The following is a 57671-nucleotide window of genomic DNA, read 5'->3' on the forward strand; positions in this document are numbered from 1 at the left end:
TTAATATTTTTGGGCGCGGACACCCCTAGGGGTGTTGGTTAATCCTATTAATAAACAAAAAGATTAACAGAATTAATTGTTAATCTTTTTGTCCTACTTTAAATTAAATTATAATGGAATTTATTTTATAAGTCATGCCTTTGGTTTTCAAGGGTTTGCTTTTTATAATTTTTTCATAAATATTCTGTGTTTTTCTTTAAATTTCTTTGTTTTTTTGTAATATTGATTTGATTCTTTAAGAAAAGAATTTGTTTACTATATGGAAAGCAGGTATTATGAGAATTGCAGGATATTGAAGAAGATGAGAAAGTCGTTTTATAAGCAGTTTACTAGTTACGGTAACCTTTGGAATTATGGGAATAGTTTTACTAATTAATTTTATACAAGGTAAACAAAATTTAGGGATGAATGCTGTTAATATTACATATAGTCATGGAAGTGGAGAATGTTAAAATTATGACTTTTTAGAGCTATATGAAGAATGCTTATTTTTACATTTATCATAGACTTTTTTACTATTATAATAAAAAAAGGAACATTTCCTGAAAAGTGAGCAGATAACTATATAGTTATTAGAGATTAATTTTCCATATATAATACCTTTGATTCATTCAAAGGTATTTATTTTTATATTTTTCTTTCCTTTTCTCTGTATGAATTTCTTTTTAGTTTAAATATAGTAAAGTCTTTGAGATCATAGTAAAATATTTACATAATATATGTAAGGAGAATCATGACAAAAAACAAAACTAAGTTAACTGCTAAAGAAACTAAATCTTTAGAAATACTAAAAAATCAATATAAACAAATTATCGATGATCTTTCACCGACAGAATTTAATAAAGATCAAAAAGATCTTGCTAAAGAAATCATTGATAATTGCACAAATCCAAATAACATACAATATATTTTTCAATTTATTGCACAGAGGGTAAAAACAGGTTTTACCTTTGATGCAGCACCCGAAAGCAATAGCAAAACTATTGCTATCTTAAGAAAAGATGATAAATTATCTTTTAATTTTGATGATAAAATGCCAAAAGACCAAAACACATTAATCATAGGTGAAAACTATGATGCATTAAAGAATCTAATACTCATAGAGAGAGAGAGAGAGCGGGGTTAGATTATAAATATGATGTAATTTATATCGATCCTCCTTACAACACTGAAAGATCTGCATCAGATGGAAATAATGTTGCAGATGATACTGAAAACAAGAAAAACAAAACTTTAATTTACCGTGATAAATATACTAGAAACGGTTGATTAAATATGATGAACGAACGATTTCGTATGGCAAGAGAACTTCTCAAAGATGATGGAGTTATTTTTGTTTCAATCGATGATAACCAACAAGCATATTTGAAAATTTTAATGGATGAAATTTTTGGTGAAAATAATTTTGTAGCATCATGTATATGAGTAAATAACTTTGGAGGAAGAAGTGATAAAAATAACGTTGCTTCTTGTCATGAATATATACATATTTATGCTAAAAACATAGACAATTTAAGTTTTAAAAAAGTCGGGATTCAAGAAAATACAAACAAATGAAAATTTAACGAAAAATTAAATTTATATGAAAAAGAATTATATCCATTGCAAAAAGGTGGTGGAGCAGAAACATTAAATGAGAGACCAAATATGGGTTATATTATTTGATGAAACAAAGAAACAAATGAGTTTATTATTGATAATGATGGTATAAAAAATAAGGTAAGCGATAAAACATCAAGTAGTGATTTCAACTTTATATATGACTTTAATACACCAAAACGAAAAACTCTTTTAGAATCGGGATTTATACATATCACTCCTGCTATAAAAAAGAATAAGAACAAGTTAGGCCGTTGAAGGGTTGGACTAGATAAAGTTCAATTACTTATAAAAGAAAATAAATTAAAGGTAAAAACAACTAAAGATTCGAACATTGTTTATGAATATGAACATTCTGAATTTATTCCGAATAAAAGTTATCAAAAATTTAAATCAGTTATTGCTAACTTTTCGTTTAATGAACTTTTAGATGATTTATATTGAGATAAAAGCATTTTTTCATCAATAGATTCGTCAGGTGGAACAACAGAATTCACAAATATTATAAAACCAGCAGATGGAATGTTTAATAATCCAAAACCAGTAAATATTATTAAATTATTAATAAATTTACATCCCAATATAAACCTTAGAATTTTAGACTTCTACGCCGGTTCTGGAACAACCGGTCATGCTACTTTACAATTAAATCGTGAAGATGGGGGTAACAGGACTTTCACACTTGTTACAAATAATGAAAACAGCATTGGTAGAGATATAAACTATGAAAGGTTAAGAAGAATAAACACGAGAACTAATTTAAATAAGAATGAATATAATCTCACTTGATACAAAAACAACGATCCATATAATTCTAATTTAAATGTATATTGACTTGATAATGATGATTATATTGATATAAGTTTATTTTCAAACATTACTGTTAAAGAAATAGAAGAAAAATGAAAAAACCTAATTAAAAATTTCGGTGTACAAGAAACTAATTTTGATAAAGATGATTTACTTACTGAACTTTTAACCTTAAAACCTTTAATTAAGGATGGTAAAAATTAGTATGAAACTCATAAAACCACAAGAAAAAGTAGTAAAACAACTTTGTAGAGAAGCACAAGGTCATCTTAAATCCATAAATATAAATGATGAAAATCCTCAAGGTAAAACAGTATATTTTAAAGCACCTACTGGTTCTGGTAAAACCTTTATGATGCTAAATTTCATTCACCAAATGATTGTATGAAATAAAACACATTTTAATAAAGACAAAATAATCTTCATTGTTACAACTTTATCTGTTGCCAAACTACCAGAACAACTAGAAAATAATTTCAATGAATATAAAAGAACCTTAATAAATAATAAAAATTTTCCAATCGAACGAATTGAATCTCCTTCAAATAAGAAAAATTATTCAAGAGAAACCAATTATCAGTTTTTAGCAGCAAATAATAAGGTTTTTATTATAGGTTCTTCATCTTATACTAAAAACACTATCTTAAAAGAAAAAAAAGCTATTGAAAACCTTCTCGATGAAATTAAAAATAAAAATTATAAATTAATCTATATCAGGGATGAAGCACATATAGGTTCTGATATAGATAAATCAAAAGGAAATGCTAAAAAAGAACAGACTAATCTAGATGGTTTTGAAAATTTAATGCAATCTAGAGCACATTTTACTGTAAAAATGACTGCAACACCAAAAGATTACAAAAATCTTATCGAACTAACTGAAAAAGATTTAATGGAAGCAGATATAAAATTATTAAAGACTCAAAAAGTATTTAATAAAGGATTAGGTAATTATAAAGACGGTGATATCGACTTGGAAACAATTTTAAATATCGCATGTAAAGAATTTAAAGAAGTTAAAGCAAGATATAATGATGCAAAAAATGAACCAGATTTAGTCGGGATTAATGCTGCAATGCTTATCCAAGTCGATAACAGCAGCAACATAGATTCTGATAAAAAAGATGAATTCAATAAAAATCTAAGCAAGATAAAAGAAATTTTAAATAAACATAATTTAAAATTTGTGCAATATTTTGATGATGATATTAATGAAAAACAACTTAGAACAAAAGATGGTTATTCGTTGAAAGACGTTTCTAAGAAGTCCGATAATACCGATGTAATTATCTTTAAAATAGGGGGTTCAACAGGTTGAAACATCCCAAGAGCTTGTATGTTGGTGCAACTTCGTAATATTTCGTCTAGCACCTTACCTATTCAAACCATAGGTAGAATCAAACGTAATCCTGTACCAAAAAAGAATCAAAAAGAAAACTCAGAAGCACTAAAATACTATATTTACAGCAATGTCGATCACGAACGTGGAGAAACAAAACAGTTGTATTTAAAAAAAGAATATAAAGATGAAAAATTTGTCACCGGACAATTAGAAAACTTTAATACAATTAAAAAAGAAAACCATGCAGAATATGAATTAAAAGTTCAAAATCTTATCAAAAACTTTAACGATACAAATATAAAAACTTTTATAACCAGAAAAGATAATATTATTAATGAATATCAACAGAAAGGTTATATAGTTGCTGAAACAGAAAAATACGGAAACAAAGAAATTAATACTGAAATAATAGAAAATAAAATTGATATGGAACAATATAACTTGTGACAGATTGATAAAAACAGCAATTATCTTACTGGAAATATTTTAACTATAATAGATGCTTTATATCAAAGAATTGTTGATTTTTGTAAAGAAAAAGATAATACACCTGATAAGAATAAGGATGAAAATAAATATTTTGATTACACAATTTACAGATACATTTTTATCAAAAACTATCTTAATGACATTGTAAATATTTATAAAGATGTAAAAAAGAAAATGCTTGATGAAGATAAAATAGATTTTATTTTAACTGGGGATAATACTCTTCCTGAACAAATACCAGTATATATGGAAAAACATTTCAATGAATGTTCAAACTGTCTTACCGTTCCTAAGGACTTTAAATATGCATACACAGATAAAAATGAATCAACAATTAATATAGGGCTCGATTCTAATCCAGAGATTATTTTTGCTAACCATATAAAAGATTTGATTAAGTTTAATAAGGATCTAAGAAATAAACTAAAAATATGAACTAAAAACCCTGTATTCGATGGTATAAAATTTGAATACCTTGATTCAGAACTTAGAAAAACATCAAGTTACACAGATTTTATTTTGAAATACCAAACACATCATATTTATATAGAAGTTAAAAGCGAAAACGATATTAACCCAGAAAAAACAGAAAATATTCTTAATGCTTACAAAAAATATATTGAAAAGTATTTAGAAAAAAATAATCAAAATAATAAAAATATCAATTTAACTCTTTTGGTAGCAAAAGTTGATACTAATACCAATAATATTAAAATTTCTTATTACGGTGATTCAACCATTTCTTCTGTAAAAGAAATATTAGAGATAAATAATATCGAATTGGTAGATATAATAAAAGCAGAATTAGAAAATTCTCCTACTCAAAAGGAGAATAATGAACAAAACTAGTGTAAAGAAATCTAAATTACAAAAGAATTTAGATGAACTAAAGAAACAAGAAAAAGCTAGAATTGATGAGCTTTCTTCAACTGAATTTAACCAAGACCAAAAAGAAATTGCTAAAGAAATTATTGATAATATTACTAATCCAAATAGAGTGCAATATATCTCACAATTTATTATTCAAAGAGTAAAAATGGGTTTTACCTTCGATGCAGCACCTGAGTCAGATAGTAAAACTATTGCTATTTTAAGAAAAGATGATCAATTATCATTTAATTTTGATAATAAACCTCCAAAAGATCAAAACACCTTAATCATAGGTGAAAACTATGATGCATTAAAGAATCTCATATTAATTGAAAGACATAGACAAAGAAACGGATTAGATTTTAATTACGATGTTATTTATATCGATCCCCCTTATAATACCGAAAGTTCATTAAAAGATGGAAATAAATTAGCAAATGATAAAGAAAACATTGCAGCAAAATCATTTAGTTACCGTGATAAATTCACACAAAATGGTTGACTAAATATGATGAATGAAAGGTTAAAACTAGCAAGAGAATTATTAAAAGATGATGGGGTAATTTTTGTTTCAATTGATAACAATGAACAAGCATATTTAAAGGTTTTAATGGATGAAATATTTGGAGAAGTGAATTTTGTTGATTCTTTGGTATGAAAATCTGTAAATAGTGTTCTCAAACAATCAAAACTTATAAGAAATGATCACGAATATATTCTTTTATATGCAAAGAAAATATCCGAGGTTGTATTCTTAAGACAGAAAAATACAATGAATTTTCAAAATCCCGATAATGACCCAAAAGGAAACTGATTCAGTAGCAATGCAGCCAGTCCTAATCAAATTAGTAATAAAAATAAATTCCCTATTTCTCTTCCTGGTGGCAAAGAATGCATTAGAAATTGAAAATTTTCATATGATGATTATAAAAATGGTACTGTTTCGTTATATTTTAATGGAAACAATGTTCCAAGATTAAAAATTTATGAATCTGAATACAATATAAATTCAAAAGTTCAATCAAGTATATTTGAGAACCTTGGTTCTTTGACCAGTGCAAAAAGAGAAATAGAATCAATTTTAGATAAAAACTCAAAATTTCAAACACCAAAACCAACTACATTAATTAAACATATTCTAAAATTACTTAACAAAAACTCTCGTGTTTTAGACTTTTACGCAGGCTCTGGAACAACTGGACATGCTGTTTTAGAACTAAACCGTGAAGATGGTGGAAACAGAACTTTTACACTTGTTACAAATAATGAAAATAGTATTGGTATTGATGTAACCTATCAAAGATTAAGAAGAATAAATACAAATACAGATCTAATTGGTAATGAAATTAATTGTAAGTGATATCAAAAAAATGAACCTTATAATTCTAATTTAAATGTCTACTGACTTAACGAAAAAGAAGATTATATCAATATAGGATTAGAATCATCAAACAATGTTAAAGATTTAAAAGAAAAATGACTAAGTCTTATTAAGAACTTTGGTATAGATAATTCTAAATTTGATTATGATGAACTACTAACTGAATTATTAACCTTAAAACCTTATAAAAAGAATGACTAGAATCGGTGTACTAATAATTAAAATACAAGAAAATTTCTTGTATTTTATTTGCTTTTGTTAAACTATATATATAATTATTAAAATAATTATATATTAAGGAGGTGGCATGCAAGTTAAATCAAAAAAAATTAATATTAAAATTAAAGATATTCAAAACCTTGAATTCTTCATCGATGATATTAATGTTTCAGATGGAGATTATTTTAATTTAAACGATATTCTGAACCAAGATCTAAAAAAAATTACAGATGAAACAGGTAAAATCAGGGAACAAATTATACAAAATGAAAAAAATCGACTTACTAAAGAAATACAAGAAAATTTAGAAAAAACTTTCACAAGAGAAATAAAGAATTCAAAAGAATACAATGAACTAAAAAATCAAAAAGATAATGAAATTAATAAACTTATAATTGAAAATGTTGAAAAAACACAAAAACTTGAAAACGAACTTAGGGATAATTATTACAAGCAACTCGAGCAAGAAAGAGATAAGTTAAAAGATAAATTTGAAGCAGAAAAGAAAGATTATAAAAATACTATTTTAAATAAAGAAATTGAAAACATAAAACTTAAACTTCAACAACAACATCAAAAACAATTGATGGAATTAGAAAATAAACTTCAAATTTTAAATGTAGAAAAGCAATCACTTCTAGAAAAGAACGAAAAACTACTTGCTGAATTTGAAGACAAAAAACAGTTATCAACTAAACTTCAAACCGAGTTAGAAACCCTACAAAAATATAGATATAATAAATCAACCAAGGAATATGGTGAGGAATTTGAGAATCATATTTTTAATAAACTCGCAGAAGGCTTTGCTTTTTCAGAAGATGTTAGTTTTGAGAAAACCACCAAACATATAAACAATAGAAAACCCGATTTTAAAATAGATTTTAAAGATTTAAATATCTTAGATGACGATAAAAATTCATATGGGACTATTATAATTGAAGCAAAAAATAGAATTACCGAACAAGGATCAAGAAGAAACAAAGACTTTATTGAAAAACTCGAACAAGATCGAAAAAACTTTAAGGCTGATTTTGCAATTTTAGTCACTGAATTAGAACCTAATAGCGTTCTTTATATTGAAAAAATTTCAGGTTATAACGAGATATTTATTGTTCGTGATGTTGCTTTAATAAATCTTATTTCATTATTAAAAAACATCTTACAAATAAAATATTCATTAAATGCAGACAAAATAGAATTTAATAGTAAAAAAGTAATACTTGAGAAATTCAACGACTTTGTAGAAAAAAATATATTAAATCATATCGAGAAATCAAACAAAGAAATTGAAGGTATTATTGAAAATGCAGATAAGATGCGAAAACTTTTATCTAGCATAGAAGATAGTGCAAATAATATAGCGCATAAACATTTTTCAAAAATGCAGCGTAAGATAAGTGATTTTGGAAAATCCGAATTTATTAAAGAAATTGCTAAACTTGAAAAAGCAGAGCAAAAACTAATCGAGAAAAAGGAATCTGAATAAAATGCAAAAGCAGCAAAATAAAATTACATGAAATATTTTTAAACGCGTTTTTGGTAATAATCCTGCATTAATTTGAAATAACGATTCTCTTATTAATGATATAAAACAAGAATATCAAAAAAGATGAAACAGAACTTGAGAAAACATCGAAATAACTAACGAAGAAGATGATGAGCAATTTGTTAATTTTGATTATGAATTTTTCGAAAATCACGATATTGATGCATTACACGAATTAAATTTAGATTCTGTTAGTGATACAGAAACATATATAAAAGTAAATAAAGATAGTTATGATAATTATTTAAAAGATGCATTAAATTGATATTTAAATAAATATAATATTAAAAATTCACAAGTTAAATTTATTTCATCGAAAAGTGACTATCAAACCAAGCATATCGATACATTAAAAGCTATCAAGGATAATGAAATAGATTTAATCTTTAACGGAACTTTATATGATGTATCAGGCGATTTTGATTATATTGCACCTTTCTTTATTTATCATAAATCCTTGAACAAATTAGTTTTATTAAGTTATACAGCAAGATGTAAATATGAAATGTATTACAAACATTTCTATATTTATCAAATTTTTAAGACAAACAATATTAATATTAAAGATATGTCAGTTTTAATAATAAATCCCTGAGATAGAATACATCGTAAGGTACAAAAAGGTAAAATAAACTTTTATGAATCTTTTGCTGCTGATGTTGCAAAATCTATCCGTAAAATTTCTAAGGATAATCCTAGCACATATCAAAAACATATGTTTGAAGCATTAGTAAGAACAGGGGATATTAATTTGAAATTAGGTTTTGACCATAATGAAAACAGCCATTTAGAATTTATTAATGTTATCAAAAGAAATGGTATTTCATTTTCTCAAAAAACTGCTGATATACTTCATTCAACTGATGAAAAACTTTTTATTATTGACAATCTTTCAAAAGAAATTACCATTGAATTTCGTTCTTTTAAGATATATAAAAAAATTATTGAAAAAGCTTTTAATGAATTTAACAACAAAAGCAACTTTGATGCAATATATAAGTTCTTATCGACTGAAAAAGATAAAAAAATCGAATCTGTAATAAGCTGATTGAATAACACATTAGACTATCAAACAAATTCACAAAAAATATGAATTGATGAATGAAACTTTATTAATAAAGAACAAAAAATTGCTTTATATAAACTGTTTATAGGTCCAAATTTTGATGAAATTTCTTTTTCTTTCTTTAGTAAAAAAGAAAAAGAGAATTTAGTTGAATTTACAAAAAAAATAGAACTATATAATAAGAATATTAACTTTTTTAACTTAGATGCTTTGACAAAAATTCTCCCTTTACATCAAAAAGATGCTCGGATCTGTTGATATGATTATGAGGGTTTTTCTGACTTATATCCTCCTTTAAATAATATTGCTCCATATAATCAATTAGTAAATCAAGTTTCTGTTATTATAACTAAAAATGGTATCGAAGAAAAAGTTGAAAATATTGTAATAGATACAAAAGGTTTGACTATATATAATTTAGTTGATTTAATCGATGTCATTTATTCAAATAAAGCAGATTGATTTGTTGTATATAACAAAAATTATGAAAATGCACGCAATAAAGAGATTAAGGATTTGGTTACTGAAAATTATCTAAACAACAAAGAATTTGAACAATACATTGATCAAAAATATAAAAGCATTCATTATTTTGCTGGTATGGTGGATTGAATTAATAATCACACAATTGATTTAGCTGATTGTTTTAAAAATTCAAAGCAAGAGAAAAACAATTATGAAAAAATTACTGCTTTTTACGAAGATGGTAATAACATAAAAACAACAAAAGTTGATAAAGATTTTATTAAAGAAAACATAATAACTACTAAAAAACTAATTCATATCAACTTCCTAAAATACTATTTTTCTATTAAGAAAATAGAAAAATACATCACTCATATGAATTTTGATCTGAAAAACAAAATCACACCTTATTCAGAACTTGTAATTCAAAAAGGAACAATGGCAATGGAAGCTGCTATATTAAGATATTTAGGTGCAACCAATGATGCTGTATGACAAAACAATATCGTTCCTAACTTAAAAAAATATTGTGAAAATGATGTTCGTGCAATGATGATGGTGTATGATTTTATAATGTTTTTATTTTCTAAAGCATACGATAATTTATCCGAATTTGAATATCAACTTAAAATGGTTGAAAATATGGAATATACAGTTATAGATGGAAAATTATCTGTTGCAACAAAAAGATAATTTGTGGTACAATATCTATTAAATATATTGAGGTTTAATATGAAAAAAGTTATTTTAATAGTTATAGATGGATTAGGATTACGTAGGGAAATCCAAGGAAACGGTTTTGCTTTAGCAAATACACCAACCTTTGATAAATTATTTGCTGAATACCCTAATTCATTAATTCAGGCTTCTGGTGAGTTTGTAGGATTACCAAAAGGACAAATGGGTAATTCAGAAGTTGGACATCTAAATATTGGTGCAGGAATAATTGTGTATACAGGATTATCATTAATTAACAAAGCTTTAAAAGATGGAACTTTTAAATCTGCTCCAGCATTTGTAAAAGCATTCGAGGATGTTAAAAAGAATAATTCAACACTTCATCTAATGGGACTTTTATCTCCAGGTGGTGTTCACTCATTAGAAACACATTTATTTGAACTTCTAGATGCAGCATACGAATATGGACTTAAAAAAGTTTCTGTACATGCTTTTGGTGATGGTCGCGATGTTGCACCTCGTTCAATCAAAGCATCAATGCAAAAACTACAAGATATCTGTGATAAATATAATTACAACATCGCAACCGTTTCTGGTCGTTTTTATGCAATGGACCGTGATAAAATGTTTGATCGTGTTGAAAAAGCATACACAACTTTATTAGGTAATTCGCAAAATAAATATCAAAATGCTCTTGATTATGTTGATTCGCAATATGCTAATGATATTTCAGATGAGTTTTTTATACCTGCACAAAAAGCAAACCTATCAGCAGATTCCTTTGTAAAAGATGGCGATTCAATTATTTTCTTTAACTTCCGTCCTGACCGAGCTAGACAACTAACTCATTTATTAATTGGTTCACCTTTATACGAAAATAAACCGTCACAACCTGTTAAAATTAACCAATTTGTTTCAATGATGAAATATGAAGGAATTCAAACAAATATTGCATTTGATGAAATGGAAATTAATATGCCTATTGGTAGGGTTTTGGAAGAAGCAGGTGTAAGTCAATTACGTGTTGCTGAAACACAAAAATATGCACATGTGACTTACTTTATGGACGGGGGGAAAGACATTGTGTTTAAAAACTCAAAAAGAATTATGGTTGATTCATTGAAGGTAGAATCATATGCTGATGCACCACATATGTCTGCTGAAGGTATTACCGATGAGTTATTAAAAAATGCTTTAGATTTTGATGTTACTATTATGAACTTTGCTAACCCTGATATGGTAGGACATACCGGAAATCTTAAATCTACTATTGAAGCAGTAAGTTTTTTAGATACACAAATTAAAAGAATTATTGATTGAGCACAAAGCAACAATATCACTGTATTTATAACAGCTGATCACGGAAATGCAGAAATAACTGAAGATGAAAGCGGAAAACCAGCAACCAAACATACAAGTAGTCCTGTTATGCTTATTTGCACCGATAAATCAGTAAAATTAAAAGATGGATGTCTAGCTAATATTTCACCAACTTTATTAGATTATCTAAATATCCCAAAACCAAAACAAATGGATGAAGAATCGTTATTGATTAAATAACCATATGCTAATGTAATTTATAAAAGTACCTAATTAATAGGTGCTTTTATAAATCAATATTTTTAACATATTTTGCATTATTTTCTATAAATTGTTTACGTGGTAAAACATTTTCACCCATAAGAATTTCAAAAATACGGTCTGCTCTTACTGCATCTTCGATTTGAACTTGTAACATTTTGCGGTTTTTCGGGTTCATTGTTGTGTCTCAAAGTTGAATAGGGTCCATTTCCCCAAGTCCTTTGTAGCGTTGAATTGTTATTTTTTGACTCTGATTAAATTTAGCAATAATTTCTTCTTTTTGTTGGTCATTAAAAGCATATTCTACCGTTCTTCCTTGTGAAATCTTATATAAAGGAGGTTGCGCGATGTAGATAAATCCATATTCTATTAAAGGTTTAAAATAACGATAGAAGAATGTTAATAATAAAGTTCTAATGTGTGCACCATCGACATCAGCATCTGTCATTATAACTATTTTATGGTATCTTAATTTATTAATGTTAAAGGTTTCACCCAATCCTGTTCCTAATGCTGTAATAAGCGACATTATTTCTTCATTTCCAAACACTCTTTCTTGTCTGGTTTTTTCTACATTTAGGATTTTTCCGCGAAGTGGTAATATAGCTTGGATATGACGATCACGACCCATCTTAGCTGACCCACCAGCTGAATTTCCTTCGACTATAAATAACTCTGAAATTTCTGCATTTTTTGATGAACAATCTGATAACTTACCTGGTAAACCTCCGCTTTCAAAAACATTCTTTCTACGAGCATTATCTCTTGCTGCATTCGATGCAAGACGTCCTCTACGTGCAGCTATAGCAATTTCTACTATCTTTTTAGCTAAATCGGGATGTTCATTTAAAAAGCGTTCAAAAGCTTCTGAATAAATCTCATTTACTGCTCTACGAGCATCTTTAGAACCTAATTTCGCCTTTGTTTGTCCTTCGAACTGTGGATCAGGGTGTTTTATTGAAATAATCGCTGTCATTCCTTCAATTAAGTCATCACGGGTAAAACGCTCTGATTCATTTTTAAAAATACCTTTTTCTTGAGCATATGAATTGACTAAACGCATTATTGAATCATAAAAACCAGATATATGTGTCCCACCTTCAATTGTTAGAATATTATTTGTATATGAAATTATATTAGAACGATATAAGTCAAAAAGGTATTGCACAGCTACTTCTACGCCTATAATAACTTCGTTTTGAGTATGTTCATCAATATATTTATATTCTCCTGAAGCATAAATAACATCATTATTCACAGGTTTATAACCTTCATCTACTTCTTTAACATAATCAATTATCCCATTTTCATATTGAAATTCTTGATAAGAATCGTCTCTTTCATCCTTAACTGTAACATGTAACCCTTTATTAAGATGTGCTATTTGTTTAGTATGATCTATTATTATATCTTTATCAAAACTCAACTGCTCCATTATTCTAAAATCAGGATGAAATTGAATTTTGGTTCCAGTCTCACTGGGATCACAATCAGCAATTACACTTGTGGGTGTTAAAGTTTTCCCACCATTATGAAATTCAGCAAAATAAACTTTCCCATTACGTTTAACTCATGCTTTCATCGAATCACTTAAAGCATTAACAACTGAAGCCCCAACACCATGTAAACCCCCACTAACTTTATATGCATTTGATTCAAATTTACCACCAGCATTAAGTTTGGTTAAAACTACTTCTAATGCACTTATACCAAATTTTGGATGAGTATCAGTAGGAATGCCACGACCATCATCTTCTACTATTATATTTTCTTCTTTTGTTATTGTTATATGAATATTTTTTGCATATCCTGCCATTGCTTCATCAACAGAGTTATCTACAATTTCTCAAACCATATGATGAAGTCCTGATTTCGATGTGCTTCCAATATACATCCCTGGCCGCTTACGAACATGTTCTAAACCTTCTAAGTGTTTAATATTTGCTGCACTATAATCTTGTGTATTCTTTGCTGACATATTTTTACTCCTAAAGCATAAATATTTTTTAAATTATACCATTTTTGTTATAAATCCCTTGATTTTGTATAGAAAAACCTATGGTTTCGAGAAAATAGTATATAAATTTTCTTTTCAAAAGCCTTTTAAATTACTTTTTGATATCTCTTGTTTTTTAAGTAATTTTACATACATTTGCTTCATTTCTTCATTATATGTATAGTAAGGTGCTTTAGGATTTTTATCTTGAATATAATGAACTCTAGCAAGTCCTTTTTCTACTAATTTAGCATTAATCGAATTATAAAAATCATCTTTTGTTGATAAATATAAAACGGCAACTACCCTTTTATATTTATCAACTTGAATTTGCTGCATATATATTTTTTTATTTTCAATTAATTCTGATGTATATTGCTTTGCTTTCTGTGCATAATCATTTTCATATTTTTGTAGCTTTTCTTTTTTAAAATCTTTTTGAGTCTCAGGTGTATCAATTCCATAGAGCCGTATATGATATTGTTTATTAAATAAATCAGTTGCTATGATTGTATCACCATCAATAACCTTTTGAACCTTTATAGTAATATATTTATGGTTATTTTGTTTATTATGTTGATATAAAAATAAACAACTTGCAGATGCAGGAACAACCAACACACTTAAAAGAATTCATATTCATTTTTTAATTTTTTTCATATTCGCTCCATTTAAATTATTAATGATTTTTAAACACGAACTAAAAAAGAACAAAAAGCGAACTTATAATCTTTTGTTGTTACCAGAAAGTAAAAAAATGCAGTTTACACTGCAAATCTCTTTATTTACTTAATAATAATGCTATTTCATCTTTGTAAATTGGTCCATCATCTGCTCATGGAGTTTCTAGTATAATAGGAATATTATCAAAATCAGGATCATGAACAAATTTTTTGAGTGTCTCGGTTCCTATTGTTCCTTTTCCGATGTTTGCGTGGCGGTCTTTACGAGAGAAAATTTCGTGCTTTGAATCATTTAAATGTATTACTTTGGTTCTTTCAAGCAGATTTCATCTTTTTAGCTCATTTTTAAAATTTTCATAATCTTGCAAATCATATCCAGAATCCCACATATGACACGTATCTAAACAAACTTGTACTCGTTCTGAATCAACTCAATCTAAAATAAAACGAATTTGCTCAAAATTTGTTCCAATTTCTGTTCCTTTTCCTGCCATTGTTTCAATGCAAATTACTACATCTTTTGTATTTTCAAGTATATATTTAAGTGAATCAACAAGTTGATCAAGTGCTTCTTGTGGTTCAAATTCTGTATATGATCCTGGGTGCAAGACTAATCATTTTAATCCTAAATAATTCATTCTTTTAATTTCTGCTATTAAAAAATCATTTGAAAAAGCATGTTTTGATGGACTTGCTGGATTAATAACATATGGTGCATGAACTATAATATCTTCTTTTGGAATCACATTAGCTCAATTTTCTTCATATTCTTGTAATTTATATTTTTCTACATCTACTCTCTTGGTAGTTTGTGGTGCTCCGAGATAAACCATCATTGTATTCGCACCGTTTTCTTGTGATTCTTTTACTGCCCCAGGTAAATAATGTGGAGCTTTAAAAGAAATGTGAGATCCTAATTTAATCATTGCTTACCTCGTTTTCCGAAGCATTTTGATTTGTTTCATCAATCACTTCAGTGTCCTTTTTTTTATTCTTTTTCTGTATATGTGCTTGCATTTCTGTTAAAAATGCTCCTGCTATAACCCCAGATGGAATAGCTATAATTGCTAAAGCAATCAATGCATTAACTGAAACTATAATTTTTGTAATTGGTGCATGTGGTAGTAAGTCACCATAACCTATTGTAGTTAATGTGATAGTTGAAAAATACAAAGCATCCACAAAATTCTTTACATAACCACTAGATAAATCTTGATAACTTTGATAATTATTTTCAAAATTCGCTAGGTTTGTCTGTAAATTAGGATGTTGTTGTAAGAATTTTTTTGTCTCTATTTCATTTAAATTTTTATAATTTAAAAATTCTTGTCACTGCTTAAAATCAATTTTTTGACTTTCTAATCAGTTTTTTTGCTCATTTTCTAAATATACTGTTTCATTATTTCATATCAATATCGCAAAAACAATTATCACTAAAATTACTAATAACAAAACATATGAGAGCACCTTTTTTTGTTTAGCAAAAACATCTATGATAATCTTAAACGGTGCAAAAAATGCCAACACTATAAATAAACGAATAAATCTAAAAATATTTAAGATTCTAAAGAAATTTATTGCTTTAGATAAAGCAGGTGAAATATGATTACTAAAATCCTCAATCACATGTAATGATGTTAAAATACATAATAAAATAACAATCCCTGTCCCAGAAAAAATAAATTTTACTGTACTTTTTCACAACTGAATATCTTTATTTAAATTATTATAAATCCGATATGTAACTAAGTGTGCAACATAATCAAAGATAAAAAATGCAAAGGTAATAAGTTGTAATGTAGCAACAGCAGGTCCTCAATAAGGCTTAATCTCTTCGGTTGGTGAAACCAAAGAAAAAACTGAAATTAATGAAGCAAAAATTACTAAACCTACATAACCTAAACGAACAAAACGAATACGTTTAAGTTGATTACCTAAAACATCATCTAATTTTTTCGTTGACCAAACAATTGATGTGAAGATTGTTATAAAATTATCATAATGTTTTTTAAATTTTGACATTATCTTCTTGGTTCTAAAATTTCAATAGGAATTATTTTAGAAATAAATTCATGTGTTTCTTTATAAACTGTAATCATATCATCGATTTTAAATCCAATGTTAGGGTAATCAATGAATATTTTTGCTGAATAATTCTTCATATTATCATAAATTGATTGATAACCTATATCTGTAAATGTGTATTCGCGCACCCCTAATGTAACAGTTAAAGTTACATAAACTTCGTGTGTTGAACATATAATATTTTTAATATTGTTCTTTTTAAGGTAATTATTCAAACGAATAATTTCATCAATTTCTTTTTTGGTACTTAGATGAAAATCATGAATTTCTCAACCATTTTCCGAACAAGCTCTCTCGTATCCTTGAATTCTTTCAGCAATTTGTGAATCACTAAGACGATCATCTTTAACAAAAATTGCTTTTCGATCCTTAGGGTGTGTACTTAACATTACTTTGTTAGTTAAATCATAAAAACCTTTGGTCACATCAGGTTTGATTCAATTTATCCCCCGAACTTGATGTCCGTAAACTATAAATGTTGTATCATCTGTTTTACGAATAAAGTCAAATAATTCTTTATCATATTGTGGAATAAATACAACAATTGATCCGGGTTTTCAAGATAATGCATATCTTATTGAATCAATATATTCGGATGTTGAACTGCCTGAATAAGTTGTATTTACTCTTCTTCCTGTTTTTGCACAAGAAATGGTAATTCCACTTACAATAGATGCATATAAATTTTGCGCTCAAATTGGCATAATAATAAATACCGAATTATCACGACCTCGGATTAAACGGGCTCCTTGATTGGGATAATACTCATTTGCTTTTACTACGGCTTGAATTCTTTCTTTTGTTTTTTTAGACACGTATCCGTTGTTATAAAACCTTGAAATAGTTGAAATAGAAACTTTAGATTGTGCTGCTATGTCTTTATATGATAATTGTTTTTTGATATTCATAATTTAGATTATACCATAAATGGTTAAATGTGGAAATTTTCCACAAGTTCTTTTTTGTAGATTACTAAGTAATTTTTTAAATACAAATTCATAAAATAAATGAAAATATTTTATAATTTATTATAAAACATAAACATAAAAATAATTCTTTAAATCTTTCTTTTTTATTAAAATATATATATGATAAAAGTTAATAACATAGTTTTTAGTTATAAACCTGGAATCTTGCAACCTGCATTGAAAAATGTTTCATTTCACATCAGAAAAGGTGAATATATAGCTGTTTTAGGTCATAACGGGAGTGGAAAAAGCACCCTTTCTAAAATTTTGGTTGGTTTGCTCAAACCACAACAAGGTTCGGTTTCTATTGATGGTATCGAATATCATCGCACTACATTGGTTCAGGTTCGCAAAAAAATAGGTATTATTTTTCAAAACCCAGATAACCAGTTTATCGGCTCTTCTGTTGAAGATGATATTGCTTTTGGACTCGAAAATCGATGTGTTAACCCAAAATTAATGAAAGATATTATCTTAAAATGTGCTACACGTGTCGGGATGCAAGATCATCTTGAAAGAGAACCTGAAAACCTTTCTGGTGGTCAAAAACAACGTGTTGCAATCGCCTCAGTTTTAGCATTAGATCCAGATGTTATGATTTTTGATGAAGTTACTTCAATGTTAGATCCAAAAGGTCGTCATGATGTTTTAAATTTAATTAAAGAAATTCGTGATTCAAGACAGAAAACTTTAATTTCCATTACACATAATATGGATGAAGCAATTTTAGCTGATAAATGTTTAGTTTTTTCAAATGGTGAATTAGTAGCATTTGGCTCACCACAAGAAATACTAAATAATAAAGACATAATTGATTTAGCGAAAATTGATTCTCCTTTTATTTATAAACTTAGCGAACTTATTAAAGGAATTAATCCAACCTATAACGAACAGGAGTTAATAGACAATATATGCAAGTAAAAACAAACAAAATTACACATATTTTTAATAAAAGAACTCCTTGAGAATTTACTGCTCTCACTGATGTTTCCTTAGATGTTGCTGATGGTGAATACTTAGGTATTATCGGGTCAACTGGCTCAGGTAAAACTACTTTAATTGAACATCTAAATGGCTTACTTAAACCTTCTTTTGGAACAGTAGAATGAACTTTTTCAACTGATATATATAATAAAAAGTTAAAAAACTACCATACAGAAAAATTTCATATCATAAACGATTCACAAAAACGAAGAAAAATTAAAAACCTAAAAGAAATACGTAAGAAAATCGGGATAGTTTTTCAGTTTGCTGAATACCAACTTTTCAAAAATACTATAAAAGATGACATCGCTTTTGGTCCTATTGCATATGGTGTACCTAAAGAAGAAGCATATCAAAGAGCAAGAAAATGTTTGGAAATGGTAGGATTAGGTTCAGAGTATTTATCTCGCAGTCCTTTTGAGTTGTCGGGTGGACAAAAACGACGCGTTGCTATTGCTGGTATCTTAGCAATGAACCCTGATTTTATGGTTTTTGATGAACCTACTGCTGGATTGGATCCTGTGGGTGTGGTAGAAATCTTGGATATTTTAACCAAACTCAACCAAAGCGGTAAAACCATTATAAATGTTACACATGATTTAGACCATGTCCTAGAAAGAGCAAGTAAAGTTGTTGTTTTAAAAGACGGAAAACTTGTGCGACAAGGACAACCTTATGAAGTTTTAAATGATATTCTTTTTTTAAAAGAAAACAATTTACAGCCTCCCAAATTACTTGAATTTGTCTTTAAATTAAGACAAAACGGATTAGATGTACCTAAGGTAAAATCATTAAAAGAACTTGCTGATTTTATCAATTTATCAAGAGAGGATAAATAATGAAAAGTATTTTTGGTCGTTATATCCCTGGTAATGGTTTTCTTTATAATTTCGATCCCCGTATAAAGGTTTTTTTAACTGTTTTATATATTATAATGGTATTTATTGCTAGTTCATTTATTGATTTATTTGTTATTTTACTTCCTTTGGTAATTATTTATCTAGCATCTACTAAAAAAATTAGACCTTTATTTAAGTTACTTAAACTACCTATTTTTATTTCAGTTGTTATTTTCTTAGTTAATTTATATATAATAAATTCTGAATCAATCTATAATGATCACTATCACAATGAACTTTTTTGAAGTTTTTATACATCTAAATCAGATTTTACCACCCCGATCAGTTGGGAGCAATATTATTTAGGAACTAACTTTGATTATTCAACACTTGTAAAAACATTTGGACAAAATGCGAAAATCCAATATGGTGTTTCTTTAAATTCTATCAACAGAACTTTAGCATTGTTTTTAAGAATTTACATAATGGTTTTAATTACATCTTTGCTTACCAACACAACACGGCCTATTTTATTAAATAAAGCAATCGAAGATTTGATTTATCCTTTAAAATTCTTATTTATTCCAACACATATTATCGCTACAATTATCTCGATTGCTTTGCGTTTTATCCCAACATTAGTAGATGAATCACAAAGAATTATAAAAGCTCAATCTTCACGTGGAGTGGATTTTAAAAATGGTAATTTAAAAGAAAAAATAACCGCATTTACCACCTTAATTATCCCTTTATTTGTTTCATCTTTTCAAAAAGCGGATGATTTAGCAAACTCAATGGAAACTCGTGGTTATGATCCATATGAAAAACGGACAAAATATCGACAAATTAAACCTACTTGAATCGATATATTAGTTTTATTAGCATTTATTGCATTAGCTATAATAATAATTTTTAACTATATTTATTTTAAAAATTATGATTTTAAATTTGGTGCTAACAATACCTTCTCAATAGGTCAATATATACTTCCAAAATGATATCTTGATTTACGGGTAGTAGGTTAATATATTAACAAAATTCATTTATGTCTTTTATATAGTCTTAAATGAATTTTTAAATTAAATTTGATTATAAAAATTTTTTTATTATAATTTATACAACATTTTAGAGTGTCAAGTAAAATTACTTGACAGCAAAGGAGGATATTAATGGTAAAAATAAGACTTAAACGTATGGGAAGTAAATTCAAACCAGTATATAAAATTGTTGCTGCTGATGCAAGAGCTCCACGTGATGGAAGATTTATTGAAGCATTAGGACACTACAATCCATCGACTAAGGAATTTGTTTTAAACAAAGAGGCTACAGTTAAATGATTAAATCAAGGTGCAAAACCTACTGACACAGTTGCGAACCTACTTAAAGCTCACAAAGTATCAAAATAAAATGAAAATCAATTTTTTAACCTTGTTTCCAAATTATTTCACACCTTTTTATCAAGAAAGCATTATTCATAAAGCTATTGAGAATAATATTATTGAAATTAATGTTATTGATTTTAGAAATTTCAGTAAAGACAAACACCATAAAGTAGACGATGAAATTTATGGCGGTGGACACGGTCTTTTGCTTCAAGTTGAACCAATTGATTTAGCATTAGATTCATTAAAGAATCGTGGTGGTTATAAAATCTTAGTTTCACCACAGGGTAAAACTTTTAACCAACAAATTGCAAATGAATTATCTAAAAAGGATCAAATTACATTAATAGCAGGTAGATACGAAGGTTTTGATGAAAGGGTTGTTGAACTAGTTGACTTAGAATTATCAATAGGTGATTATGTTTTGACAGGAGGAGAACTCCCAGCAATGGTTATTGCTGATAGTATAATTAGATTGCTACCTGGTGTTATAAAAGCAGAATCACATATTAATGACTCTTTTCAAGGACAAGGTTTATTAGATTACCCACAATATACCAGGCCAAGAGAATATAAGGGTATGAAAGTCCCCGAAATCTTGTTTAATGGTAATCATAAAGAAATTGATAAATGAAAACGAGATGCACAATATACAAAAACATTAAAAAATCGTCCCGATATCATTGAAAGGATTCAAAATGAGAAATAAATTATTAGAAGTAGTAGAACAAAGTCAGTTGCGTAATGATTTACCAAACTTTCAAACAGGTGATAATGTTCGTGTTTCAGTTCGTATCCGCGAAGGTGAAAAAGAACGTATCCAAGTTTTTGAAGGTTTAGTAATTTCTAAAAAAGAATCAGGAACAAGAGAATCATTTACAGTTAGAAAAATTTCTTATGGAATTGGTGTTGAAAGAACATTCCCTGTACACTCACCTTTAATAGCACACATCGAAGTAGTACGTTCAAATAAAGTTCGTAGAAAAAGATTATTCTACATGCGTGATCGCAAAGGTAAAAGTGCTCGTCTTAAAGAAATTAAAAGATAATATATCCTATCCTCATTTAAACCACGCTGTGGTTTTTTTATCTTTTTGCATAAAACTTATATAATTTATTAGTTAGGAATAAATGAAAAATGGATTTTTAATACTTATTTTGTTTTTGTCTTTTGTTTTTGCTTTTTTACCTTGGTATATAAACAAAAAGACAAAAAACAAACTTAGAAAAAGATGGATAAAAATTAGCATCGGAATTACATTATTAATATACTTTGCTGCAGCAAGATGATTTAGAGATATTGCTTTAATTTCTGAAATTACATCAGCACCTAGCAATGATTTTTATCGAAGCACTGTTTTGTCAAAATCACTTTTACTCGATATATGTCCGATGTTATATTTAATAATTAGCATCCTGTTGATAAGTGAAAAAAATCATAAAATCATTTCGTATATTGCTCCGACAGCAGCTCTTTGTGGATTTTTAACAGTTATTTTTGTTCCTTATACTGAACCACAGGCATCAATAAATTTATGATATATTTTTATCGGTACATCATTAAACAAACTTTATTTTATGTTGCACTTTATTATATATGTTATAGGAGCATATTATTATATATCCTATTACGATAATAAATACAAAGATATAATTTACACAAATACATTCTTCCTTATTCAACTTATATATACTACTATAATGATTTTTGCACTTAACATAACACACAATGCCTCTGGTTTAGTAAATCAGGATTGACAATATGGAGGAGAATTTTACACAATTACCTCTATTGTACCTATTCCAATTCCATATATTGCAATAGTATTTCACATAAGCATTATTTTCTTAATTTCTTCTTTAGTGTTTTTTAAGGTTTTTCTTTATAGAAAATGACAAAAATTTCTACAAAGAAAACAAGAAATTTTATTTCAAAAAATATAAAATACATAAATTTTAGATGTTATAATTTTATCTATTAATAAATAGATAAAAGAAAGGTTATATGAACTTAAAATACGATTATCCTTATGTTTTTAAAGATAACAACCAACCTAAAAACCCAATTATTTTTGTACATGGATTTAACTCAAGAGCAGAAATTCATAATGTTTTTATGGATAAATGAACCCTAAGTGATTATTATGCAATTTCTTTTCCAGGTAACAACTTATTAGAAGCAAAAAATAATGATGAAATTAGCGTTAACGGTTTTTCTGATTTATTAATTAAATTTATCAAACAAAATAATTTAAAAGATGTAGTTTTAATTGGCCATTCAATGGGAGGTGGAACTATTTCGCTTGCTTATAAAAAAGCACCTGAACTATTTTCAAAAATGATTTATGTTGCTCCGATGAATAAATCATCATTAGTTAAAAAACAAGACTATTTAGATACATATTTTCCTAAAACTTTTGATGATTATAAAGTTTTCTTAAAAGCACTCTATTTTGATCCAACTAATCTATTTGAAAATAAAGATTTTATGGAAAATGAAAGAAACAACTTTAATCCTTGACTTTATAACAATCCTACAATTTTAAAACTCGGACACAGCTTGCCAGATATAAATTTGATGAATCAAATTGAAGCAGGGTTAAATAAAATTAATGTTCCTACCTTATTAATGTTGGGTGAAAAAGATGCTGTTATTGATAGAGAAAACTGCATCAAATATTTTAAGGAAAATGTTAAAGATATCCAAATTGAAGTTTTTAATAAAGTTGGTCATATGCTATATTTTGAAAGCTTTGATAAATACTTTAAAATTATAAGTGATTTTTACAAGAAATAACCAAAAGCACTGTATACAGTGCTTTTTATATTAAACTATTATTGCCTGATAGTAATTATTTTGATATCTTGTGGTAAATTATCTAGTTGATCTACCAAAAATCTGGGAAAGAAATTAATGTCTTTAAGTTTGTCAATATCTATTCATTTAAAAGCAAAAACATTCCCATTTTCTTCAAATATAAATTCAGGTTCTAATATCTTTTCAAACGAAACAGGTGTTGCTGAAACAATTATAGATAATTCGTGGTAACGTTTTAAATTAAAACTATTTACATAAAACGATTCAATCAAAAAATGCTTATGTATATTCACAACATTTATATTCAATTCCTCTTTGATTTCACGTAAAACCGCTTCATCAATACTTTCGTGCATAGCAACTTTCCCGCCTGGTAAATATCAATAACCATTTCATGGATCACTTGCTATTAAAATTTTATTCTCTTTACGAATAATCACCCCAACACGGTATTTAAAACGATCGCCATTTTCTAATTCAAAAAAGACATCTGACATAACTTTCCTTATCAAAAAAAACCACCTGACACAACACTTCCTCATATGGCTGCTGTATTTCTACCCTGACCAAGTTAGTGGGTTATTGTTCTGATGGCTTTTATATTATATAAAATTTATACAAAAAGCAAAGGAAAGAAAAGTAAGTTTTAAAAGTTTTAAACAATAAAAATTTTCTTCGAAAGCAAACTAGAATATAACCAAATAAGCACCATAAAAGCAACATATTATATCATTATGATATAATTATTTTAATATTTCAAACATACTATATAAGGACAAATTATGGAAAAAAACATAGAACACAACAAATTAATTAGTTTTATTTGATCAATAGCAGAAAGTCTTAGAGATGTATATAAAAGAGGAAAATATAAGGATATTATACTTCCGATGATTGTTATCAGAAGATTTGATGCTTATTTGGAAACTAAAAAAGAAGAACATGATAAGTTAATCGATGAATGTAAAAGTAAAAATTTAAATGATCATGAAATTCTTGCATTAGAAAAATTGCCTTATTTTAATAGAACCAAATTATTCTTAAGACATATGTTAAATGAATCTGGACAACAAAAGTTAAAGGCTAAGTTTATCAGTTACTTAGAAGGATTTTCAGTGAATGTTAGGGATATTTTAGAAAAATTTGATTTCTTTCACCAAGTTGATAAACTTTCTGAGAGTAATGTTTTATTTACCATAATTCAAAAATTTGTTTCAAATAAAATAAATTTAAGTCCTAACGACATTGATGGTGAGCCTGGTTTAGATAATCATGCAATGGGTACTGTGTTTGAAGAAATTATTAGAAAATTTAGTGAAGAAAATAACGAAGAATCCGGAGAACACTTTACCCCTCGTGATGTGGTTGAACTAATGGGTGAACTTGCTGTATTACCAGTAATAGACAAAATGGAAGAAGCTACATATATGCTTTATGATGGTGCTTGCGGAACTTTAGGAATGTGTACAGTCGCATCAGATATCATCAAAAAACATGCATCAGAAAGAAATAAACAAATCGATGTCTTAATTTATGGGCAAGAAGTTAATGCTGAAACTTATGCTATTGCAAAAGCAGATATGCTGATTAAAGGAAACTCTAATGATAGTGAAAACATTAGATATGGTTCTACTATATCAAATGATGGATTCAGGAGTGAGAAATTTACTTTTATGTTATCAAATCCCCCTTATGGTAAAAATTGAGAAAATGATTTGGCACTACTTACTATTGACACAAAAACTATTTCTGATTCCAGGTTTTTAGCAAAAGCAAAAGATAATACACAATTAAATATGATCCCACCAGTTAGCGATGGACAAATGTTGTTTTTACTTAACAATATTTCTAAGATGGAGGAAAGTGGTATTGGAAGCAGAATTGTTGAAGTTCATAATGCTTCTGCTTTATATAACGGAGATGCAGGGAGTGGACCGAATAATATTAGAAGATATATTATTGAAAATGATTTGTTGGAAGCGATTATTCACTTACCTAAAAATATATTTTATAATACAGGAATTCCTACTTATATTTGAATTCTTGCAAACAAAAAAGAAGAAAGAAGAAAAGGTAAAATTCAACTTATTGATGCTACAGAACTTAAGACAAATATGAAAGCTAATTTAGGTCAGAAAAGTATAGAAATATCACAAGAAAATAAATTAGAAATTCTTAAATTATATCAAGATTTTAAAGAAACAGAGAATTCAAAAATTTTTAATAACGAATTTTTTGGATACTATGAAATTACAGTTGATAGACCTTTAAAGGAAGCAATTAATTTAAGTAACGAAAATATTAACAAGATGGAATCTTTATATAATCAAATTCTTGGTTTAACCAATACCGAACTCATAAACAAATTAACACAACTTGGTTTAGGTAAAACTAAGGCTTCTTTATCTGAATTAACAGATAAAGAAAAGATGTCTGCACATTTTGAAATTTTAAAACAACTCCAATCTGTAGATTTGTATTTAAATACAACAGAATTTAAATACAAATACAATAAATTAGCAAAAAAATACAATATAAAAGAATTAACATTTCAAAAACTTAAAGACACAGGGTTACTTTCTTTATGTATACAAAGAAATCAAAATGCAGATATTATTTACGATAAAGATGAAAACATTGTCCCAGATCTACAACTTAGAGATAAAGAAATCGTTCCAATGAACTATAAAGGTGGTATACAACAATTTATTAATGATGAAGTGATTCCGTATTTCTCAGATGCTTTTGTTAGTGAAAAATTAACAAAAGTAGGATATGAAATAAGTTTTACTAAAGTTTTCTATAAACCTTATCAATTAGAAAAAGTTACAGATATAATTAAGAAAATTAATGACTTAGAAAAAGAAACATCTGGATATATTTCTGATGTTTTAAAGGATATCAATGAACAAGTATAAGCAATATAAGGATGTAGATTTTCTTTTTTTAAAGCAAATACCGAGTCATTGAAATCTAAAGAGAAATAAATTCATCTTTCAACATAAAATAGATATATCAGGCGAACAATGAAAAAAATATAATATTCTTTCTTTATCAACTAATGGAATTGTAGTTAAACCAAAAGATGATTTAAAAAACAAAGGAAGAAAACCTGCAAATTTTGCTAAATATCAAATAATCAATCAAAACGATTTTGTTCTTTGTTTATTTGATTTAGATTTATCTGCTGTTTTTTCAGATGTATCAAATTATAACGGAATCATAAGTGCTACTTATGATGCTTTTGTTGTAAAAAGTGGATTTGTAAGGTATTATAAATATTTATTTGATTATCTTTTTCGAAGCAGAACCTTGGAAAGATTTTCAAAAAATGTTAGATATAGCATAACTGTAAGTAGTTTTTTGTCGTTATATTCTTTATTTCCTCCCCTCCAAGAACAAATTCAAATTGCTAAGTTTTTAGATTGAAAAATAAATGAAATAAATAAGATAATTGATAAAGAACAAAAACACATCCAATTACTTGATCAACTATCTAAATCCCTTATCAACGAAGTTGTAACAGGACAAATAGATGTTAGAGATATAGATGTCAATAACATAAACGATATATATATATATAACAAGAAATATAGGGAGTATAGGGTTGTAGATGAACTTGTTTTTAGTAAAATTCCATCTTATTGAAAAAAAGCAAAGTTAAAGAAAGTGACAAGAATTACAAAAGTTAATGATATAAAAACAGAGAAAGAATTTCCGTTGTTTAATGCAAAGCATTTAAGACATAAAAAAGATGTAATTACACAATCGGAAGGTCCTTTTGTTAAAAAGGATGATTTAGTTATACTTGTAGACGGAAACGCTGGGGAAATTTTTAAATTAGATGAGGATGGTTTTTTGGGAAGCACACTTAAAAAGTTAGAAATAAACAAGAATATATATAAAGATTTTTACCTTTATTTTCACTACCTGATTATCCCTTATTTAAAAGACCACCGAACCGGCGCTGTTATCCCACACCTTGATAAAGGTTTATATTATAATATCTCACTCCCCCTTCCTCCCCTCCAAGAACAAATTCAAATTGCTAATTTTTTGGATATAGCTACATCTCAAATAAACACTAAAATAAATAACAAGAAACAAATAATTGAAAATCTTAAGAAACTTAAAGAATCATTAATTGCAGAAGTTGTAACAGGACAAATAGACGTAAGTAATATATCTGTTCCTAACTATCAAAAAATAGATAACGTTTTAGATGATTCCATAGAAGAAGAAAATGAAAACTAATCCAGAGCAACAATTAGAACATAAAATCATTGATGCTTTAATTAAAAATGGATTTAAATATATAAAACATCAAGAATTATCTGAAACATTTGATCACCAACATGCAATTGATAAAACACAATTATTTGATTTCTTAAAAACTACACAACCAGATAAATATAACAAATCTTTTGTTTCTGACAAAGAACAAGAAGAATTTTTAATAGCATTATATAATGCTATTAAAAATAAAGGTGTTTTAGAAATATTAAAGAAGGGATTTAAATATAAAAATAATACTTGAACTTTGTTTTATCATCTATTAGATGAATCTTTTCCTGAGGAAATTAAGAAGTTTAATCAAAATTCTTTTGTTGTTACTAATCAACTACAATATAACAAAAAAGAACATAGAAGTGTTGATTTATGTATTTTAATCAACGGTTTACCTGTTTTTACTTTTGAACTAAAGACCTTACATTCAAGCAATAATAATAGTTATAAAGATGCAGAAAAACAGTATATCCAAACGCGACCAAATACCGAACACATATTTAGTGATAAGGTATGTATCGCACACTTTGCACTCGATGAAAAAAGTGTTTCTTTTACTGCAAAAATAGATGGAGAAAACACTAAATTCTTACCTTTTAATAAAGAATTTGATGAAATAAACAAGAAATCATCAGATTTCTTGTGAACTGAAATTTTTACTAAACAAGATTTAACAAATTTAATTACTAATTTTTGTTATATAAATAACAAAATTCAATACTTTCCGAGATATCATCAATTTAGAGTGGTAAACAAAATAATAGCAGATGTAAAAGAAAAAGGAGTTGGACAAAAATATTTAATTCAACATAGTGCTGGTAGTGGAAAATCAAATTCTATTACTTGATTAGCAAATATGTTGTCAATAAACCTTAAAAAAGAAAATAAAAATATTTTCGATAGTGTTCTTGTTGTAACTGATAGAAAAAATCTTGATCAACAAATGAGACAAAACCTACTTAATTTTATTGAAAATAGAAATTTTATTGCTAAAGCACACAATGCAAAAGGTTTACTTGAACATTTGCAAGAAAACAGAAAAATAATAATAACTACTATCCAAAAGTTTCCATATATTATTAATGAAATATCTAATTCTGCTTCTCTTAAGGATAAAAGCTTTGCTGTTATAATTGACGAAGCCCATTCATCACAAAGTGGAAAATCAGCAAGTAAATTAAATGCTACACTTTCTGGTAAACTGCAGAAAAAAACTCAAGATATAAGTATAGAAGATTATTTAGTTGAACATTTAGATGCTCAATCTTTGCCTAAAAATGTTAGTTTTTTTGCTTTTACTGCTACTCCAAAAGCAAAAACAGTTGAGAAATTTGGTAAGACTTTTGATCTATATTCTATGAAACAAGCAATTGATGAAGGATATATTTTAGATGTATTACAATATTATATTACTTATGAATCTTATGTTTTAATTAGTAGTAATAATAATGAAACACAATTAGAAGTCAAAAAAGCAAATAATGAAATAAGAAAAAAGATAAAAAGCGATCAAAAAGCAATTGAACATAAAAGCGAAATGATAGTAGATTATATAATCAATCACACTTCTAAAAAGATAAATAATAAAGCAAAAGCTATGTTAGTAACAGGAAGTGTTGAAAATGCTATTAAATTCTTTTTAAAAATTAATGAATTATTTTTAAAAAGAAAATTACAATTTAAAGCATTAGTTGCTTTTACAGGTGAAAAATCAATGAAAGGTAAATCATATACTGAAAGTTCACTAAATGGGTTTAAAGATTCTTTTACAACAAAAGAATTTAGAAAAAATGATGATTATAAAATCATTGTAGTCGCTGATAAATACCAAACAGGTTATGATGAACCTTTATTACATACTATGTTTATCGACAAGACTTTATCTGATGTTAATGCTGTGCAAACGCTTTCAAGGTTAAACAGAAAGTGAGAAGGTAAAGTTGATACATCTATTGTTGATTTTGTAAACGATAAAGAGGATATTCAAAAATCTTTTCAATTATATTATGATAATGTTAAATTAATCGCTGAAACCGATATAAAAAATCTAGATAAAATAATTAAAGAATTAAATAATTTTGGTGTTTATACAAATGATAAAATTAAAGAATTTTTGGAAATTCTTTTTGATAAACCAGAAAATGACAAACAAGAATTTATTTTAAACGAATGTGAAGAAAGATTTAATAATCTTGATTTAGAATTAAAAAGATTATTTAAAAATAAGTTATTAACTCTTATCAAAACAGTAGACTATATGTTAAATTTTAAGAAAATTAATGAAGCAATATATAAGAAATATTTGTTTTTTAATCATTTAACAAAATGATTACATATTGATGATATTCAATCGGATGTTAAGGGAATAATTGATAAAAATATAAAAATCCATTCATTTGCTTTAATAAAACAAGAAGAAAAAGTTTTGTCTCTTAGTAAAGGAACAGGTGAATTAAGTCCCAAAAGCATCACAAATGATCAACAAATTTTAGACAAAGAATATGATACATTAGATAATATTACTAAAAAGTTTAATTCTTTTTATGATTACTTTTTTAAAGCAACAACAACAAAAGAACAAGGACTTGAATTGATTAGTATTTTAAAAGATAATGTAAACACTTTCAGAAAAGATCAAAATGTTATGAATGCAATTCAATGAAGTTCTGATAGTGCAAAAAAAGAAAAATTAAATAAACTGATTAAGAAATTATTTGCAAATCTTAAGTTGAAAAATCATATTCTTTATTCAGAAATAGAAGAAAAACCTCAACTAAAAGAAAAAGTAATAGATTATTTTTTCTTTTCTCTTTCAAACTACGATTCTTTCAAAAATCAATCGTCTTAAACAAAGAGAACACCTTTTACAGATGTTCTCTTTGTGTATCTATTATTCATCTTTATATAAATTTTTCAAATACTCATAAAATTGTTTTGTTTGATCATTGTTTAATTCAGGATTGATAATTATTGTCTTTGTTTTATCAAGGTATTTTATATCCATTTTTAATTCCGACATCATATTATAAAGTGGTATATCATAATTTACTCCTAAACCGCTTGTGTCTACAATATTAAAGTGTAAATTTATTTGATTTTTGTTTTTATCATCGACGACAAGACTTATTTCATCAATAGCAGGACTCCGTGTTCAACTTTCATACATCAATAAATTTTTGGTTTTGAAAAATTTATCAATATCTTCGTTATTTAAATAAATTTCTTTAAATTTTTCTCTATTTTTTTGTTGAAACTGTTGTTGTGTTAATGTATTTAAGTCTATTTTCAAGTTTGTTTGTAAGTGATTTCTTCAGCCAAATGCCCTTACTGTCTCTAGACTAAATTTGTTTAGAAATTTTTCGTCTAGTTCTTGCTCTGATGTAATTAATTCATATTTATGATCAAAGATATATTTAAACTTTCCTTTATTTTCTGTATTACCTGATCAAAAGTAAGTAAAATAAGGATCATAAATTGTTTGGATATTATTATCTTTATTATATTTAGAAATAAGAGATTTAAATTTTGTTATATCTGATATCTCATAATCTTTTATTTCTTTTTTATTAGAGTCAAGAGATGAGGAAGTACAAGAAGCAGTTAATAAACCTAAACTAAACGAAAAAGGAAAAAATCATTTCTTTAGTTTTTTCATACTATCTTTCTTGAACTGTATATGTCATTGCTAAACTATCATTAATCGAATTATCAAACAGTGCATCAGAATATTTTTTCACTTTTAGTCTATATATCCCAGATTCTGGTGTTATATATTCTAAAATCTCATCATTAGAATTAATCGATGTGATGCTTTTTACAACAGTTCACTTCCCAAAACTATCTTTTTTTTCTAAATATAAATCATAATCAGAAAATAATTTATCGTTTTGTTTTTGATTTATTGTTTTTAGATTCAATCTATCTTCATCTATATGGGTTTCATGCCATTTTACCTTTTCTTTTGCTAATCTTGCTCCTTCAACTGAATTAGCAATAACACCTCCTAAAACACCTAAAAATCATCATCAATTCACATTTGCATTATATGTAGGTAAATTTTCTGGTGCCTTTAATAAACCTGCATTAAACAACCAAGAGCTTGCTCCTTTAATTTTTTTGTCTTTTTGAACATAAAACTCTCTTGTTGATAAAACAAAATCACTATCAGATTTTGAAACTTCCTTAGTTACTAAATTATCTGCTGCTTCTAACATATTTTCAAAATCTACAATACCAGACCCGTATTTTTTAGAATATCCATTTGGTTTATAATTAAGATTATTTACTTTTGGAGTTCTGGATGAAGCACCTATAATCGCTTTTATTGATTGCAATCTGATTTTATCCTTATCCAAAAAGTTTCTTTCTCTTAACAATGTTGAAACAAGTCCTGTAACAATAGGTGTTGCAAAACTCGTTCCATCAACTCAAATATCCTTTTTTTCTCCAAATTGATTAAGTTGTTTTCTTTCATATAAATATCCAGGAGCAACTACATTAGGTTTTGCAAGTGAATTATAATTGTCTGGAAGAAGATAATTTGAGTATGGTGCTATTGAGTCTTTTGGATCTTTTGATCAATGGTAATAATCTAATGCTCCTACAACTAGGTTATTAAATGAAAGAGATTTTCAATTTATTCATTCATTTTCTATTCCGTTTTTATTGTTTCCATTACCTGAAGCAAAAATATTTACAACACCATATTTTCTTGATATATAATCTAGAAAAAGATTGATTTCACTATAATCCTTTCTTTTATTGTTTGGCCCTGCTCCGTAACTATGATTTATAACCCTTACTCTTTTATTTTTAACCATTCATTCGATTGCTTTTTGTCATTCTGAATCATAAAAGTATGTAGAATAGAAAACTTTTGAATATCTATCATAACCATGTGTACCTGCAACTATATTTGCTACCTCGTTTGGGTGATGTGATAATTTTGAGTTTGAAATGTTATTTCACTCTATACCATATCTTAGAAAACCATCAAGCTTTCTTTCATCTAACATTCCGTTAACTTCTATAACTCCTACATTACCAATATTATTGTAGTATCGATTATCCTCTTTGTCTCTTTGCTTTTTAAAATCAACAAATTCTACATTTTTTGATATATCTGGATATTTATTTACTAAATAATATACATCTTCTTCATTTGTTTTATTAGTGTCGGATAATTTTTTGTTTTGAATTTCGTTAGGAAATACAATTCCTTTAAAAATTTCTTTTTTGTCTATTATATTTTTAATAAAGTTTTCTCTTTGATTTTCATTATCAAAATAAAATCAAACAATAGGCATCATTGAACTTATTTGATGTTTTTTAAATAAAACACCAGAATTTTGTATTTTATTAATAAATTCTTGGTTTTTTTGTTCTACTCAACTTTCTTCGTGAATAGAATTTTTTTCTTCATAATTTAATAGTAATTTTAATTCGTAATCGTTATTTATAGGTACATTTCTCACAGAATTAAACAGTTGTCCGTTTTTATTTATGCGAATCTCTAATTTTTTGTTTTGATATTCTAAATATCAAGGTTTTTCTTCTTTTTTTGATATGCTTGTAACTGTTAAGGTAGCTATACCTATAACTGATGTAATAAAAACACCGCTAAATAAAAATATTTTTTTATGTTTAATTTTCATATATCTCCTTTTAGTAATTTTGTAAGAATCAAATTACTTATTTAATTTCTTACAAAATTATTTTACATAAAAAGAAATATTAATACCAGAAATTTTTATTAAAAACATATTTTCTTTTTGATATCTGCAAAATTTGTGAAAACACACAATCCTTGCTTCCTACATATTTTATTATTTATTAAAAAAATATGTTATATAATTTTTTAAATATTTAATATTTATAAAATATGAAATAACATAATTTATATAACATTTTAGAGGAGACATAAATGTCAGCAATTAAAAAAATACATGCACGTGAAGTGTTGGATTCTCGAGGAAATCCTACTGTTCAAGTAGAAGTTACAACTGAATTAGGTGGATTTGGTTCAGCAATGGTTCCTTCGGGAGCTTCAACTGGTTCAAGAGAAGCTTTAGAACTAAGAGATAAAGGTTCTATGTATGAAAAAAATTGATTCGGTGGAAAAGGAGTTATGTTAGCTGTTGATCATGTTAACCAAATTATTGCTCCTGCTATTGAAGGTATTGAAGTTACTGAGCAACGTTTAATTGATCAAAGAATGATTATTTTAGATGGAACACCAACTAAATCTAAATTAGGTGCTAATGCTATCTTAGGTGCTTCGTTAGCTGTTGCTCGAGCCGCTGCAGATGAATTACAATTACCACTTTATAAATACCTAGGAGGTTTTAACGCACATCAATTACCACTTCCTATGTTAAATGTTATCAATGGTGGTGAACATGCTTCTAATACCCTTGATTTCCAAGAATTTATGATTATGCCAGTAGGTGCTAAATCTTTACGTCAAGCACTACAAATGGCAAACTTTGTTTTCCATAACTTAGCTAAATTACTTAAGAAAAACGGACACGGTGTTCAAGTAGGTGATGAAGGTGGATTTGCTCCAAACTTTAAATCACACGAGGAAGCTTTAGATTTTTTAGTTGAAGCTATTAAACTTGCTGGATATCAACCAGCTACATCTGGAGAAAATGCTGTTGCAATCGCAATGGATTGTGCTTCATCAGAATTATACAAAGATGGTGTATATACTTTCGGAAAACTTAAAGAAGCAATCGAATCTAAAAAACCTGGTTTTGAACACTTAAATGATGTTAAATTAACTTATACAACTGATGAAATGATTAAATACCTTGAATCTCTTGTTTCAAAATACCCTATTATTTCTATAGAAGATGGATTAGCAGAAAGCGATTGAGCAGGATTTAAAAAACTTACTGCTGAAATAGGAAATAAGGTTCAAATTGTAGGTGATGATTTAACTGTTACAAATACTGAAATTCTTAAATGTGCTATTGAAGAAAAGTCAATGAACTCTATTTTAATTAAAGTAAACCAAATTGGTTCATTAACAGAAACTTTTGATGCTATCCAAATGGCTCAAAAAGCAAATATGACTGCTGTTGTATCTCACCGTTCAGGGGAAACCGAAGATAGCACTATTGCAGATATAGCGGTTGCTATGAATACTGGACAAATTAAAACCGGATCAATGTCTAGAACAGACAGAATTGCTAAATATAATCGATTATTAGCAATCGAAGAAGAACTAGGAAATACAGCAACCTTTAAAGGTGTTCATTCTTTTTATAATATTAAGAAATAATTCATTTTATGAAAAATAAAAAATATTTTCATAAAATGAATGCTTATTTTAAACAAAGAAAGAAAATTTCTTTGTTTTTTTTTTTTTTTTTTGTATTCTAAATAAAGAAAGGATTATAATGCTTAAAGCTTTGCAAAAACTCAATTTATCTGCTGCTATTTTATCAGTTATTACTATAACTTTATGAATATTAACAACTATTTTATATCCTATCAAACAAGTTATTGATAGTAGAACATACAATGCATTATTCGTAAATATGTTTAATGTTATTCCCGTTTATGCTTCTATAACTGTAATAAATGTAGTTATTTATTTAGTAATATTCATCTTAATTATAATAATTTTTATATTATCATTTAGTAATAAAGCTTCTGAAATCGGAAATGTAAAAGTGATGATATTTGTTAACTCTGGATTGATAATTTTTTCACAATTTTTTGCTTGAATCCCGATGATTTCTTTATCAGCTATGTTTATTCATATTGCTATTACAGTAATGTTATTTATATCATCAATAGAATTAGAAGATATAATTAAGCAACAGACTTTCAAAAAGACAACAACATATAAATTAGCATTTACCTCTACATTTTTTAATTTTCTCATTATTTACTTGTTAATATTAATTCCATTAGTGTTTGTTACTGCATTTATGGGTGGTGAGCAAAATAATTCTTATTACGCAAGATTCGGTAGTAGAATTATTTCTCCAATAGAAATATTTTTGTTAAGTTTATTTCCGTTTTTATTATTTGCTTCTTGAATTATAATACTTATTATAAACACTATTTTGTATAGTATTCATTCAGAAAACAAACAATTAAGTTCACCAAAATATAATTCTTTAATTATTTTACTTTTAACATTCTTAATGCCATTTAGTTTTGGTATATTAACCGTTCCTGCTGCTATATTATCTTTGATACAAACATCAAAACTAAGAAAATTAAATGATGTGTTTGTTAAAACAAATCAAAACAACAACAAAGATGCATTTCAAAAAGTTTTGGCATAGTAGAAATTAATTTTGCTCAATTTTAGTATTTATGCATTTTTGCTTTAATATAATCAAAACAAAGTATTTCTTGACAAATTGCTTTGTTTTGATTATATTTAATATTTATACACAAGATATTAGATATTTGGTTTAGTTATAATATCAATGACTATCCTAGAATAATATTAAGTTTGAAAAAATACATATAATACAAACAATTAAAGCCTATATAGAATAGTAAAAGACCAAACAAAACAACACAAAATTGTGTTGTTTTATTTGGTTAAAAAATTAAAGTCATAATACTCATACTTATAAAAAGAATCAAATTCTTTTTTGTTAGAGAAATTCTTATTAAAATTAAGTTGGTATAATGGTGATTTATAGTTATTTAAACATATTTGATTATATAAAATAAAACTCTTATAATTACTCAATTTATAATTTTGGACTTTTTTATATAAATCAAAATGATTTTTATAAATTATTCTAATGTTATTTATATTTAAAAGTTTTACTGATTCTTTATACATCTTCACCCATTTTAAAATTAAATTAACATTCATTTTAAAGTCGGGTTTAGTATATATCATTTCTTCCTTTAAAAGTTCAGAAACAAACCGATAATTATAATTATTTTTATCTTTTACTTCATAAAAATATATATATTTAACTACTAAATCTTCTATAATATCTTGTCTTTTAAACATATATTACCTTTAGTTTTTAAAACAAGTCGTTTTAGCGGTTTAATATCACCTCTAATATCATACTCACTTAATGCTTGATAATATTCTTGTTTATAATCTGGATCTATATATAAAATATCCAAATTATGTTGAAGTTGCATCAAGAATAATATTGCTCTTCCTGTCCTTCCGTTTCCATCACTAAAAGGATGTATTTTTTCAAAATTACAATGATATTCTAAAATATTTTCTAATTTTTCGGTTGTTGTTTTTATTATATTTTCAAATTTAGCATTTAAGTTTTGTAATTTATATTCTACAACCGAATAATCACAAAGTCTAACATACGAACCACTAATTGCAACATTATGTCTTCTAAATAATCCTTTATTTTCTATAATATTATTCATTATAATACTATGAATTAGTTTTATTGTTTCATTATCTATTTTTAAATTATTATAATTATCCAAAATATATAAAATTACTTCTTTAAAATTTAGTAACTCATACACTTCTCTTAGTTTTTTAGTACTGTATTCATTAAAATTTATTTGTTTTTGTGATAATAATTCCTTTGTTTGTTGATATGTAAATGTATTATTCTCTATCACGCAAGAACTATGAGTTAATTTTAAAGCGAGTATTTCAATTTCTTTTTTGTTTTTTTTCATCTTTATTTAATTATATATAAAAATATTTAATAATAAAGCAGTAAAGTAGGACGTCGGGGTGGTGCTCCCGAGCGTCATTCTTTAATATTTTGCTTCAGTTTTTTTTTTTTTTTTTTTTTGTATTATTAAGTTATAAAGAAAGGAAAAATGAAAAAAATATCTAAAACTTATAATTTATCATTAACATCTACGATATTAAGTTATGTTATCATCTTATTTATAACACTTGTTTTTGTCTTTTACTTAGCAATGATATTTGGCGGTTTTCCATATGTATATATTGTGTTTTTGGTTTTTGTTATTCTATCTATATTAACTTATATACCAGTGCTTGTTTTAAATACAATAATATTTGGTTACCAAATTAATAACAAAGAAAAACAAGATATAACTTATTATTCTATATCTATATTTGTTCTTACTTTACTTGTTCCGGTTTTATTTGGTTTATTTATTATCCCTGTAGCAATATTAAATACTATGTTATCTACTAAGATTAATAAAAACTAACAATTTAAGTGAGAAATCAAAACCATTTGAACAAAAAGCAATATAAAACATCACAATGTGATGAACCAAAATGCAATCTAAAAAGCTACACTATAAAAATTAAGTTATTGTGTAGCTTTTTAGATTGCATTTTGGAAATAAGTATAACCACTTATTTTTTACTTGCTCCCATTATTAACATTAATAATTGTAATAATATCGATGCTGCATTAACAAATAATCTTATACCAACACTTAATGCATATTTAAATTGAAAATTAGAATCTGTATAGACCACATAATTTAATTCTTTACGTACTTGATATATATCAGCTGCTGTCATCGCTGCAATCAATACAATAGCAACTGCTGAATAATATCAAGTAATACCAAAAACAAATATTGATATAAAAAACATTACAATTAAAGCAATTGATAATACACCTATGAAAGCATATAAGAATTTTATTTTAATTACTTCAAAATAACCTATTAATCCAAAAACTCCAATAATTAAAATTGGTAATAAACTTATTCCTAGAAATCTAACTGTATCTAATTTATAAACTTGTAAAAAGAAAAATAAAATTCCCGTAAATATTAGTATCCAAGTCCCTAACTGAAACAAATAATAAAAATAAATAAATTTACTTTTAATTTTATATAAAAAACCTGATACAAGCGATAAAACAAACAATGCTGCTAAACCTACTCATAACATTATAAGTGCTATTTGGGGGTTATTATTTCTTCTTAAAAAATATTGAATCACTAACGAAATTGTTATAACAAAAGCAAAAGAAAAACCTAATACTGCTAATGAAATTCCTCATAATTTTGCCTTCTTTTTTCTTTCAATATTTATATCTATTTCGATTCCTGATGCATTTAAATTTATATCGTTCATATTACCTTTACCTTTCCTCTTCATTAATATTTTCAGCTGTTAATTTTAATTCATATGGACATGTTAATAATTTTTGATCTTCGCTAAATTGCACATATTGTGATTGTTGTGAGTTGTATCTACGATTATATTCACTTCCGTCTAAAAATTTCACTTTTAACAGCGGAACATTTAGAATATCACGTTCTTCAGCAGGTTTGGATAGAATAACCACAGGATATAGTTCTAACTCATAACCTGTTAATATATTTTTCTTTATCATCTTTATTTCTTCTTCTCAAAAGAAATTAAGAATATTTTGATAATTATGTTTTAATATATCATTCTTTTCTTGATCAGTTAATTTTTGATATTCTACAATATCTTTATTAAATAAATCATTAAAGTATTTATAAAACTCTTCTTCTTTAAACAAGTCCTTTTGTACTTTTTTATACTCACTTAAAAATAAATCGAATAATCTTAAGTCTTCAGAAAAACCAAAAATATAATGAGATGTTCGACCACATTTGTTACATTTTGCAGTTACATATGATGCCATTTTTTCTCCTTTTGTAATTATATAATAAATTATAAAATATTGTTATGTTAAACTTTGAAATAGAACATCTTGGTGAATATGATTATATTGCTGGTTGCGATGAAGTCGGTCGAGGTTGTATCGCCGGACCTTTAGTTGTTGCTTGTGTGATGCTTCCAAAAAATTATCTTAATAAAGATATAAAAGATTCTAAACAAATTGCACCAAACAAAAGAATTCAACTATCTAATCTTATTAAAGATATTGCTATAGAATATAAAATAAAATTTTATGATGTTTTTGATATAAATAACTCAAATCCAAAAGCAATATCAAAACTCGGAATGAAACAATGTATTGAATCATTTAAAAAAACACCCCAGATAACGATTACAGATTATGAAAAAATTGATCTTGATATTAGACAAATAAACTTGGTTAAAGGTGATAATAAAGCTCTCTGTGTCGCTGCTGCATCCATACTAGCAAAAGTTGCAAGAGATAAATATATGATGAATTTACATAAAATACATCCTGAGTATCATTTTGATAAAAACAAAGGATATCCTACTAAAGAACATTTGCAAGCCTTGAAATTATTTGGTATATTAAAAGATTATCACCGAATTAAATATAAACCTGTTCTAAATTTAATACAAAAAAAGAACTAATCTTGTTCTTTTTCTTGCTCTGTTGAGAAGATTAAATCATCAACACTTTGATCACTTGAATCACTTTCTGATGAATTATTATGTTCAGGTGGTAATTCAAGATGTTCAGCTATATAAGATATTTCTTCAGCAATAATTGTTTCCTTTTGAAGCAATAATGTTTTGATTAATTCTAATAATTTTGTATTTTCTGAAATTGTTTGATATGCACGACGTTGTGCTTCTAAAATAATCTTTCTTATTTCTAAATCAATTTCATGACTTACTTGGTTAGATAAAGATGAATTTGTAGCAAGGGTTTTTCCTAAAAACGGACTTCCATTTTCTTCATGATATTTTATCGGCCCTAAATCGCTCATTCCAAATTCTGTTACCATACGACGAGCAATGTTGGTTGCTTTATCTATATCATCAGAAGCACCTGTTGAAATATTATCTTTTCCATAAATAAATTCTTCTGCTGCTCTACCACCCATAAATGAAGCAATAGATGCTAAAAGTTCTTCTTTAGTATAATTATATTTTTCATTTTCAGGCATCATTAAATTATAACCACCTGCTTGCCCACGTGGGATAATGGTAATTTTTTGAACCTTATTACCTCCTGGAATTCTTATCCCTACAACAGCATGTCCTGCTTCGTGATAGGCAACTGCTGTAAGTTCTTCTTTAGTAATTGTTCTTGATTTTTTAGCAGGTCCTGCCATAACACGATCAATTGCTTCATCTATAATTTCTAAAGTTATTAAATCTGATTTTTCTCTTATAGATAACAAGACTGCCTCATTAACAACATTTTCCAATTGAGCACCCGAAAATCCCGGAGTTCTTCTTGCGATGTTTGAAAACAATACATTTGATGCAAATCTCTTTCCTTTTGCATGAAGTTTTAGAATTTCTTCTCTTTCTTTTATATCAGGTAATCCAACTGTTATAACACGGTCAAAACGACCAGGTCTAGTTAAAGCAGGATCCAGAACATCAGTTCTGTTTGTTGCAGCAACAAATAAAAGTCCTGAGTTTTCTTTTATCCCATCCATTTCAACAAGTAATTGGTTTAATGTTTGCTCTCTTTCATCGTGGCCACCACCTATACCTGATCCACGTGTTCTACCGATTGCATCTAATTCATCTATAAATATAATTGCTGGTGCGTTTTTTCTTGCTTCTGCTATAACTTGTCTTACCCTTTTTGCACCCATACCAACAAATAACTCAACAAAATTAGAAGCAGAAACAAAGAAGAACGGAACATTTGCCTCACCTGCTGTAGCTTTTGCTAATAGAGTTTTTCCGGTTCCGGGAGGGCCACCTAATAATATACCATGAGGCATTCTCGCACCAGAATCTTGATATTTTTTGGGATTTTTTAGATAATCAACTATTTCAGAAATTTCTTCTATTGGTTCTTTGTTTCCTGCTATATCACTAAATTTTTTATCAGATTTGATTATTTGAGCCGGATTTTTTTCTCCAAATGCTCCACCTTGACCTGACATCATTTTTGCTTGAGCTCGATATACAAAATATATTATTCCAATCAATAACAATGTTGGAATCAAACTAATAAATAAATTTAAAGCAACATTTGGTTTTGGTGCCTGCACTCCCACTATCCCTTGTGATGTGTCACCAAAAAATGCATCTGATAATTTAATATTAGAGTTTATATCTTTTAAAATTGATTCAAATAAGTTATAACTTCCATAGATAACATAATTACTTTGTATAATAGAACCATCAACCACTTTTTGATTAAAAGTTGCAGATATTGTATTAGAAAAACTATCAACTCTCATTTGTGTAAAATAAGTTGAGTGGTTTTTATCAGAAGCAGCTGCAACTACTTTTTGAGCTAATTGAGTTAAACTAATTGTTTTTTCTTTAGAACCTAAAAAACTTGTTATTAGAAAATAAAGAATGATTGCGATTATTATAATACTTATAATCGTTCAAAATACTGATTTTCTGTTTTTCGAAAACATTTTTCTCCTTTATATTAAATTATAAATTGTTTTTCTTTATTCTTTTGCAATTATTTTTCCTTTTTTCTTCCGTAGTTTGTTTTTATCATTTAATTTAAATTCACTTGTTTTTTTATTTGAGAGTATAAATTTTTCAATCGCTTGTATCTTTTTGGATGATAATTCAATATTATCAAAATTTAAATGTATAAATTTATATATTAATTCTTGTTTGTTTAAAAAAAAACGAAATATTTCCTGAGCAAAATTTGATTCTAATCATATTTTATATTCTTTTTCAGTTATTTGATTATTTTTGTGTATTTTTCTGTTTTTTAAATAAATATTAATTAATATTAGTATTTTTTGAAATTTGGACAATAATTTATTTTTATTTCTTTGAATATTTCTTAAATATTTATCCTGATTATTTGTATAATCAATATGAAAAGGTATATTATATTTTTTACATTTTTTTAGTATAGTTTCCTTAAAATAACGAAACAGAAATGGTCTATATATATTCATATTAAATAAATAACTTTTTTTTCTTATCCCTAATAAAGAAAATGTTCTGTTACTTGCTAATTGCATTTGTGCTGTTTCTAAATAATCATCTAAATTATGTGCAATATAAAGTATATTACGATTATATTTATAATAAATTTCTTTAAAAAAGAAATATCTTTTTTCTCTTGCTCAATCTTGAAAATTCCCTGAGATATAATCACTTTTATTTAAAACTAGTTTTTCTAATTTAATTTTGTTTTTATTACAAAAATCTGTAACTATTTGCTCATCTAAATAACTATCTTCCCTTTGATTATAATTAATATACGCAACAACAACATCTAAATGTTTATACTTATTTAACATATACATACTATCAGGTCCACCACTAACGGCTAACAAAATTTTTTTATATTCCATTGTTCTTTTGGTTAAACTTATTCATTACTGTTTTTATATCATTAAACGCATATGAGATTGCTGCTTGTGCTGAAATATTTAAAATAGGTTTTAATATTTCAAATTCTTCTTTTGTAAATTTTCCTAGTACAAAATCCTTTAATTCTCCTTGAAAAGGGGTTTTTATTCCTATACGAAGTCTTTTAAATTCCTGAGTCCCTAATTGGTCAATTATATTTTTAACACCATTATGACTTCCTCCAGAACCACCTATTTTAATAGTTGCTCTTCCTAGTTCATAATCTTTTTCATCGTGAATTACCATTACGTCCTCTGGTAATATTTTAAAAAAACTACACATTGAAGAAACAAAGCTACCCGATAAATTCATAAAGGTTTTTGGTTTTGCAATAATTAAATCATCGATTTTTACAAAATCACCATTAAATTTTGTTTTATTTAATGATATATTCAATTTATTACAAATTTCATCTATTACTAAAAAACCTGCATTATGTCTTGTATATTTATATTCAATCCCTGGGTTTCCTAAACCTACTATTAATTTCATATTAATCCTTCAATAAAATCTGCATATTTGTATATATTTCTTTTTCTTTTGTAAATTGCGGAACTAAAAGTTGTGAATATAAAAATTCAGTTGGAGAAAATATTCATATTTCATTTATTGCACGTGAAACCGCTGTATAAACAAGTTTTCTGTTTAACATATGTTTAAAATTATTATTTATTATAAACATTACTGCTTTTGTTTCACTTCCTTGAAATTTATGAACTGTTATAGCATAAGCTAAATTAATTTCAGCATTAAATTCTTCTTTATTATAAATAATTTTTATATTTTTATTTCCTTGTTTAAAAGTCACTGTTATTTGACTCTTACCATCAATTATCTTTTCATCAGTTATATATCCTATATCACCATTTGAAATATTTTTATCATACTTATTAACTAATTGAATTACTTTATCACCTATTTTATAAATAACTTTATTATCATTAAAATTAGTTGAATGAATAATTCTTCCTTTTGGATTATAAAGTTTTTGTATCAAATTATTTATTTTGTTTATCCCATATAAGCCTTTATACATAGGACACAATATTATAGAATCATTAATACCATATTTATTTAGAATTCCTTTATATATATTAACTATATCTTTTTCGAAGTTTTTATAAATAACAAAATTAACTTTTTCTTTCTTTATCGAATATCCCATTCAATCATTTCAGTTATTTTCAAATGTTAGAATCTTATTGAATATATTTGCTTCAGAAGGTAAATAATCTATTGATATAACCTTTTCATAAAGTTGTTCGTTTATATAATTTCTTTTAAATAACTCTTTTATATATTCTTTTATATTTTTTGTATATCTGATATCTTTATAATTACCAAGAAAATTTATAAAATCAACATATGATTTAATCTCTAATGAATCACTCCTATAAAATTTTTCTAATACTGTTGTTTTTATTTTTTTACTATTTATTAAATCATTTAATATATAACCAGGACCTATTGCAGGAAGTTGATCCTTATCACCTAACAATACTATTTTTTCTAAATTTGGACAATTATTAAGTAGTTTATAAAACAAATTTATATTAACCATACTAAACTCATCGATTATTATAACTTTTGCTTTTTCTGCATCTTCGTTTTCTAAAACTTCTTCTTTATCATCTTTTATTTTTAAAAAACTATGAATAGTTCTTGCATAAAAATGTCCTTTAGATGATAAATTTGAAGCCGCTCTACCTGTTGGTGCTAAAATAAAAAAATTAGATTCAATTTTATAATCGTTTTGTTTTAAGGTATTATAAAAATGTTTTATCAAACTACTTTTACCTGTTCCGGGGTTTCCCGAAATAATTGAAACATTATGATTTATAAAAGCAAAGTATGCGTCTTTTTGTTCGTTTGATAAATAATTTAATTTATCTTCAGATTCTTTTGTTAGTATCAAAGGTTCTTTTTTATCTATTTTAACTAATTTATCAACTATAAATTCTTCTTTTTTTTTCATTTCGACACGACAATACATAAAATGATCTTTAATTAAATATTTTAATTTTGTAAGTTCTTTTAACCTGTTTTTTACCTTTTCTTGGTAATCTGGTAATTTTTCTAAGGACATCATAGTCAGTGTTTTATCAACAATTTCTTTTGAATTTATATAAGTCGAATTATTGTCTTCTAAATCTATAAATGCTGTATGAATAAAAGCATCTAATCTTTCTTCGCACAACTGATTTCAACCAAGCAAAATTGCAAAACGATCTATGTCATATAAATTGTACGAATCTTCAAGGTAAAGTTTATACGGATTAAGTAATTTATATTTTTTTATAAAATCCTCTAAATCTGTTTGATATTTAATTTTTAGAAAAGTATATAAATTTACTAAATCATTACCATAAAAAAATTCAATATTTTTTCTATATTCTTCTGAATCGACAGATGCGGCATTTAACACTTTTTTTACTGAATCACTATTATGTTTATAATATTTAACAGAATTTTCTATTTGAACATCTGAAAGAACACTTTTTAAAATTTTGCTATTCTTTTCTGGATCTTCTAAATAGTCAAAAAACTTCCTTCCAAATTGTTCAAATATTTTTTTTGCTGTTATTTTTCCTACTTTAGGTATCTTTTCTATATGTTGTTTTAATTCAACATCTATATCAACATACTCAATAACAGGTATATATGATGTAAGTTTTATTCCTTGTCTATTATCTTTGTAATTTGATATTTCATAAGTTATTTCATATTTTTTATATAACTCAGGAACATTTTTTCTTGCATAAATTGCTTTTTTTTGTTTTTTTTCTGTTGATTCAAAAATCATAAAAGCTCATCCTTGACTAAAACCACCAGAAATTATTTTTACAAACTTCCCTGTTTCTTTATAAATTGAATCATTTTTTTCTTTCATATATTATTAAATTATACTTTTTTATTTTATATTTAAATGGTTTTAAAGATTAATTATTAATAGACTTATCAACATAATATATTCGATTTTTTATTAAGTTATTAACAATTTAAAAAAATGTTGTTAATAAGTATTAATATATCTATATTTTAACAGTAAAAGTTGTGAATAACTTTTATATTTGCTTGGTATTTTATCATTATTTTTAATTATTCTTGTAAGTGTATATTATTTACTTTATAATTTAAATTATGAATGATGAAGTTGTTAAAAACATAAACAATTATGAAGATGTTAAACTCGATTCATTGACTGAACAACTTAAAAGTTATTTAAGGAACGAAATAACAGACAATGTTATTTGAAAGTCTTTCTTTTTTAAGATGAAAATCATTGATTTTAGTAGAAACATATTAGTTATATATATACCACTAGAACAAGAGCAATCACTTTTAGGATTAAATGGTTTTTATAAAGAAATTTTTGATAAAGCAATAAAGGAAATATTTGGAACACAAGTTTTTTATAAATTAACAATAAAAAACAAAACAGAATATCAAAAAGAAACAGAAGAAGAACAAAGAAAAATTAATTCTAAAGTTATCACAAAAGAAGAAAAGAAAAAATTATCAAACAACTTTGTTCGAAATCAAACATTTGATAATTATTTAAAAGATGGTTTTAATGAAGAAGTTGTTGAAATTTGTCAAAATTTAATTAACAATCCTTTTGGTTTGAATACTTTATATATTTTTGGTAGTTCTGGTATAGGAAAAACCCACCTTTTACATGCGATAGGAAACGAATTTGTTAAAGCAAGTAAAAAAGGTTATTATATTTCTCCAAACTCTTTCACAAGACAAATTTCTTCTTTATTAATGTCAAATGAATCTTTAAAGATTTCTAACTTAATTAAGTTTTTTACAGAATTAGATTTAGTTGTTTTTGATGATTTTCAACTTTTTGGTGATGGACAAAAAAAACAAACTAAAAATTTCATATACGAAATTATAGATGGAAGAATCCAAAGCAATAAACTTACAGTAGTTGCTGCTGAACTTAATATACACGACTTAGAAAATAAATTTGATGACAGACTTATAACAAGATTGGAATCTGGTTTAATTACTAAAATTAAAAATCCAAACGAAAAAGAAATGTATAACTTATTGGGTTTTGTTCTTAATTTAGAAGGTTTTGATTTTCATATATTAGATGAAAATTCAAAACAATTTATAGTTAAAAATCACTTTAGTTCAATTCGTGCTTTATTGGGTGCAGCTAAACGTGTTTCTTTTTCTCGAAACAAACTTATTAATACAAATTATGTTTATGATGTTATTCAAAAAATTTTCGCTGATGTTGTTAGACAACAAGTAGAAATTAATTCAGAAAGTATTATTAAGGCTGTTGCTAAATATTATCGAATATCTGAAAAAGATATATATGGTTCATCTAGAAAAAAAGAAATAGTTGTTGCAAGACATATAGCTATCATATTAGTGAATAGTTTTCTTTCTCTTTCATCCACAGAAATAGGAAAGATATTCAACAAAGATCACACAACCATATTAAATGCTATTAAAAAAATTAACAATGACGGATATGACAAATCAATTCAAAAAACTATCGAACAACTTTCTCGGGAAATCCGTGGTTTAAAATAAACATTTATACATAAATAAATAAGTTGTTAATAGTTCAAAAAGTTAAATTTTTAAGGTTTTTATAGCTTATTTTATGCTTTTTAGTTTTTAAAGCACTTATTCACAAGAAATTATATAAATAATAAGAGGGAATTTATGAAATTTACAATATCAAAAAATGTTATTGATAATAATATAGATTTTTTATGTTCTTATAACGATAATAATGATGCTTTTGTTCCGTATCGTGGTATTTATTTTAAAATAGATGCTGATAAACTTGTTTTGATTTCAGCAAAAAATAACTTAGCAGCTAGAATTATAATTAATGTAGATGAAAAAGATTTATCAGTAGATGAAGCAGGAATATTTTTAATTAGTTCAAACATATTAAGAACCATAATTAAAAAAATGGATAATAGAATAACATTTGAAAGTTATGGACAAAATATAAAAATTTATGACAAGACAACTAAATATACATTAACACAATTAAATTCTGATTCATATCCTTTTATCAATTTCGATTTAAAGAAAAATCAATTTACTATAAAATCAAAAATTTTAGAAGAAGCAATTAATAATGTTTCAATATCTACTTCACAAGGAACAAACGAAAGATTAACTGCTCTTTTATATAAATGTATAAATATAAAAAATACTGATATAAATAAACTACGTTTGACATCTACAGATAGTTTTAGATTATCAAGTTTATTAATAAATATAAACAAAGAAATAAATATAAATGTTATTATTGAGGCAAAAAATTTAAAAAAACTTATTTTCAAAGATATGCCAGAGGAAATTGTAGTGTTTTTTGATGAAGAAAAAATTGGTATATCTGCTGATAACTTAGTTATTTTTACTAATTTAACAAAACTAAATTATCTTGATATAAATAATTTTATAACACCTGTTTTTTCTAAAACATTAAGTATAGAAAAAGAAGAATTTTTAAAATTAATAAATAAGGTTGTTTTTTATAACTCTGATAAAGTACGTAGATTATCATTTTTTATAAATCAAGAAGAATTAAAACTAAGTTTTGAAGTCCCTGAACTTGGTATATCTCAAGCATCAACAAAAAATATTACTTATAATGGAAAACCTTTAGAAATGGATATAGATTTTCAATTTATTAAAGATGCTGTTTCTGTATTACCAAACGGAAAAATATACTTAAAAATAAACGAGACAAATGATCGTATTTTTGTTCTTTCAGATGAAAACAAAAATCATATACAACTAATTACTCCTATAAGAAGGTATTAATATGAATATAAAAATAAAAGGTGAGTTTATCAAACTGGGACAATTTCTAAAAAAAATAGAAGAAATAGACTCGGGTGGACAAGCAAAATTATATTTACAAGAAAATAACATAAAAATAAACGGAAAAACCCCAGAAGGAAGAAGTTCAAAAATATATATAAATGATATTGTTTGAGTAAATAATGATGTATACAAAATAACAAGTATTGATTCAGAAATATAAAATCTAAGATAATTCTTAGATTTTATTTAAAAATTCATATTTATGGCAAAAATAAGGAAATAATTTCTTTTAAAAACAAAATAATTCAGTTTTTATTATTAATTAATAAAGATAATAAATAATTTTTCTATAATTAATATTATAGGAGGATATTATGAAATATGACGTTGTTATTATTGGTGGTGGTATTATCGGTGCTTCGATAGCATATGAACTATCACAATATAAATTAAAAATTTTGCTTTTAGAAAAAAATCCAGTTTTTGCTGATGAAACATCTAGAGGTAATTCAGGAGCAATCCACGGAGGTTTTGATCCAGAACCAGGTAAAGTAGAAGCAAAATTAAATGTTTTAGGTAATCAATTATGAAGAGAAAAAATATTTAAATATTTAGATTTTCCTAGAGCACAAGTTGATTCGTTAATTTTAGCCTTTAACGAAGAAGAAATGGAACATGTACATATGCTTTATGAACGTGGAATTATAAATAAAGTTCCAGCAGAATTTATGAAAGTTCTTACAAAAGAAGAAGTTCTTAAAAAAGAACCTAATGTAAACCCAGAAGTTCGTGGAGCTCTTTTATGTACAAGTTCATGAGCAATAGATCCTGTTCGAGCAACATATGCGTTTTTAGGTGCAGCAGAAAACAACGGTGTTGAATTAAGAAATAATGCAACAGTTAAGGACATCGAGTTTGATGAAACAGACTTTAAAATTCATATAAATAAAAAAGAAGTAATAACTGCTTCTGTTGTAATTAATGCTGCTGGACACTATGCAGACATTTTAGCCGAAAAAGCAGGTTATGGTGATTTTAAACAAACAACCAGACGTGGTGAGTATAGAATTCTTGCACGTTCTGAAGGTGGTGTGGTTAATTCTATATGCTTTAAAGTTCCTACAATTCACGGAAAAGGCGTTATCGTTGCACCTATGCTAGATGGGTATGTAATGGTTGGACCTACAGCAGAAGAGGGTGTTCCAAAAGATCAAACTCGGGTTGTGACAAAAGAAAAATTTGATTATATCGGTCAAATAGGAACACAAATTATTCCTTCACTTCGTTTAGATCGTACTATTATGACACTTGCCGGATCGCGTCCAATTGACATAGAAACAAATGATTTTGTTATAAGACCAGCAAAGAAAAATGCAAGATTTATAAATGCAGCAGGAATGCAATCACCAGCTATTGCTTCTGCTCCAGCTATTGCACAAGAAATAGCAAAATTAGTAGAAAAAGCAGGATTGGAATTAGAAAAAAAAGAACATTTCAATCCTAAATACAAAGTTAGATTTTAAAAGGAAGATATGATTAGTAAATTTAAAGGACTTACATACAAACAAATCATTGCTTTAGTTATTTTAGCAGCTTGTGATGTGTTTGTAATTGCAGCTCCATATTATATTAAAAATATAATACCTAATTTACACACATATTTGAATATACGTGAAGATCAAGTTGCTTCCCTTACATCGATAATAGGATGAGTTACCTTAGTTACTCAATTACCGGGGGGGTTCTTGCCAACAAATTTAGTTCAAGATGATTGTTGTTTATAGCAGTATTTTCAACAGGAATAATAACTTTTTGGTTTGGTGGGGTGATTTGAAACTCAAGTACATATTCAAAAGAAAGTGTGTTTATTCAATATTCAATTATATTTGGATTATGAGGTGTTTCATCAACATTAGTATTCTGAACACCCTTATGAAAACTTGTTTCCCAACAAACAACTAAGGAAAATCAAGGTTTAGCATACGGGATACAGGGAACAGCAAACGGTTTAATCGGATTATTATTTGTGTTCTTTATTGGAATTATGATTACTACATACTGAGCACCAAAGGATGTTAGTTCACATGTACCGTTTTCAACTTATGCATTCTTAATAGCATCATTTTTAGTGGTTACATCAGTGTTTGTATTAGTTTTAGTTCCTGAAAAACCAATGCAAAAGAATAATGATAAACTTTCTTGAGCAAAGGTTAAAAAGAACATTTTAGAGGTTTATAAAGCCTTAAAAAACTGAAAATTATGAGCTTTATCATTATTTGTAATGGGTATGTATACTTTCCAAAGTGTCTTTGCTTACTATTTGTTACAATTGATTCAAAATTCATATTCAGCACTCGTAATACTTGTAACTGTTTTGGGTGGATTAAGAACATATGGACTTAGAACGATTGTATCAACATTTATAGGTCGTTGAGCAGACAAATTTAGAAGTTATATATTATTCTTATTAATTACAACAGGAATAGGAATTATTGTTTTAGGAATTATTATTCTACTGGGATTTGCACCTAAATCAGCCTCTATTGCTGTGATAGTGATAAGTAGTATTTTATACTTATTAGCAGGGATTTTATCTTGGGCTATGGTTACATTAAGATATACACAAGTTGGTGAAATACATATTGAAAAGAATTCTTATGCTTCATCGATTGGGATTTTATCGTTCATTGGATTTTCAACAGATGCTTGATTATATAATGTAACAGCTGCAGTGGGTAAAAGATATACAGAAAATAATTCGACAAATACATCTCAAACAGGATATCAAATTATTCTTGTGATTACACTTGCAATAGCGATTATCGGACTAATTGCAGGTGTTATAGTTCATATCGCTAACAGTAAAGAACTAAAGAAACTCGGAAAAACAAATTATAGATGGAGAATATTAGAAAATGCTTAGTAAACAATTAATTTTAGGACACAGAGGTTATTCGGGTATTGCACCTGAAAACACAAAGTTGTCATTTGAAATGGCATATCAATTTAATTTTGATGGAGTTGAACTTGATGTTCATTTAACAAAAGATAAAGAACTTGTTATCATCCATGATGAAACAACAAATCGAACATCATTGACATCAAAGGAAATTGAATTTACAACATTAGCAGATCTTCGTAAAGATGATCATTCAAAATTCTTTAAATATAAAACTCAACCACAAACTATTTTAACCTTAGAAGAATTTTTAGATGCATATATAGACAAATTTAAAGTAATTAATGTGGAAATTAAAACCGATCAAAAAGAGTATAAAGGGATTGAAGAAAAATTACATAAATTATCCGAAAAATATGTTGATAAATACTTTGAAAAAATAGTATTTTCATCATTTAATTTCCAAACCTTAAGAAATATGCACAAAATTTCTTCAAAATACCGTTTGGGATTTCTCTTTTGGACTCAAACACAATTTAATTCTATTTCTGTTACAGAGATTAAAGAAATTTGCGAATTCTTAAATCCTTGATGGGTTTTATATGATAAAGATAAAGAAAAATATAAAAAAATCAACTTACCTTTGATGTTATGAACATTAAAAGACAAGAAGAAATTTGATGAATATGCTAATGATTCATTGGTTTATGCTCAAATAAGTAACTATAAATTCGAAAAGAAATAATAGAGGTTGTATGACAGATAAATATATTATTACACTTGATTCAGGTACCACATCATGTCGCACATTAGTAGTCGACCATGATGGGAATATAAAAGCAAGTGCTCAAAGTGAATTTACTCAATATTTTCCTAAATCAGGTTGAGTAGAACACGATCCACTTGAAATATGAAATACACAACTTTCAACTATGCAAAGTGCTAAACATGCAGCAAAAATTAAATCTCATGATATTGCAGCATTAGGAATTACAAACCAACGTGAAACAGTGGTTTTATGAGATAAAGAAACAGGATTACCTGTATATAACGCGATTGTTTGACAAGATCGTAGAACAGCTGAATTTTGTGACACCTTAATAAAAGATGGTAAAGAAGAAATGTTTCGTTCTAAAACAGGATTAATTATTAATCCATATTTTTCAGGAACAAAAATTCGTTGAATCTTAAAAAATATTAAAGAAGCTCAAGAAAAACTTGCACAAGGAAAATTGCTTGCAGGAACAATTGATACATGACTAATATGAAAATTAACAAACGGAAAAGTACACGCAACTGATGTATCTAACGCTTCTAGAACATTGTTATTTAATATTCATACACTTGATTGAGATCAAGAAATTTTAGATTTATTAGAAATACCAAAATCAATTCTTCCTAAAGTGAAATCATCATCAGGACACTTTGGGGTGGTAAGTCCACACCATTGATCAAATAAAGCAGTAGGACAAGTTCCTATTACAGGTGTTGCAGGAGACCAACAATCAGCATTGTTTGGACAATTATGTACAGAAGTTGGTATGGTTAAAAATACTTATGGTACAGGATGTTTTACACTTGTAAATACCGGTAATGAGGCAGTTGATTCAAAAAACAAACTTCTTACTACTATTGCTTGAAAACTAGGCGATCAAAAAGTTGTTTATGCCCTTGAAGGTTCGGTTTTTGTTGCCGGTGCAGCGATTCAGTGACTTCGTGATTCGCTTAGACTGTTATATAATGCAGCAGAATCAGACTTTTTTGCTTCATTAGTAAACGATGATCAAAGAGTTTATGTGGTTCCATCATTTACAGGTTTAGGAGCACCATATTGAGATTCATATTCACGTGGAGCTATTTTTGGTTTAGAACGTGGAAGCAAACGTGAACATATTATTAAGGCAACATTAGATTCTATTGCTTACCAATCAAATGATTTGATTTCGGCGATGCAAAAAGATTTAGGTAAACCAATTGTGGCTTTAAAAGTTGATGGAGGTGCATCTAATTCTAACTACTTGATGCAGTTTCAAGCTTCAATTTCAAATTTAAAAGTAGAAAGACCTAAAAATATTGAAACAACCGCCTTAGGTGCTTCATATTTAGCAGGATTAGCAGTAGGTTACTGGAAAGATTTAGAAGAAATTAAACAAATAAATCAAATTGACCGTGTATTTACACCATCATTTAGTCAAGAAAAGATTAATCACTTGCTTAAAGGTTGACAAACAGCGGTTAAAAAGACATTAAATTGAACTAAAGATATAGAATAGGAGAAATATGGATTATCATTTTTGATTAACAGTATTATCAGAATTTTTAGGTACAATGGTGCTTATTATTTTAGGTAATGGTGTTAATTACTCTGTGTCTGGTAGAAAAATGTTTGCAAATCAACCAGGAAAATGAACAGTAATAATTTTTGGTTGAGGTATAGCAGTTATGGCGGGTGTTTTAGTCTCAAGATCTCTTGGTGGTTTCGGACATTTAAATCCTGCTGTAAGTATTTATGGTGCGATAAGCAATAAAGATGCAACCTTATTGATATATATACCGTTTCAATTATTAGGTGCGATGGTAGGGCAAATAGTTTTAGATTTTATAAATTGAAAACACATTCAAGAAACAGAATTATCCACTATACGAAGTTCACATTGCACCGGACCAGCATATGATAACAAAAAAGACAAAGCATTAATTTTTAACTTTTCTTATGAATTAGTAGGAACATTAATGTTGGTTGGAGTTATTTTAGCATTTAATCGTGGTGCAGCAGCAAAAGATGTTGCTAGTTTAGGTCCTTTACCTGTAACTTGATTAGTTGTAGGTATCGGTGCTTCTATCGGTGCTTCAACAGGATATGCTATTAATCCGGCACGTGATTTTGGACCAAGAATAATTTATTGATTCTTAGAATCGATAATGCTTAAAAAACGTAAAAGTGAACATATAGGAGCAAACTGAAAATATTCATGATTACCTGTAGTAGCACCATCATTAGCAGGAGCAATAATTGGACTGTTTGCGTTAATTCATTAGAAAGTTATTATGAAGAAAATATTAAATAACCCACAAAACATAGTTGATGAAATGTTAGAGGGTTTTGTAAAAGTTAACAAAAATGTTAAAAGAGTTACTGGATTTAATGTTATTTATAATCCAAACTTTGATAAAAACAAAGTTGCTTTAATTTCTGGGGGTGGTTCAGGACACGAACCAGCACATGCCGGATATGTAGGACAAGGAATGCTTGCAGCAGCGGTTGCTGGTGAAGTATTTACATCACCTACACCTGATCAAGTTGAAGCAGCAATCAACCAAATAGACTCACAAGTAGGAACATTACTGATTATCAAAAACTACACAGGTGATAAATTAAACTTTGAAATAACTAAACAACTTGCACAAGCAAATGGAAAAAATGTTAAAAGTGTTTTAGTTGACGATGATGTTGCTGTTGAAAATTCAACTTGAACTATTGGTCGTCGCGGAATTGCTGGAACAGTTTTTGTACATAAAATAGCAGGTGCAGCAGCAGAAAAAGGATTAAATTTATCAGAAGTAAAAAGAATTGCAGAAAAAGTAATTAAAAATGTAAGAACATTTGGAATTTCACTAAATTCAATTTTTATCCCCACCACAGGTAAAGAATCGTTTTCTTTAAAAGAAGACGAAATAGAATTTGGATTAGGGATTCATGGAGAACCTGGAGTAAAAAGAGAAAGAATTAAATCATCAAAAGAAATAGTTAAAGAAATGTTAGATTTAATATTAAATGATTTAGATTATAGCAATTCTGATGTAGCTTTAATGGTAAATGGACTTGGTGGAACACCAGAAATGGAATTATATATTGCTGCTAATGATATTCATAATTATCTACAAACAAAGAATATAAATATTTATAGCAGTCATTTAGGTAATTTTATGACTTCCTTAGAGATGCAAGGATTTTCTATTTCACTACTTAAATTAGATTCTGAACTAAAAGAAATGCTTGATGCACCAACCGAGGTAAGAAATTGGAAGTAAAATATCAGAACTTAGTTGATGCAATGCATCAGATAAATATAGATTTGCAAGATAATCAAGATTATTTATCTTCGCTAGATCAAGCGATAGGTGATGGTGATCATGGATTTAATATGGTGCGGGGTTTTGTTAAAGTTGCTGAAATTAGACCTAATAACCTTGATTTAAGTGGTTATTTAAATCAAGTTGGTAGAACTTTGATGTCAGTTGTTGGAGGTGCTTCTGGACCTTTGTATGGTATGGCATTTTTACAAAGTGGAAATACACTTAGAGGAAGTGAGAAGTTTGACTTTGTTGAATTTAAAACCTTAATTAAAACCTTTGCAGCTTCACTTGAAAAACTTGGACGAGTTATACTAAATGAAAAAACAATGTATGATGTCTGAAAACCACTTGCAAGTTATTTAGAAAATAAAAATAACTTGCAGCAAGAAGAAAAAGATAACTTAACAGAGTTTGTCAAATCGCTTTCAGATAAAACTAAACAAATGCAAGCAAACAAAGGAAGAGCATCATATTTAAAAGAAAGATCGATTGGAACTGTTGATCCAGGATCTTATTCAAGTTATTTAATACTTAAAAACCTAATTAAGGTGCTTTAATGAAATTGTTTATTATTGTTAGTCATTATTTAAAACTTGCACAGACTATTAAAGAATACTTGTTAAAAATGTTGCCTATAAAAAAAGAAAATGTTAAAATAGAAGCAAAAGGCGGGATAAATGAAGAATTAGGTACAGATCCTTTTAAAATTTTAGAAGTAATCAAATCTAATCCTGATATAAGTGAAATATTTATCTTCCCTGATTTAGGTTCTGCTGTATTATCAGCTGAATCAATGATACCTATGATAGAGGATAAAAAAGTATTTATCAGTAAGGGAGCAATTGTTGAAAACACATTTGCTGCATATGTTTTAGCCAATGCAGGTGCAGACTTTGAATCTGTTTGTCAAGCAAGTTTAGCACCTTTACAAAAATAAAACCAAGTTTATAAAACTTGGTTTTATTAATTATCAAATGGTTTAAAAAACCAAGGAAGTGGGTACATATTTGGATTTATTGCATTCATTTTCATCATATATGAAGCAAGTGATCTAGTGTTATTTAATATTAATGGATTTTGTCCATCTCAGTTGATCCCAAAATAATTATAAAAGTTTTTGCTATAGGTTCAACTTTGTAAAAATCTTAAAGGAGCACCAGAATTTATAGTAGAAATATAAATATTATCAGCACCCATAACACCTGTACCAGAATTACCGGCATTAAAATATGCAGGTGTATATCCATCTTGTCGGTTAAATCCGACATTTTGATCACTAAAGATAGCGCGATTTAATAAATATCCATTTTCTTTTGCATAAGGATAACCATTCATTACAAACTGAGCCCGAACTGAGGTGAAGAATTCTAGATTTTGCCCATTGGTATTAAGTTTTAATGGAGGTAATTTATATCAGTTTTCAAACCATGCTGCTCGAACGTATAGTCCACTGTTATAGGCTTGTTCGATTACAGGTTTAATATCAACGATAGCAACTGTCATATCAGCAAATGCAGGATTTTGTCCATTTAAATCAAGTTGTTTTAAACCTGTTCAAACTATAGCAGCTTTAATGTTTTTTGGTGTATAAACATCGTTTTGACCA

The 57671-nt window shown here is 26.9% G+C and carries 51 protein-coding genes and 1 other RNA gene (1 of these 52 running past the window's edge); 34 read left to right on the top strand and 18 right to left on the bottom strand.

The features are described from left to right. Window positions 1-733 precede the first annotated feature (733 nt). The 7 genes from ACXYRK_RS00710 (at window position 734) to gpmI (ending at window position 12025) form a co-directional block, all read left to right on the top strand. A complete protein-coding gene (locus ACXYRK_RS00710) occupies window positions 734-1126 on the top strand; it encodes a hypothetical protein (protein ID WP_458617542.1) in 393 nt (130 codons plus the stop codon). Window positions 1127-1149: 23 nt separating this feature from the next. Next, entirely contained in the window at window positions 1150-2613 is a 1464-nt protein-coding gene (locus ACXYRK_RS00715; protein WP_458617614.1) for a DNA methyltransferase, read from the top strand. Between the two features lies 1 nt (window position 2614). Then, window positions 2615-5089: a DEAD/DEAH box helicase family protein gene (locus tag ACXYRK_RS00720; RefSeq protein ID WP_458617544.1), complete on the top strand. Its 2475-nt coding sequence runs from the start codon at window positions 2615-2617 to the stop codon at window positions 5087-5089. Then, entirely contained in the window at window positions 5076-6692 is a 1617-nt protein-coding gene (locus ACXYRK_RS00725; RefSeq protein WP_458617546.1) for a site-specific DNA-methyltransferase, read from the top strand. The genes ACXYRK_RS00720 and ACXYRK_RS00725 overlap by 14 nt, the downstream gene beginning before the upstream one ends. A 106-nt stretch (window positions 6693-6798) precedes the next feature. Further along, entirely contained in the window at window positions 6799-8196 is a 1398-nt protein-coding gene (locus ACXYRK_RS00730) for a DUF2130 domain-containing protein (RefSeq protein ID WP_458617548.1), read from the top strand. Between the two features lies 1 nt (window position 8197). After that, the gene (locus ACXYRK_RS00735) at window positions 8198-10480 is read left to right on the top strand and encodes a UU173 family protein (protein ID WP_458617550.1); all 2283 of its coding nucleotides are present in this window, start codon (window positions 8198-8200) and stop codon (window positions 10478-10480) included. 39 nt (window positions 10481-10519) lie between these two features. Then, entirely contained in the window at window positions 10520-12025 is a 1506-nt protein-coding gene (gpmI, locus tag ACXYRK_RS00740; RefSeq protein ID WP_458617552.1) for a 2,3-bisphosphoglycerate-independent phosphoglycerate mutase, read from the top strand. Window positions 12026-12071: 46 nt separating this feature from the next. On the opposite strand, the gene gyrB is transcribed toward gpmI, so the two are convergent. From gyrB to ACXYRK_RS00765, 5 genes are all read right to left on the bottom strand, one after another. Then, entirely contained in the window at window positions 12072-14024 is a 1953-nt protein-coding gene (gene gyrB, locus ACXYRK_RS00745) for a DNA topoisomerase (ATP-hydrolyzing) subunit B (protein WP_458617553.1), read from the bottom strand. 78 nt (window positions 14025-14102) lie between these two features. Next, window positions 14103-14702 carry a thermonuclease family protein gene (locus ACXYRK_RS00750; protein ID WP_458617555.1) on the bottom strand — a complete coding sequence of 200 codons (600 nt, stop codon included), beginning with the start codon at window positions 14700-14702 and terminating at the stop codon, window positions 14103-14105. A gap of 121 nt (window positions 14703-14823) precedes the next feature. Further along, on the bottom strand, window positions 14824-15651 hold the full coding sequence (locus tag ACXYRK_RS00755; RefSeq protein ID WP_458598005.1) for a deoxyribonuclease IV: 828 nt from the start codon (window positions 15649-15651) through the stop codon (window positions 14824-14826). Further along, complete coding sequence (locus tag ACXYRK_RS00760; protein ID WP_458598006.1) at window positions 15644-16747, bottom strand: potassium channel family protein; 1104 nt, start codon at window positions 16745-16747, stop codon at window positions 15644-15646. Before ACXYRK_RS00760 ends, ACXYRK_RS00755 begins: the two co-directional genes overlap by 8 nt. Then, window positions 16747-17718: a LacI family DNA-binding transcriptional regulator gene (locus ACXYRK_RS00765; RefSeq protein WP_458598008.1), complete on the bottom strand. Its 972-nt coding sequence runs from the start codon at window positions 17716-17718 to the stop codon at window positions 16747-16749. Before ACXYRK_RS00765 ends, ACXYRK_RS00760 begins: the two co-directional genes overlap by 1 nt. 180 nt (window positions 17719-17898) lie before the next feature. Between ACXYRK_RS00765 and ACXYRK_RS00770 the strand changes: the two genes are divergently transcribed. From ACXYRK_RS00770 to ACXYRK_RS00805, 8 genes are all read left to right on the top strand, one after another. After that, the gene (locus ACXYRK_RS00770; protein WP_458614785.1) at window positions 17899-18699 is read left to right on the top strand and encodes an energy-coupling factor transporter ATPase; all 801 of its coding nucleotides are present in this window, start codon (window positions 17899-17901) and stop codon (window positions 18697-18699) included. Next, window positions 18690-19601 carry an energy-coupling factor transporter ATPase gene (locus ACXYRK_RS00775; RefSeq protein WP_458598011.1) on the top strand — a complete coding sequence of 304 codons (912 nt, stop codon included), beginning with the start codon at window positions 18690-18692 and terminating at the stop codon, window positions 19599-19601. The genes ACXYRK_RS00770 and ACXYRK_RS00775 overlap by 10 nt, the downstream gene beginning before the upstream one ends. Then, window positions 19601-20626 carry an energy-coupling factor transporter transmembrane component T family protein gene (locus tag ACXYRK_RS00780; protein ID WP_458617557.1) on the top strand — a complete coding sequence of 342 codons (1026 nt, stop codon included), beginning with the start codon at window positions 19601-19603 and terminating at the stop codon, window positions 20624-20626. Before ACXYRK_RS00775 ends, ACXYRK_RS00780 begins: the two co-directional genes overlap by 1 nt. A gap of 144 nt (window positions 20627-20770) precedes the next feature. After that, window positions 20771-21007, top strand: coding sequence for a 30S ribosomal protein S16 (rpsP, locus tag ACXYRK_RS00785; RefSeq protein ID WP_435129610.1), 237 nt, complete (start codon window positions 20771-20773; stop codon window positions 21005-21007). 1 nt (window position 21008) lies between these two features. Continuing rightward, entirely contained in the window at window positions 21009-21692 is a 684-nt protein-coding gene (gene trmD / locus ACXYRK_RS00790) for a tRNA (guanosine(37)-N1)-methyltransferase TrmD (protein WP_458617559.1), read from the top strand. Next, window positions 21682-22032, top strand: coding sequence for a 50S ribosomal protein L19 (gene rplS, locus ACXYRK_RS00795; protein ID WP_435129605.1), 351 nt, complete (start codon window positions 21682-21684; stop codon window positions 22030-22032). The genes trmD and rplS overlap by 11 nt, the downstream gene beginning before the upstream one ends. 82 nt (window positions 22033-22114) lie before the next feature. Continuing rightward, window positions 22115-22927, top strand: a complete 813-nt coding sequence (locus ACXYRK_RS00800; protein WP_458617561.1) for a DUF5378 family protein — start codon at window positions 22115-22117, stop codon at window positions 22925-22927. Between the two features lie 61 nt (window positions 22928-22988). Continuing rightward, window positions 22989-23780, top strand: a complete 792-nt coding sequence (locus ACXYRK_RS00805) for an alpha/beta fold hydrolase (protein WP_458598019.1) — start codon at window positions 22989-22991, stop codon at window positions 23778-23780. Between the two features lie 38 nt (window positions 23781-23818). Here ACXYRK_RS00805 and ACXYRK_RS00810 read toward each other — a convergent pair whose 3' ends face one another. After that, entirely contained in the window at window positions 23819-24298 is a 480-nt protein-coding gene (locus ACXYRK_RS00810; protein WP_458617563.1) for an NUDIX hydrolase, read from the bottom strand. Window positions 24299-24306: 8 nt separating this feature from the next. Further along, an RNA gene (ffs, locus tag ACXYRK_RS00815) (signal recognition particle sRNA small type) lies at window positions 24307-24403 on the bottom strand. Between the two features lie 180 nt (window positions 24404-24583). Here ffs and ACXYRK_RS00820 point away from each other — a divergent pair. Genes ACXYRK_RS00820 through ACXYRK_RS00830 form a run of 3 tightly spaced genes read left to right on the top strand, consistent with a single transcriptional unit; the run spans window position 24584 to window position 30936 of the window. Next, window positions 24584-26719 (top strand): type I restriction-modification system subunit M, encoded by a 2136-nt coding sequence (locus ACXYRK_RS00820; RefSeq protein ID WP_458617565.1) that lies wholly within the window; start codon window positions 24584-24586, stop codon window positions 26717-26719. Further along, window positions 26706-28055: a restriction endonuclease subunit S gene (locus ACXYRK_RS00825; protein ID WP_458617567.1), complete on the top strand. Its 1350-nt coding sequence runs from the start codon at window positions 26706-26708 to the stop codon at window positions 28053-28055. Before ACXYRK_RS00820 ends, ACXYRK_RS00825 begins: the two co-directional genes overlap by 14 nt. Further along, the gene (locus ACXYRK_RS00830) at window positions 28045-30936 is read left to right on the top strand and encodes a type I restriction endonuclease subunit R (RefSeq protein ID WP_458617569.1); all 2892 of its coding nucleotides are present in this window, start codon (window positions 28045-28047) and stop codon (window positions 30934-30936) included. Before ACXYRK_RS00825 ends, ACXYRK_RS00830 begins: the two co-directional genes overlap by 11 nt. A gap of 42 nt (window positions 30937-30978) precedes the next feature. Here the strand turns inward: ACXYRK_RS00830 and ACXYRK_RS00835 are convergent, their stop codons facing one another. Together ACXYRK_RS00835 and ACXYRK_RS00840 are read right to left on the bottom strand one after the other, a co-directional pair. After that, window positions 30979-31743: a hypothetical protein gene (locus tag ACXYRK_RS00835; RefSeq protein WP_458617571.1), complete on the bottom strand. Its 765-nt coding sequence runs from the start codon at window positions 31741-31743 to the stop codon at window positions 30979-30981. Window position 31744: 1 nt separating this feature from the next. Further along, window positions 31745-33742, bottom strand: coding sequence for a S8 family serine peptidase (locus tag ACXYRK_RS00840; RefSeq protein WP_458598027.1), 1998 nt, complete (start codon window positions 33740-33742; stop codon window positions 31745-31747). 269 nt (window positions 33743-34011) lie between these two features. Here ACXYRK_RS00840 and eno point away from each other — a divergent pair, with 269 nt between their 5' ends. Both eno and ACXYRK_RS00850 read left to right on the top strand, forming a co-directional pair. Next, entirely contained in the window at window positions 34012-35373 is a 1362-nt protein-coding gene (gene eno, locus ACXYRK_RS00845; protein WP_458617573.1) for a phosphopyruvate hydratase, read from the top strand. 118 nt (window positions 35374-35491) lie between these two features. Beyond that, window positions 35492-36391, top strand: a complete 900-nt coding sequence (locus ACXYRK_RS00850; RefSeq protein ID WP_458617575.1) for a hypothetical protein — start codon at window positions 35492-35494, stop codon at window positions 36389-36391. A 257-nt stretch (window positions 36392-36648) separates the two neighbouring features. Here ACXYRK_RS00850 and ACXYRK_RS00855 read toward each other — a convergent pair whose 3' ends face one another. Further along, window positions 36649-37083 (bottom strand): hypothetical protein, encoded by a 435-nt coding sequence (locus tag ACXYRK_RS00855; protein WP_458597760.1) that lies wholly within the window; start codon window positions 37081-37083, stop codon window positions 36649-36651. Continuing rightward, the gene (locus tag ACXYRK_RS00860; protein ID WP_458597762.1) at window positions 37059-37736 is read right to left on the bottom strand and encodes a Fic family protein; all 678 of its coding nucleotides are present in this window, start codon (window positions 37734-37736) and stop codon (window positions 37059-37061) included. Before ACXYRK_RS00860 ends, ACXYRK_RS00855 begins: the two co-directional genes overlap by 25 nt. A gap of 147 nt (window positions 37737-37883) precedes the next feature. On the opposite strand from ACXYRK_RS00860, the gene ACXYRK_RS00865 reads away from it, so the two are divergent. Next, window positions 37884-38246 carry a hypothetical protein gene (locus ACXYRK_RS00865; protein WP_458597764.1) on the top strand — a complete coding sequence of 121 codons (363 nt, stop codon included), beginning with the start codon at window positions 37884-37886 and terminating at the stop codon, window positions 38244-38246. A gap of 151 nt (window positions 38247-38397) precedes the next feature. Here the strand turns inward: ACXYRK_RS00865 and ACXYRK_RS00870 are convergent, their stop codons facing one another. After that, on the bottom strand, window positions 38398-39132 hold the full coding sequence (locus ACXYRK_RS00870) for an MAG0110 family membrane protein (protein ID WP_458597766.1): 735 nt from the start codon (window positions 39130-39132) through the stop codon (window positions 38398-38400). 7 nt (window positions 39133-39139) lie between these two features. Further along, entirely contained in the window at window positions 39140-39673 is a 534-nt protein-coding gene (locus tag ACXYRK_RS00875) for a hypothetical protein (RefSeq protein ID WP_458597768.1), read from the bottom strand. Between the two features lie 44 nt (window positions 39674-39717). Between ACXYRK_RS00875 and ACXYRK_RS00880 the strand changes: the two genes are divergently transcribed. Next, window positions 39718-40323 (top strand): ribonuclease HII, encoded by a 606-nt coding sequence (locus ACXYRK_RS00880; protein ID WP_458607528.1) that lies wholly within the window; start codon window positions 39718-39720, stop codon window positions 40321-40323. Here the strand turns inward: ACXYRK_RS00880 and ftsH are convergent. From ftsH to ACXYRK_RS00900, 4 genes are read right to left on the bottom strand one after another with little or no spacing between them, the layout of a single operon-like run. Beyond that, entirely contained in the window at window positions 40320-42308 is a 1989-nt protein-coding gene (gene ftsH / locus ACXYRK_RS00885) for an ATP-dependent zinc metalloprotease FtsH (protein ID WP_435129492.1), read from the bottom strand. The two genes, ACXYRK_RS00880 and ftsH, sit on opposite strands and share 4 nt — an antisense overlap. Window positions 42309-42344: 36 nt before the next feature. Further along, entirely contained in the window at window positions 42345-43199 is an 855-nt protein-coding gene (gene tilS, locus ACXYRK_RS00890) for a tRNA lysidine(34) synthetase TilS (RefSeq protein WP_458617578.1), read from the bottom strand. A 7-nt stretch (window positions 43200-43206) separates the two neighbouring features. Next, window positions 43207-43767: an aminoacyl-tRNA hydrolase gene (gene pth / locus ACXYRK_RS00895; RefSeq protein WP_435129498.1), complete on the bottom strand. Its 561-nt coding sequence runs from the start codon at window positions 43765-43767 to the stop codon at window positions 43207-43209. A gap of 1 nt (window position 43768) precedes the next feature. After that, a complete protein-coding gene (locus ACXYRK_RS00900; protein WP_458617580.1) occupies window positions 43769-46165 on the bottom strand; it encodes an ATP-dependent DNA helicase in 2397 nt (798 codons plus the stop codon). A 251-nt stretch (window positions 46166-46416) separates the two neighbouring features. Here ACXYRK_RS00900 and ACXYRK_RS00905 point away from each other — a divergent pair, with 251 nt between their 5' ends. The 12 genes from ACXYRK_RS00905 to ACXYRK_RS00960 all read left to right on the top strand — a co-directional run bounded on the left by ACXYRK_RS00905 (window position 46417) and on the right by ACXYRK_RS00960 (window position 57002). Next, entirely contained in the window at window positions 46417-47832 is a 1416-nt protein-coding gene (locus tag ACXYRK_RS00905) for a helix-turn-helix domain-containing protein (protein WP_458597779.1), read from the top strand. A 135-nt stretch (window positions 47833-47967) separates the two neighbouring features. After that, on the top strand, window positions 47968-49086 hold the full coding sequence (locus ACXYRK_RS00910; protein ID WP_458617582.1) for a DNA polymerase III subunit beta: 1119 nt from the start codon (window positions 47968-47970) through the stop codon (window positions 49084-49086). A 1-nt stretch (window position 49087) separates the two neighbouring features. Beyond that, on the top strand, window positions 49088-49309 hold the full coding sequence (locus ACXYRK_RS00915) for an RNA-binding S4 domain-containing protein (protein WP_458597783.1): 222 nt from the start codon (window positions 49088-49090) through the stop codon (window positions 49307-49309). Window positions 49310-49463: 154 nt separating this feature from the next. Then, the gene (glpO, locus tag ACXYRK_RS00920; protein WP_458617584.1) at window positions 49464-50612 is read left to right on the top strand and encodes a type 2 glycerol-3-phosphate oxidase; all 1149 of its coding nucleotides are present in this window, start codon (window positions 49464-49466) and stop codon (window positions 50610-50612) included. Between the two features lie 9 nt (window positions 50613-50621). Beyond that, a complete protein-coding gene (locus ACXYRK_RS00925) occupies window positions 50622-50873 on the top strand; it encodes a hypothetical protein (RefSeq protein WP_458617586.1) in 252 nt (83 codons plus the stop codon). Continuing rightward, a complete protein-coding gene (locus tag ACXYRK_RS00930; RefSeq protein WP_458617588.1) occupies window positions 50798-52012 on the top strand; it encodes an MFS transporter in 1215 nt (404 codons plus the stop codon). Before ACXYRK_RS00925 ends, ACXYRK_RS00930 begins: the two co-directional genes overlap by 76 nt. Continuing rightward, entirely contained in the window at window positions 52005-52733 is a 729-nt protein-coding gene (locus tag ACXYRK_RS00935) for a glycerophosphodiester phosphodiesterase family protein (protein WP_458617590.1), read from the top strand. The genes ACXYRK_RS00930 and ACXYRK_RS00935 overlap by 8 nt, the downstream gene beginning before the upstream one ends. Window positions 52734-52743: 10 nt before the next feature. After that, the gene (gene glpK, locus ACXYRK_RS00940) at window positions 52744-54261 is read left to right on the top strand and encodes a glycerol kinase GlpK (RefSeq protein ID WP_458617592.1); all 1518 of its coding nucleotides are present in this window, start codon (window positions 52744-52746) and stop codon (window positions 54259-54261) included. 7 nt (window positions 54262-54268) lie between these two features. Continuing rightward, window positions 54269-55027: an MIP/aquaporin family protein gene (locus tag ACXYRK_RS00945; RefSeq protein WP_458617593.1), complete on the top strand. Its 759-nt coding sequence runs from the start codon at window positions 54269-54271 to the stop codon at window positions 55025-55027. 9 nt (window positions 55028-55036) lie between these two features. Beyond that, window positions 55037-56020 (top strand): dihydroxyacetone kinase subunit DhaK, encoded by a 984-nt coding sequence (gene dhaK / locus ACXYRK_RS00950; RefSeq protein WP_458617595.1) that lies wholly within the window; start codon window positions 55037-55039, stop codon window positions 56018-56020. Then, window positions 56011-56622 (top strand): dihydroxyacetone kinase subunit DhaL, encoded by a 612-nt coding sequence (dhaL, locus tag ACXYRK_RS00955; protein WP_458597799.1) that lies wholly within the window; start codon window positions 56011-56013, stop codon window positions 56620-56622. The genes dhaK and dhaL overlap by 10 nt, the downstream gene beginning before the upstream one ends. Then, on the top strand, window positions 56622-57002 hold the full coding sequence (locus tag ACXYRK_RS00960) for a PTS-dependent dihydroxyacetone kinase phosphotransferase subunit DhaM (RefSeq protein ID WP_458617596.1): 381 nt from the start codon (window positions 56622-56624) through the stop codon (window positions 57000-57002). Before dhaL ends, ACXYRK_RS00960 begins: the two co-directional genes overlap by 1 nt. A gap of 26 nt (window positions 57003-57028) precedes the next feature. Here ACXYRK_RS00960 and ACXYRK_RS00965 read toward each other — a convergent pair whose 3' ends face one another. Further along, a protein-coding gene (locus ACXYRK_RS00965; protein WP_458617598.1) for a coiled-coil domain-containing protein crosses the window boundary here: on the bottom strand, window positions 57029-57671 show its 3' end. Its footprint extends 5126 nt past the window's final position; the window shows 643 of its 5769 coding nt (coding positions 5127-5769); its start codon lies beyond the right edge, outside the window; its stop codon occupies window positions 57029-57031.

The organism is Mycoplasma sp. AC1221, from assembly GCF_054353815.1.